Raw genomic sequence first — 51,506 nt, forward strand, 5'->3', positions numbered from 1 at the left:
AGGGCTCCGCGCCCCGCCCCGTTGCTTCACCGAGCCCCTTGGGCTCATATTCAACCGGGACTCTTTCCATTGCTGGATGAAGCGAGGGGCTCAGACCACTTCGTCCGACAAACGGGAGGGCACATCAGGATCTATAGTGAATTGGGTCATGGCACAGCGGTTAAGATCTATCTTCCTCGATCCCAGACCGACGCCGCCGATAAGCAGGTAAACCGCCTTTCACCGACTGTAACAATGTTAGGTGGCAACGAAGCTATATTGGTTGTCGAAGCCATGACGACTTGCGGGCGTATTCCTGCGGAGTTCTCCGTGACCTCGGATACCAAGTGTTTGAAGCGGCCGATGCGGCGTCAGCTCTAGCTCTTCTTGAATCCTCTCGGTCCATTGATCTGCTTTTTACCGATGTTGTTCTGCCGGATAGGCTTCACGGCAAAAACATTGCTGATCACGCAAAGAGGCTGCATCCCGCGACCAAGGTTCTATTCACAACAGGCTACACGCGCAATGCAATAGTCCACGACGGCCGCCTCGTTGCCGGCGTCAATCTCATCAGCAAGCCGTTTACCTTTCGGGCATTGGCCGAGAAAGTCCGGAAGATACTCGACGAGAAGTGACCAACTCCGCTTCCGCACAACCAGCCGCCCTGACGACGCAATTCTCTCGTTTGGATGCAGCTCTCAGGGGGATCGGGATTCCGATCAGCCAAAGCAGAATGGGCGCGGTATCTTCCTTGATTTCAATGCCGCAGATGCCGGGTACTATCACGGAGACTGCCGCCCTCGTCGCCGCGAGGCAGTGCTGCAGTCAGCCAGAAGGCAAGAGACGCTATTGCCTTGCGCGCGGTATCAATATCAGCCTTCACTGGAGTCAGGACGTCTTCGACGCGCTTATCCGCATCGGCCTGACTCATTCCAGCGCCGGGATGCGACGACTTTCGCTGCGTAGTCACATTCCGGTCCCTTGAGGTCACCACCGTGCAGCTTCATGGGATGTCGCGCGTCGTTCTCGCGTTGAGTTGCTCAAGCGCAGAGGGTGGCGCTGAGCCGGGCGTGGCCAGCCAGTCATTGATTTGCAGTGCGGCTTCAGCCTGCCTAACCCGCTTCATCAGCAGCTCTCGTGTAGTGCCGGGCGGCAACTCTTCAGCGGCTTTCCGAAATTTTGCAGCTTCATCCGCGAGCCGCTGACTAAAAGGAATGGATTGCTTGATGCGGCGCCGCATAACGGAATCTCCCCGAACTCCCCCGCCTGGCAGTCTTGACATCCAACGCGCGACGTTCGACTTAGGTTCCTCCGCGGAACGAGCATTGGAACTCACAGCCTGCCCTCAAGACCGAGGGTCGATGGTCAAAGCTTCAGTGGGTGCCTACCCATCGCCCAGCCGTTGAGGTAGAAGGGAACCATCGACGTTCTTAGGCGTTCTGGCTTGTTGGCTGGCCAACGGGGGTGTCTGCCAATCTCCTCCCGAACAGCGGCCCGGCGTTGGGCCTCCTCTCGCCCCGAGAGCTTACCCTATGTCCAATGTCGAGGAATTTCCGCTCTCCTCCCGTCGTCAACCGACGGAGTTCGAGGCGCTGGTGGCAGCCGGCCAAGCCGCGCTGGATGCCATTCCTGGGGCGGTTTACCTTTGCGATGCCGAGGGATTGCTGGTCGCCTACAACACCGAGGCGGTGCAATTGTGGGGCAGGACCCCCAACCCTGCCAGAAAGGAACGATTCTGCGGTTCGCACCAACTCTACCTTCTCGACGGAAGTCCGCTGGCCCACAGCGATTGTCCCATGGCCACGGCGGTTCGGGCTGGAACGCCCACGCGCAACGCCGAAGTCATCATGGCGCGGCCGGACGGCTCTCGCTTTACGGCCCTGGTCAACATCCGAGCGTTGCGCGACCACTCGGGCGTCATCCAGGGCGCCATCAACTGCTTTCAAGACATCACTGAACGAAAGCGGATCGAAGAAGAGGTTCGACAGAAAACGCGGGACCTGGAGGACTTCTTCGAGAACAGCGCGGTCGGTCTTCATATCGTCAGCGGCGAAGGCATCATCCTTCGTGCAAACAGAGCCGAGCTGGCTCTGCTCGGGTACAGCCCAGAGGAGTACATTGGCCGTCACATCGCGGAGTTTCATGCGGACGCTCCCGTGATCGGCGACATCCTTCAGCGCCTTTCCTGCGGCCAGCCGCTCGAACGTTATCCCGCGCGGTTGCGGGCGCGCGACGGCTCGGTGAAGCATGTACTGATTACGTCAAACAGCCGATTTGTCGACGGCAAGTTCGTCAACACACGTTGCTTCACCCTCGACGTCACGGAATTGCAGGCTGCCAACGAAGCACGGCAGGCCAGTGATGCCCGACTTGCGGCAACGTACGAGGCTGCAATCGTCGGCATATCGGAGGCAGACGAGAGCGGCCGCTTCTTGCGGGTGAACGATGCACTTTGTGGAATAACTGGGCGCTCACGCGATGAATTGCTCAGAATGACGTTCCTCGACTACACCGATCCGGATGACCGGGCAAAGGACGCCGAACTCTATGCAGCTCAGGTGCGCGGCGAGGTCGAGAACTACACGATCCGCAAGCGTGCTCTGCGGCCCGACGGCTCGGTACGCCATCTCGATATATCGAGTTCGTCGGTGCGCGACCCGAGTGGTCGCTTCCTCTATGGCGTGCGTGTTGCCCAGGACGTCACCGCCACAAAGCAGCTGGAGGATCGACTGCGTGAAGGCGAGCAGCGCATGCGCGATCTCCTTGAGGCTCTGCCCGCGGCGATCTACACCACCGATGCAGAGGGCCGGATCAATTTCTTCAATCGCGCCGCGGTCGAGATGGCGGGTAGAACCCCCCAGCCTGGCGATGAATGGTGCGTAACCTGGAAACTCTATTGGCCCGACGGTTCGCCTCTGCCGCACGATGAATGTCCAATGGCTGTCGCGCTGCGTGAAAATCGCTCGGTTCGCGGGGCGGAGGCCATTGCCGAGCGTCCGGACGGCAAACGCGTGCCTTTCATTCCTTATCCGACGCCGCTGCGCGACGCGGACGGAAACTTGGTCGGCGCCATCAACATGCTCGTCGACATCAGTGAGCGTAAGCTGGCAGAGAATGCCCAGAAGGTGCTCATCGACGAGCTGAACCACCGTGTCAAAAATACGCTTGCCACTGTACAGTCCCTCGCGAGCCAGACCGCCCGCCATGCTGCCGATCTGCAGGAATTTCTGCCGACTTTTACAGGACGGCTGTTGGCCCTCGCGCGTGCCCATGACCTTCTGACAAGACGAAATTGGCAAGATGCCCCGTTCGAGCAAATGGTCCACGATATCGTCGCGCCGGTCTCCGGCGGTCGGGTTGTCACGGGCGGGCCGAACGTCCATCTAGACGCGCGCACGGCGCTAAGCGTCACCATGGTGCTCAACGAGCTTTTGACGAACGCGGCAAAGTACGGCTCCCTATCTGTACCGGGTGGATCCGTGTCGCTCGTCTGGAGGGTCGTCGACGGCGAACGGGCTCAATTCATGTTAGCATGCGAATGGAGCGAACGCGGAGGTCCCCCGGTTGCGCCACCTAAGCGGCGCGGGTTCGGCACGCGGCTGATGGAGCGTTGCGTCGAACATGATCTCGCCGGCGAGTTCGACCTGGTGTTCGAGGCGGAGGGTACGCGCTGCCGCATGAAGTTTCCCATTAGGGTCACGTCCACCAATGTCTGAAGTATCGGCCGCCAGGGTTCTCCTCGTCGAGGACGAGGGCTTGGTCGCCCTTATGATCGAAGACATGCTGGAGGAATTGGGCCTTAAGGTTGTTGCCTCTGCGGCTCATCTCAATACGGCATGCGAGTTGGCGACGACCGGCTCATTCGATCTGGCCCTTCTGGATGTCAACTTGGCTGGAGAGCTTGTTTTCCCGGTGGCTCGCGTCTTACGCGAGCGGGGGATTCCGTTCCTATTCAGCACGGGCTACGGGGCACCCCCCCTCGACGAGGAGTTCAAGGGTGCCCCCGCGATTGGTAAGCCCTTCTCCATAGACCAATTGAATGAAAAGTTGCGGACGCTTCTATCGCGTTCCTAAGCCCGCCACGGATCAAGCACTTCATTCCACCACCAGGTCGCTCGATCCATCAGTCCGGCTTCTCGGCGTTGATGTGCAGGATAAAGGGAGTGTTTTGAAACTCGTCAGACCTCCATCCGCCATTCCTGCCGGGCACCAGCTTTCCATCAATACCCTGCAGCGTCTGCCCCGCCACTACGGTCGCTTCTTTCCACGCCGCGTGCTTGTCCGGCAATTCCTCGCCGATGCGATCAACCTCCGTGTGTTCGTGAGTAACATTGAGGCAATAGCGCGGCATCGCGAATGACCCCAACTTCAAAGGTACTTTCGCAACGTCCTTGTTTGCTAGCCGTTCCGCATTCACCCTCGATCCACAAGCCTGGCTTTACAGCGTTCGAGCTGATCTATCTGAAAAGGTTTGGTGAGAAGCGGGCGATCCTGAAATCCGTCCGGCATTCCGTCAGCCCCGTAGCCACTCGCAAAGGCGAACGGGATCTTACGCTCGGCGAGGACCGCCGCGACCTGCTAGTGCGGCCAAGCAAAACATCCACCACAGCGCAATCATATTGGCGTTGTTGGCGAGCTCCAGGGCGGTGGCCAGATCACTGGCTTCGGCCACAACGGTGTGGCCCAGCTCTGCGAGCACGTCGGCTATCATCATCTGGATGAGTGCTTCATCCTCAACAAGCAGCACCGAAGCCACAAGCCGTCTCCAATGGCTTCTATTGTCGAGTGATCTTTGCTGCGCTGGGGAATACACGCAGCGCAGCAGCCCGCAGCTCCTCCAGGGTGGTGTGCCCCGCTTCGGCAACTGCAAGAAGCTGTTCAGCAATGACCTTCCGGCTCTCATGGTCACCGCCGTTCGGAAGCTCACGGCACGTCTCTTCCAACACGACTTCCATAGTCGACTTCACGCGATCCGACAGCGTCATCCGGCTTCTCAAGAGCTCGACAACCTACTTTCGACAATATGGAGCTGAAGAGCCGGCGCCGTCAACGGAGACTCATCTGCTCTAGCGGGGAGCGCCCACCAGTCCAACAACGCCTGTCATGGAAGGCAATCGCGCTGTCTTTTCGCCGCTACTGGGATGAGCGGGAGCCTGCTATCGCGTACTGGCCGTATTCCGCTCCCGCACCCTGCGAACGACAACCAAGTCGAGATTCCGCTGGAGCCATTTCCCAACGAGTGGTGGGCCTCGCCTGAGGGAGAATTGCTAATTCAAGTTATTGGAGATGCGCTGCAATAGGCGCACGCTCTGCGGCGTGGACGAACTCGCAGATCGCGCCAGACGCGCCATTGCAGATAGCCAGGCACTCCAGCGCGAGCGCCATCTGCTCGTTGAAGAGTGCGGATTTGAGCGATCGGAGCTCAGGCGCGCTGTCCTCGAAAGTGCCATGGAGCGGGCGGAAAGCAAGGCTCGTCGCGGCAACCGCCAGCCGTGACGCCAAACGGCTGTGGAACCAAATTAATCTGTGTTAGTTTCCCTCTGTCACCGGCTGAGGCTCTGCCCGTAGGCGTCGGTGCCTGAGAGATGTTCGCGCTCCCGCCTGCTACTCGAGGGAGACGCGCTGTGTTGGGCACGCTCAAGATCATGACCGACCATATCAATCGCCGGCGCCTCGTTGCATCATTCGAAGCAGAGATGATTGCCCGAGGGCGCAATCAGTTAGCCCTTTCGGAGGCGCTGTTGCGGCAGCCGCTTCCATCGCTGTTTCTCGGAAGCCATCCCTTCGTACCCTGGCCGAAATTGGAGGAGTCCGCTTCTCTGTCCTGAGAGGAGTGGACGCGAGTGAAAATCGGCTATTGGCCCTTAGCTGTCCTTCCGCGTGGATCAGGAACTGGTCCGCTCATGAGAGCAGACCAGTCGCAATACATGGCGCGAACCAGGCGGATTTGGATAAAAACCATCTCCCTCGCTGCAGGTTTGCTAAGGCCGCAAGGTTCGCAAATTATGGTTTGAGCCGGGATAGGAAAAACACTGGTCATCAGTGGCTGGCGTGCGTACGGAACGGCAATTCCCGGCTCTTCTGGTCCGCCTCATGGCGGCGATGAAGTCGGCACTTTGGCGGCCCGCGGAGCGATCCGCTGGGCGTCGATCCCGTGCTAACGGAGCATAGGGGCGCATTCGTCTAGACTACCGGGGACTGTCTGCTGGTCGGCCCCGCTTAGCAGAGCGCGCGGCGTGGCGATCTGAGCAGTGTCGACAGAAGCACAGCCCAGTGGTACAAACGATAAACGAGCGGACTTAATAAGTAGTTGTTTTTGCTGCAATTCGATGGATTTGGCCCCAATCCTTTCCTGGACACCATTTTGGGTTCGGAGCCAAAGAGAACGACCTCAGATCAGCCATCGCCGCGCCGCAGCCGCGCGGACGTGCCGATAAAGGCCAAGATTGATACCACCTGCTTCAATGGCCAAGATTGATACCACCTGCTTCGCATGACCTGCTCACGACTATCCCCTTCCTCTCGCTGAACACGTGAAGCAGCTTTCGACGAGCTGCCTGCGCAGAAGATTGGTTGATGTATCATTGGCTCCGCCGGGGTGAGGAAAGGCGGTAGCGCGCCCCGACTCGAACTCCCGACGGACGAAAGGCGTCCCCCCTAAGCAACTGGTGCGCTCAAGAAGAGTAGAATTAGACTGCGACTTCAATTACATATAAATTCGTAGTTTTGTTCTGAGTGGCGCGCCATTCTTCGGCGGAAGGTCAGGACAAGGCAGCATCTGGTCGCCAGCCCGGCCCGAGACCGGTTGGCCACGCCGTGTGGGGAGCTGGATGAGGATATCGCAGGCGTTCAAGTTCGAGGCGGCGCATCGGCTGCCAAACGTGCCCGAGACACACCGGTGCAGCCGGCTGCATGGTCATTCCTATCGGGTCGAGGTCCAGCTGGACGGTCCGGTGGACCCGCACACCGGCTTCGTCGCGGACTTCTTCGACATCGAAAAATGCTTCGCCGACATCATGGGCGCGCTGGACCATCACTGCCTCAACGAAGTCGAAGGACTCGAGAACCCGACCGCCGAGAACATCGCGGTCTGGATCTGGGATCGATTGCAGCCGAGCCTTCCGCAGCTATCGGCGGTCCGGGTCTACGAAACGGCGGATTGCTGGGCCGAATATCAGGGGCGGTGACAGACGTGGAAAGCTGTAAGGGGGCGGGCTGACTGACGCATTTCCGCCGCCGCAGATCAGCGTCAACCTCCCGCCGTTCCGTCCCTGATGCCGCCACCTACACCGTCAGCCCGCAGGCCTGCCGGATCGCGATCTGGACCGGCGACGGTGGCAATGCCGGATCGAACTCGCCTTTCGGCAGCAGCGGCGGTTGTGCCATGAAGCGCGGCCGTGTCCCTCGGTGCGGTTGCGCGGCATGGACAAGGAACGGGTGGCACAGATAGACGCTGCCTGCCGCCCCCGTCGCCAGCTCGATCTTGCAATCTTTCGTCGATGCCCAGTTCTCGGAAGCGAGCTGCCGGAGGGTTGCACCTGCGTCGCCATGGGGCAGCAGCTCCCGCGCGATCGTGGCATGCGAGCCTTTCCGGATCCGCGTTGGCGCATCATCGGCGCCGACATCCGAGAGCAGGAAGAGCATCAGCAGCGCACGGCCGCTGCTTTTGACATTGGCGCGCCATTCCATGAAGTCCGGATCGGCGGTGCCAAAACTCATGTCCACATGCCAGCCGTCATCACCGGGGGATTCCGTCGACGGAAAGCGGATCGGAAACGTTCCAAGCCCTCTGGGCGCAAGCCAACGCCCTTCGCCCACGAGTTGATCGTAGGCTCTGTGGAGCGACGCCACATTCGCAGCTTCGATGAATGGGGGTGACGCCTTGGATCCCACCCGGACCACGGGGCGGGTCCACTGCTCGGGACGGTCCGGCGACAGGCCGATATCCGCCCACAGCGCGTCCCTGCATTGCTTTGCAAGCTCGGCGCTGAAGGCGTTCTCGATCTTGACGAAACCGTCGGCGATGAAATTCTGGACCTGACCAGGCGTCAGGCCAGCCTCTTCGGTCTGCGACATTGCACATTCTCCGTTTGGCCGCCGCATTGAGCGCAGCCGTTTGATCTGATTGGCGCAGCTGCGCCGGAACGACGTTCTGTCGTTCAGATCAGCGGGAAGAATGTGGTGATGAACATCATGGCCCGAACGTACAACGCAAGAGAGCGTGGAATCAAGACACGCTGGCCGCGTGATGAATGTCGGCAGCCTCTCGCGGACGCGAGGGCTGCCGCAGGCTCATGCGTGCGTCATGGGCACGGATGGCGGAGACCGTCGCGGCCTAGGTAGGTTCCCGAGCCGGGATCGTAGGAGCGATAGCGCTGCGCACAGTAGGAGGCGGCATTGGACTGAGCCTGGCTGTTGGCGATTGCACCGCCGATGATCGCGCCCGCAGCGAGGCCGCCGAGGACGGCAGCGCCGGTGCCGTGACGGCGGTGATGGTGCCCGTACCGGTAGCCATGTCCATGCCGGTACTGCACCTGCTGCACGCCGGATTCGGCGCCCGGATTTCCGATCGGCAAAGGCGCCGCAAGCCCGGGTGAGGCAGCCGTCGAGAGCATCGCTCCAGCGGCCGCGAGAGCAATGAAAGTTCTACGAATGGTCATGTCGGGCTTCCCTATTGGTGAGGATGCATGAGTAACGGCGGCTCGCCCGCTCCGTTCCTCCGGCGCCGGGCGAGCGTCAGACGTCCGCAGATAATGAAACCGGTCGTAAGATGCAGGTGGAACAATGTGAGCATCAGCCCTTCACCGCAGGCCCTGTTCGTCGATCAGAATGTGGTGGATCTCGATGCGCTCAGGCAGCTCGATCAGGAATTCCGGGTCGCGCGGGAGATGATGGACCTTGGTCGGCTCGCCCCTGGTGAAGGCCGTCATCGCGGCGATGTCCGCCCAATCAGAGATGGTCGTGAACCAGGTCTCCGCGTCGCGGTCCTCGCGCAATTGTTGCACCCCAAGTGCGGTCTCGAGCAGCGGCGGAATGCCCTCGGCCTGCAGATAGGCCTGGTAGGCGTCGGCCAGATCGCGGCGGGTGCGGCCGCGCCAGATGCGGGCGATGGTCGGTTTGGTCGGCATGGCGGGACTCCCTGCGAGCCGAACGCTGTCCCGCGCATTCCCGTTCCATGCGGCTTCAGTGGACGCCGGCGACGGGACTTGTGCCGCCCGAAGCCGGCGCTGTCGCACGGTTTCCACATCATTGATCTGAAACAATGAGCATCTCCGCCACAAATGCTAGGGCGAGTCGCAGTCACGTGCGAGGCTCCCCAGGCCAGTCAAGACAACTTCAGCGCGTGATGAAATCCGAGGGCTCGATGGGACGACTTCTGAATATTGTGACGCCGCTGCATACCGCGACCAAGCGCGACTACATGGCTCGCATGAATGACGACAAGATCGGCTGCTCGCTGAAGGCGCGGGAATACGAGGCCGATTATTGGGATGGCGACCGCCGTTTCGGCTACGGCGGCTACCGCTTCATCGAGGGGCGCTGGGCCCCGGTCGCGAAGGCGCTGATCGAGACCTACGGCCTGAAGGATGGGTCCAGTGTGCTCGACGTCGGCTGCGGCAAGGGCTTCTTGCTGTACGAGATGCAGAAGATCCTGCCGGGCCTGAAGGTCGTCGGCTTCGACATTTCCAAGCACGGTCTCGCCAATGCCCACGAGCAGGTGAAGCCGTACCTCTTCAATTATCGCGCCCAGGACATCTATCCCTACGGCGACGACAGCTTCGATCTCGTCATCTCGCTCGGAACGCTGCACAATCTCCGGCTCTACGAGCTCGAGGCGGCGCTCAAGGAAATCGAGCGGGTTGGCAAGAACAAATACGTCATGGTCGAGGGCTACCGCAACGTCGCCGAGCTGCACAATCTCGAATGCTGGGCGTTGACGGCGGAGTCGATCCTGCACACCTCGGAATGGATCTGGCTGTACGGCAAGCTCGGCTACACCGGCGATTACGAATTCATCTATTTCGAGTGACCGGGCGCGAGCGATGGACATCAAGACTGCCAAGGCGGCCATTCTCGTCGAGTCCGGCAAGCCGCTGATCGTCGACGAGTTCAATTTGCCCGAGACGCTCGAGCACGGCCAGGTGCTCGCGCACGTCCACACGTCGAGCATATGCGGCGCGCAGATCAACGAGATCGATGCCGTCAAGGGCGTCGACAAGTTCCTGCCGCACCTTTTGGGCCACGAGGCGCTGGCAACGATCGTCGAAACCGGACCCGGCGTCGTCTCCTGCAAGCAGGGCGACACCGTCGTCATGCATTGGCGGCCGGGCAAGGGCATCCAGTCCAACACGCCGGTCTATTCCTGGCGCGGCAAGCGGCTCAACGCGGGCTGGGTCACCACCTTCAATGAATATGCCGTGGTGTCGGAAAACCGCGTCACGCCCGTTCCCGCCTCGATCGATCGCACCAGCGCGCCGCTGCTCGGCTGCGCCGTGACGACCGCGCTCGGCGTCGTCAACAACGATGCGCAAATCGCCATCGGCGAAGCTGTGGTCGTGTTCGGCGTCGGCGGCGTCGGCTTGAACATCGTGCAATTCGCCGCGATGGTCGGCGCCCATCCGGTCATTGCGGTCGACCGCCTCGACAACAAGCTGGCGATGGCAAAGGATTTCGGCGCCACCCACACCATCAACTCCGAAGGGGCGAAGGATGTGGCCGCCGAGGTTCGGTCCATCACTGGTGCCGACGGACCCGACAAGGTCGTCGAGACCACCGGCGTCAAGAATCTGATCGAGCTCGCCTACGAGATCACGGCCAAGAAAGGCCGCTGCATCCTGGTCGGCGTTCCCCGCGAGAAGGCCGAAATCTACACCCTGCCATTGCACTTCGAGAAGGTGCTGAAGGGCTCCGAAGGCGGCCAGTGCCAGCCTGCACGCGATATCCCGCGCCTTGTTCGCCTGAGCGATGCCGGAAAGGTGAGCTACCGCGGCATCGTCACCCACGAGTTCGCGCTCGATGACATCAACGACGCGCTCGACTTGATGCGCAGCGGCACGTCGGGACGGATACTCCTGAACATCAGCTGAGTTGTCAGCTCTCCCTGCGGGAGAGGCTGGGTCGCACGCAAGATGCGATCCGCGCGAGGGCTTGCGCAAGCCGTCTCCTTCCGGTCCGCCGAACTGCCGCCGCCACCGGCATGGCCGGGCGGCGCTCCATGATAGCTTCCTGCTGCGGCCGTAACCGCCGGTTAACCATGGATATTTACGGTGTAACAAGCCTTTGAGCTATGACAGTCAGTTGATTTCGAGTCCAACCCCATGGCGTTCGGTAGCCGCGCATCTCCGCGAAGCATCGCCCCGACGGAGCAAGCGGCTTCGTGGGAAGCGCCGCGGGCTGTGACCCCGGCGCCGGGCGGCACCGGGCCGGCGCTGATCAAGGGATCGCTGACCGTCTCCGGCACACTCGTCTTTCTGCGCGAGAATGGCCGGCGCATTTTGACGCTGGCCGCGGCGCTGTTCGCCCTCGGCGTCGTCGTTCTGATGATTCTTCCGGTCCGCTACGCCGCGACGGCTCTGGTCGTGCTCGATCCCCGCGAGCTGCGCGTGACCTCGGATCAGGAGGTGCTGCCGGGCATCGGCCAGGATGCGGCGGCGCTTCAGAGCCAGATCGAGATCGCCAAATCCGACGGCTTCCTCCGCCCCCTGATCGAACGGCTCAAGATCGCTGACGATGAGGATATCGCGGGCGGTCATACCGACATGACGCGCCTGCTCGAAAGATTCCGCAACCGCCTCGAGATCACCCGGCGCGGGCTCACCTACGTCATTGCGATTTCCTTCACGTCGAATCGGCCGGACCGGGCCGCCTACTATGCCAACGCCATCGCCGAGGCGTTCGTTGCCAGCCAGGGCCGCGTTCGCACCGAGGCGACGGACGAGGCCGCCGACTGGCTGAAGGACCGGCTGAAGACGCTGAGCGAGCGCCTGCGGGCATCGGAAGATGCGGTCGCCGCCTTCCGGCTCGAGCACAACATCGTCAATGCCGGCAAGGAATCCACGACGCAGCAATTGCGCGTGACCGATCTGACCCAGCAGGTCTCGGCCGCTCGTGCGCGCACCGAGGAGGCCAAGGCGCGCTACGACCAGGTGCAACGCGACGTCAAGGCCAATGTCGAAGGGCCTGTGAAGCAGGATCTGCTCAGCATGCTGCGCGCGCAGCGCTCGGCCCTGAATGACCAGATCGCCCAGAAGAAGGCGGTGTATGGCGACCGCCATCCCGACCTCGCGATCTCCTACAGCCAGCTGGCGGACATCAACCGGCAGATCGAGATCGAGCGGAAGAAGAATATCGAGACGGCCAAGTCCGAATATGAGGCCCAGCGTGAGCAGCAGAACGCGCTGGAGAAGCAGCTCAAGGCGGTCGAGACCAAGATGCTGGTCGACGGCCAGGCGCTGGTGAAGCTGCAGGAGCTGCAGCGCGATGCCGATGCCAACAGGAACATCTACGAGCAGTTCCTGTCGCGCTTCAAGACCACCAACGAGCAGCGTCAGCTGCAGGCGTCCCAGACCAAGATCGCCTCGCCCGCCATTCCGCCGCTGCGTTCGACGCGCCCGCCGCTTGCCTTGTTGCTCGCAGCATTGGCGATCGGCTCGCTCCTGACGTCCACCGCTGCCGTTGCGGTGATGACGAGCGTGTCCGCCGACAAGCCCGCGACCGTGCAGGCTCCTGCTCCCGTGGAAGCGGAGGACGCAGGTCAGGAAGTTCATCCTCCGGCCGCAGCCGTGCGCCAGACCGAGGCGATGCCCAGCCTTCCGGTCTGGGTCCGGATTCCCGAGCTGGCGTCCGCAGCCGGGACCAACACGGTCTGGCAGCGACCTGTCGCCGCCGCGGGCGAGCCCGATCTCGCCCCGCATCTGCAGCCGCTGCTCGAACGCATCGACCGTTTGCCGGTACGCGGCTGCAAGGTCGCGCTGGTGCTGTCGGTTGGCAAGAGCGCCGGCGGCAATACCGTTGCCCGCTCTCTCAACCGCGCCGCGGTGAAGCGCGGCATGATGAGCGTGCTGATCCGGCTCCAGCCGGAATTCGCAGGCAGCCAGCCCCCGGTGACCGAATGGCACGACGGTTCGACCACGGCGGGACTTCAATCCATCGACGAGCTTCTGAGTGCCGGCCGAAAGCCGGATGCGGCGCCCGAGGACGACATCCGCTCGGAGTTCGACCTGATCGTCGTGCACGCCAGCGATCTCGCCTTGCAGCCCGACGCCATCGCCCTGGCCGCCCATGCGGACGTCATCGTCCTGGTCGCGCGCGCCGGCGAGCTCGGTTCGGCCGCGATGCGCAGGGTAACCGCGTCGCTGTCGAAATGTGCTGGCGTGCCGACCGGCATCGTCGTCAATCACGTCCCTGCGGGCTCAGCGGCGCCTCAGCCCGAGGGCGGCGCATTGGGTCTTGCGGTTTGACAATGACATCTTGCGGTCGCCTGCTGTTCGCGGCGGTGTTGCTGTCGATTTCATTGAGCCGGCCGGTCTCCGCCGACGATTGCGTGCCCTTGCCCTCGACGGTTGCGCCCGAGCGGCTTGCCGCGCTGTCTCGCGGCTTCAATGCCGACGGCTGGATCAACGGCGCGCCGCCCAGCCGCGCCTTGCTGCAGCAGCTGCGCAAGGCGGGAATGGGCCATGTCCGCTTGCCCGTGCCGGCCGAACGCGTGATGCCGCGTTTCGCGGCGAAGGCCGACCGCGACGAGACGCTGCGCGTGCTCGACAACGCGTTGAAGCAGCTCACATCGCTGGGCTATTCCACCTCCGTCGATCTTCATCCGGGAGAGCGCTTCAACCGCCTGCACAAGGATGATCCGGACGCGGCGGTGCACGAGCTGCAGGAGGCCTGGAGTGCTCTGGCGCAGGTCATCCGGTCTTTTCCGCCCGATCGCATCTTCGCCGAGCTGCTCAACGAGCCGGATATCGAGGCGGACAGGTGGCAAAGGGAGGTCGAGGCGCTTGCCGCGTTCGTCCGGCGATTGCTGCCGGCCACCACGCTCATCATCGGCCCGGTCAACTGGCAGCGTGCGGATTCGCTGCCCCGATTTCGTCCGCTGGCCGACCCGAACATCGTCTACGCCATCCATTTCTACGATCCGATGGTGTTCACCCATCAGGGCCATTGGGACGCGCACGATCCGCTGCACGACATCCGCGACCTGCCTTATCCGATCAGGGCCGACGATCCGGCCGTGCAGGCGCTTCGCCAGGACTTGCAGGACAGGAATGCGACCAAGGCGCTCGCCATGCTCGACACGGCGATTGCCGCCGCCAAGGACAAGCCGGGCGCCGATCGCTGGCTCGCGCCCGCCCTCGCCTGGCAGCAGCAATTCTCACGGCCGATCATCGTCAACGAGTTCGGCGTGTTGAAAGCCGGCGCGCCCAGGGAGAGCCGGCTTCGCTGGCTGGCGGAGGTCACAGCCTATGCCCGCGACCATTGCTGGGGCTGGGCGCATTGGGAGCTGGCGCAGGGCTTCGGCCTGGTCGACAGCCAAACGGGCAGGCCCGATCCCGACGTGATGCGGGCGCTGCTCGGCACGCCCCGCGCTCCCGCCGCACGGCGCTATCGTTAACGGATCCTTACGCTTCGCCCCGCTATCGTGCCCCGCGCGATGTCAAAGGATGATCGATGAGTGCCCGCAACTCACCGGATGGTCGGAGCGTGCAGGCCGCGACAGCGCCGCCGGCCTGGCGGGAGCTGGTTCCGACCTTCTGCATCGCCACGGCAACGATCGGCTTTGCTCCGGTTCTGCACCTGGCCAATCCGGCCCTCGCCATCACGGTCGAGGTCCTCGTCGGCATCGCGATTGTCGTCAGCGTGCCGACCTATGCGCCGGCCATCGCGATCTTCGTCCTGTTCTTCCAGAACATGTTCGTCTCGATCCTGTCGCCGCTGGTCCCGCTTCCGTCCGATCTCGACTTCATCAAGGGCTACAATTTTCTCGTCTGCTCCGTCATGTGGCTCGCCACGTTCGCCCTCTACCTGCTCGGCCAGAGGAATCAGTCGGCCGAAGTGAACCGGATCATGCGCTTCGGCGTCGTCACCCTGGCGGTGGTGTCGCTGTACTTCGCGATCGGCTTCGGCCAGACCGGACAGGCGGCCGCGGTCTATCTGCGCAACATCGTGCTTCCGCTGTTTCTGTTTCAATTGTCGCTCCTCACGGCTGCGACCTATGAGGTGCGGATCACGCCGTTCCTGGCGACGCTCGCCGTCATCCTCATGCTGTGCGGTTACGTGGAGCTCGCATTCCGCGATGTCTGGCTCGCCATCACCAATGGCTACACCTTCTGGGGCTTCGACGAGCTCAAGGCGACCCATTCGGGGGTTTGGGAAGCCCAGATGCGCGCCACCGGAAACGTGCCCGTCGACCTCAAGGACCGTTTCAGCTTCGACTTCCTGAACACGCCGCTGCTCGAAGGATTCGGCCTGTCGAAGATGCTGCGCATTCACGGCCCGAACATGCACCCGATCAGCTTCGCCTACGGGATCGGCTTTCTCGGCCTGTTCCTGTTCTCGGTGGGCCGGCCGCTCCTTGCCCTCGCTGCATTGCCCCTGCTGGTCTTCTGCAGCGTGAAGGGAGCGCTCATCGTCGTGGTCTTCGTAGTCGCGGGCTGGATATCGACCCGTCTGCTCGGCGCCGTGGTGACGCTGTTGCTCGGCCTCCTGGGCCTGATCGCATTCGCAGTCGTCGCGATCCGGATCGGCCTGCAGATCGGCGACTATCACGTCATCGGCCTGATGGGCGGCCTGAACGGATTCCTGGAGAATCCGTTCGGCCGGGGTCTCGGCGTCGGCGGCAATCTCTCGGAGAGCTATTTCTCGATCGACTGGAGTGCCGCGCAGGCGGCCGGGACGATCGATGGCGCGGTCGAGAGTGCGGTCGGCGTCCTGTTGTACCAGATGGGCATTGCCGCCTTCGTGCCGCTCGCGTTCTATTTCACGGTGGCCCTCAAGGCCTGGCGCCTCTACGCCTCGTCTGGATATCTGACGCAGGGGCTCGCCGGCTTCGGCGTCATGGTCGTTCTGCTCAACGGATTGTTTCAGGAAGAGGCCTTGTTTGCGCCGCTCGCGCTCGGGCTGATGCTCTCGCTCGCTGGCCTCGTCATCGGCAGCGATGTGAGGATGCGGACCGTTGCCGTCGAGGATGCCGCGCTTGCCCAGCTCACCGGCTACCAGCCCGTGACATAGCGTACCGGTGTGTCGCCGGGCCGCAGGAACGTCGAGTTTTTCCCGGCGTTGACCTTGCGGTCCCGCACAAGGCGACCGGTTTTGCGCGATGAAGAACTTTTCCAACGCCGAATTCTCTCCCGAGGTGATCGAGATCATGACGCGAGCCCTGGAAGCTGCCGTCGCGAGCCTGCCGGAACCCGTGCATTCGTCGCACGTCAACGCCCTCGCCGAATCCATCCTGCGCACCGCAAGTGCCGGCGAACGCAACGTCGCCGACCTGCAACGGATCGCCTTGATGGAGCTGCAACTGATGCCGCGCAACTGATGAGGCGGACCATGAAGACCACGGCTGCGGCGACCATCGTGCTGCTTGCCAGCCTGTCCGGAGCGCGGGCGGAAAGCTGGACAACCTACCGGATCGCCGAGACCGGAACATCGGTCGACATTCCCGCTTCGGTCTTCACCGACATCGTCGGCAAGCCCGACGGCTATGGCCTGCAGTTTCGCACGTCCGACGGCAGAGCCGATCTCACCGTACAGGCCATCTCCAACAGGTCCAGGCTTTCGCCGGCCGCATTCCTGGCCGGCAAGAATCCGCCGTCCGGAATTATCTACAAGCGCATTACGCCGAGCTTCTTCGTGGTCTCCAGCGTCAAGCGCGACAAGATCTGGTACAACCGCTGCAACTTTTCTCGGGGCTATGTGCACTGCGTGCTGATCAATTATCCCGCGGCCGAGAAGCGGCGCTGGGACGCCGTCGTCACGCGGATCAGCCGCAGCCTGCGTGCCGACTAGAACGAATCGCGGAAAGGTGCTGCCCGAGCAGCTCGGGCAGCAGGTCGCGAGGTCCTAGCGCGCGGTCGTCGTCGTTCTCGACATGGTCGGCTTTGAGCCCGGTACGTGCGACATCGTCTTGGTGGTCGAGCCGACTTGTTCACCGGCCTTGACCTTGGTGCGCGTGTGCGAGCGGCTGAAGGTGCCGCCGTCATGAGCCTGTGCGCGGGCGTTGGAGTTGAGCACGGGGCCATTGCCCTTGTTCATGCTGACGCCGGTCTGGGTCTTGCCGCTCGCTGCAGCGGCGCTTCCGCCGGCCGCGATCGACGAGCCGGTACGGCCGGTGCCTGACGTGGACGTGCCGCCAGTACCAACCGTCGAGGCCGAAGTGCCGCCTGCTGCCGCCGATCCGCCGCTTCCGCCGGTGATGCTGGTCTGCGCCACCACGGGTGAAGCGGCAGCGAGCAGAACTGCGACCGCCGATGTCGTAAGCAGAGTTCTCATGTTTCAATCCTCTACGAAGTTAAGGTGACGAGGTCGAGATCGTGCAGCCGTTGACGGTGATGGTGCTGGCGCTGGTGGAGCCAGGCCCGCCCGCCGTCGACGAGGAGCTCGATACGCTGCCGCCGCCGGCCTGCACATTCACCGACGATCCGCCGGCCGAGCTCGAGCTCGACAGCGAGCCGCTCGACGAGGTGGATCCGGTCGTGCCCGAACGCGACGAGCCGGCCGCGGTGATGCTGCCGTCGGCATGCTTCTCGACCGTGACCTTGCAGGTCTCGCCGGATGCCGTCTTGCCGGTCTTTTCCATGGCTTCTGCCGATGCGGCGCCGCTCATCAGAGCCAGCGCCGTGATCGCAACGATTGATCTGTTCATTGCGTCTCCTCCTCAACATGGACGAAGGGAGCGGCACGCAGCCGCTCCCGGGATCGGACTAGTTCTTGTCCTTCTTCCACTCGTCCTTGTTATGGCCCTTGCCCTTCTCCATGCCCTTGTCGCTGGCATGACCGGCAGAGGAGCCTGCGGCGCCGACTGTCGAGCCGCTCTTGCCGTCACCGGCTGACGAGCCGCCGGTACCAACCGTCGACGCGGAGTTCGACCCCGAGCCCGCCGCGGAGCCGCCGGTGCCGACGCTGGATGAGCTCTTGCCGCCGCCAGCCGAGGAGCCGCCGGTCCCGAGCGTCGAAGCCGAGCCGCTGCCCGAGCCGGTGCCCGCCGCCGAACCACCGGTACCGACCGTCGAGCTGCTGGTGCCGCCGCCGGCCGATGAGCCGCCGGTGCCGAGCGTCGAAGCAGAACCGGAGCCGCTGCCGCCGGCAGAGGAGCCGCCGGTGCCAACGGTCGAGTTGCTGGTGCCGCCGCCCGCGGACGAGCCGCCGGTGCCGACCGTCGAGCTCGATTGCGCAACGGCAAGTGCGGTGCCGGCCAACAGCGCGGCCGCAGCCGCAGATAGCTTCAGTATCCTCATATCCGTTCCTCCAGTGGGTTTCCAAAAAAACAAACGCGCCAATCAGGCTCGGGATAAAGTGGCAATCGAGCAATCGTTCCTCATGCCGGACGCGGTGACGCGTCGATATTGTCGAGACGCAGTTCCGCGAGGCGCGAGCCGCACTGCTTCATTCATCCACGGTTCACCCGCAATGAATGAGCGTGCTGCGTTGCCGCGCAGCGGCACCGGCAGCTCGCGGATGTGCGCCCCATCATCTACGAGAGGAGGCGCGAAGACGATCCTCTCAGGCAACGTCCGTGCGGAGTGGATGCGAATGCTGGTGCGATCGATCAACCGGCCGGCGGCATGACCGCCAAGCAACGGCAAGCAGCGATCCGGTGGGCACGGCAGCGCCACCGCGAAACTGCCTTCAAGCAGCACAATGTGAACGACGCGGAAATCGGCACGACCGTGACATGAAGCCGGGACGAATGCGCGGCGGGCTGCTCGAGGCCCGCCGCGCATTAGGATCATTCCACCTCCTGAACGACCATGCGGGTCTGGGGATCGACCAGCATCACGCGGCTGCCCGAGTAGACGTAGCGATACTTGGTGAGCGAGGGACCCCAATCGCTCGGAACGGCCGCGAGCTCGACGTCGCGCGGCACCGGCGAGCCGACCACGATCTTCTCGCGCGTCTCGACCGGGCGGATCTTGTGCTCGGTGACGTAGGACCGGATCCGGGTGCGATACTCCGGCTCGATCTGCACGGTGGCGCCGTGTCCCGCGCCGGTCGTCGTCGTCACGGTGGTTTGTGCCATCGCGCTCGTCGACACGAGCAAAGCGGCGGCCGAAATCAGCATGAGCTTCTTCATCGCATTCTCCCTCGCCGCGGCATGCGGCGCTGCGATGAACTCGCCATCGGCTTCGCCGTTCCGAGCGAGAGCGGAACGTTTGCCATTTTTTCCCGTTTACTCGACGGGAGCTGCGCATTGGAGGAGAGGAAAATGCCCGTACTGATTCTTTGGGCCGTGCCGGCCGTCCTCGTCATCGGCGGTGGCATCTATCTCATCGGCCACATGCAATGATGTGAAGAGCCCCGGTTTCCCGACAACGTTGGAAACCGGGGCTCCGCTCAGCGGAAAGCACGCTTCGGTGAAGCCGTTTGACTGACGGTCATTTCTTGCAAGGACAGCGGCCGATCGCGGCTACCGCCATCCGAGCGCCGGCGCCACCTGCGTCAGGATCGCCTCGATCGCGTGCGCGCAGTAATCCACGCCGAGCTGGTTCGGTATCGTCAACAGCAGCGTGTCGGCCTCGGCGATCGCTTCGTCCTGCCGCAATTGCTCGATCAGCACGTCCGGCTCCGCCGCATAACTCCGGCCGAAGATCGCGCGTGTCCGCGGGTCGATGAAGCCGATCTGGTCCTCGCCTCCGCGCTCCGAGCCGAAATAGGCGCGGTCGCGATCGTCCATCAGCGCGAAGATGCTGCGGCTGACCGAGACGCGCGGCTCGCGGCTGTGTCCGGCTTCTTTCCACGCGGCACGATAGGCGCGGATCTGCGCGGCCTGCTGCACGTGAAAGGCCTCGCCGGTCTCGTCATTCTTCAACGTCGAGCTCTGCAGGTTCATGCCGAGCCTGGCCGCCCACACCGCGGTGGCGTTCGAGCCGGCGCCCCACCAGATGCGTTCGCGCAGGCCTTGCGAATGCGGCTCGAGTCGCAGCAGTCCCGGCGGATTCGGAAACATCGGCTGCGGATTGGGCTCCGCAAAGCCTTCGCCCCGCAAGAGGTCGAGGAAGACCTCCGCATGGCGCCGGCCCATGTCGGCATCGCTCTGGCCGTCGGCCGGCCGATAGCCGAAATAGCGCCAGCCGTCGATCACCTGCTCGGGCGAGCCGCGGCTGATGCCGAGCTGCAGCCGTCCGCCGGCGATGAGGTCGGCGCTGCCTGCGTCCTCCACCATGTAGAGCGGGTTCTCGTAACGCATGTCGATCACGGCCGTACCGATCTCGATCCTGCTGGTCCTGGCGCCGACCGCGGCGAGCAGCGGAAAGGGCGAGGCGAGCTGCCGCGCGAAATGATGCACCCGGAAATAGGCGCCGTCGGCGCCGAGCTGCTCGGCCGCGACTGCAAGCTCGATGGACTGCAGCAGCGTGTCGCTGGCAGAGCGGGTCTGCGATTGCGGCGAGGGCGTCCAGTGGCCGAAGGAGAGGAAATCGATTTTCTTCATTGGCGTCATTTAATGACGGCCAGGACGGCGTCAACCGCCGGAAACGGCGGCACGGCCATGATATGGAGCCGGCGTAAAATGTTCGGCGCGCTCGACCAGCAGGTCCAGGAAGCTTCGGGCCCGCAACGACATCCAGCTCGTCTCCGGATAGACTGCATGCAGGGGCAGTGCCGCGATCGTGTAGTCAGGAAGCACATGCTCGAGCTCGCCGCTGCGAAGGCCCTCTGCCGCATTCCAGTCGGGCAGGATGGCGATGCCGAGATGATGCATCGTCGCCGCCTGCATCGCATCGGCATCGTCGACATGGATGGGCCCGTTGATCGTCGCGACGTGACGGCCATGCTCGGATTCGAAGGCCCATTGCTGGGCCGGTGACAGCCGTGAATAGACGATGCATTGGTGCGAGCCGAGGTCATCCGGCGTCCGCGGCAGCGGGCGGCCGTGCAGATAGGTCGGCGTCGCGACCAGGTAGCGCTGCACGGTGCCGAGCCGGCGGGCGACCAGCGTGCTCGCCTCCAGCTTTCCAATCCGCAGCGCCAGTTCGATGCCTTCTTCCACCAGATTGACGAACCGCTCGCTGAAGCGGATGTCCACCCGCACTTCCGGATAGTGCCGCACATATTCGGCGATGACGGGCATCATGAAGCGGCGGCCGAACGAGGATGGCACGCCGATCCGGAGCGTGCCGCTGGGGCGAGGGGCTGCCGCTTCGACGCTCGACCGTGCCATGTCGAAATTGTCGAGGATCTGCCGCGCGAGATCGTAGATGCGATGTGCCTCGGCCGTCGGCTTGAGCGTGCGCGTGGTGCGCGAGAACAGCTGCGTGCCGAACTCGCTCTCCAGCATCGCGATGCGCTTGCTGATGGCGGGTTGGCCGATGCCGAGCTCCTTCGCCGCGGCCGAGAAGCTGCCGGCCTCGAGGGTGCGAACGAAAGCGCGCAGGCAATCGATGCGGTCCATAATTCATTCCGATCTGGAATAAATCATATCCCATATATTCCGTAGTGCGCAACACGGGCGGCGAGTAGGCTTTTTCAAAACAAGCCGTCACAGGGCAAGGAAACAGGGGAGGAGACCACGTGGCACGTAACGTCGGAATCGTCGGCGCCGGAATCGCCGGCCTGCATCTCGCGCTTTACCTGCAAAAACATGGCGTGGACGCCACCATCATCACCGACCGGCCGCCCGAGGACTATCGCAACATCCGGCTGCTCAACACCGTCGCGCATCACCACGTGACGCTCGCGCGCGAGGATTATCTCGGCGTCAATCACTGGCCCGATCCGAAAGACCATTACTATTACCACGACCATGTCTTCAATTTTCCGCAGCCGTTGAGCTTTCGCGGCGATTTCTCGAAGCCGAGCCGTGCAGTCGACTATCGGATCTATCTTCCGGCCTTGATGCAGGACTTCACCAGTCGCGGCGGCAGGATCGAATATCGCCGCATCGAGGAGCGCGACATCCGTCCGCTGGTCGCCCGCTTCGACCTGCTGGTGGTCTCGACCGGCAAGGGCCCGCTGGGCCAGCTCTTCACCTACCGTCCGGAGCACACGCCCTATTCGCAGCCGCAGCGGCGGCTCTGCGTCGGGCTCTACACCGGCGTGCGGCAGCCCGACCCGATGAACGTCACGCTGTCGGTCTCTCCCGGCCACGGTGAAATGATCGTGATTCCGACCGTCACCTTCGGCGGCATTGCCAGCGCGCTGCTGATGGAGAACGTGCCGGGCGGCGACATGGAGGAGCTTGCGACGCTCAGCTACGACGACGACCCGAAGCACTTCCTGAAGGTGTTGCTGGGCAAGCTGGAGAAGCATCACCCGACGACCTATGACCGTATCGACACGGCCCGCTTCGATCTCGCGCAGCCGCAGGACCTCCTGCAAGGCGGCGTGGTCCCGACCGTGCGCAACACGGTGGTGGAATTCGACGGCGGCAAATGCGCGATCGCGCTCGGCGACGTCCATGCGGTCGTCGATCCCATGATGGGTCAGGGCGCCAATGTCGCCTCCTATGCGGCCTTCGTCCTCGGCGAGGAGATCGTCAATGCGGACGCGCTCGATGCGCGACTGTGCGAGAAGATCGATCTGAAGCGGCAGGACCGTGTGCTCGCGGCCTCGCGCTGGACCAACGTGATGCTGCAGCCGCCGAGCGAAGCGCTGGGCATGCTGATCGGCGCGATGAGCCAGAATCCGGCGCTGGCGAACGAGTTCACCGAGAATTTCAACTACCCCGACCGGCAGTGGGACCGCATCTCGACGCCGCAGCGCATCCAGGCCTGGATCGAACGCATGTCGGCGCCGCCGGAGCCGGTCAGGGCGATCGCGTGAGGATCGATGCGGGCGGAAACTGAGATGCAGCGCGCCAATCCTGCTTCGTTCCGCGAGGCCGCCTCGCGCTTTGCGACCGGCGTCGCGGTGCTGACCGCGCTGGACGAGCACGGCCGCATCTGCGGCATGACCGCCAACAGCTTCGTCACCGTCAGCCTGTCGCCGCCGACCGTGCTGGTCTCGGTCATGCCGGGGCGGATGCACCGGGCGATCTCGGCGACCGGGCGCTATTGCGTGAATGTTCTGCCCGACCATGGCCGCGACCTGTCGCGGCATTTCGCCAGCCAGCCGAACGCGGGCGCTGACCCCGACTACGAGATCGTGGATGGCCTGCCGCGCCTGTTCGGCTGCATCGCCTATTTCGCCTGCGAGGTCACACGCCACGTCGATGTCAGCGACCACACGCTGATCATCGCCGAAGTCTCGGCTTGCGATCATCGCGACACCACGCCGCTGGTGTTCTTTTCCAGCCGGTACCATCGCGGAGCGGGGGTGCCGGTGGATCGGTGAGGGCTTTCGCGGCGCCTTCAGATCTCACAGCCGTTCAAATTCAGTGCCTTGAGCAGGCCACCGAACGCCTTGAGTCGACAGGACTTGGTCTCGCTCGCAATCCTCGCACGCTGAGCGTTGGTGGTTCGCTTGACAACACTTGCCTTCGGTTTCGGCTTCGGACGCTCGTCGCTTGCGACCGGCTTCGGCTTACTTCTTTGACGCACGTTCGGCGCTGGCGGGAGTGAGCTGATAAGCACGTCCTGAGCAGCGGAATTCTCGACCGAAACGGCCTCTGTCGGCATCGCGCCGCTGACAGCGACCTCGAGACGATCGGCCTTCGGCAACGGACTATGGGAAGCCGGGATGGTCAGGCTCTGCTCGGCAGGCGGCTGAAGTATCGTGACCGCGCGACGCGGTGGAGCGGTCAGCTCCATGGCGGACAGCACGCCCACACTTAGCAGGATGACGAGGCCCAACAACGCCATTCTCAGCATCACGCGCCTCCACCAAATTAGCGCCGCCAGGAATTCTTCGCGCCAATGAGGCAACTTTGCCGGCGGCCGCCGGCCCGCCGGCAATCATTTGCCGGCAGGGTTAACGTCGGAGGGCGCTTCCTCGTGGATTCAAGACTGCTAGGGGCTCACGTTACGTCCGAGAGGAGATGTGATCAGGTCCGGCTCAGACGACCGTTGGCCCCCGATCTGCGAATGGAGTGAAGGCCATCGTCACGTCCACTGTTCGAGGGAAACCAGACATCGCCTGTCCAATGGGCCGACAGCTGCTTTTGACCCGAAGCGGAACTGGAGGCACTCCGCTTTTCGTTAGGAACGGGGGCCTTGCCATGCTAGTTGGTGTGCATCAAGAGGATTGTCCACGGCCGGCCTCTGACTGAGAGACGCTACAGCGCTCCCGCCCAAAGGGAGTAGTGTCTTGCCTCGTTTCCACTTCCACATCATGGACGGAACCGATCTCTTCGATCGGGACGGTTTGCAACTGCCAGACGTTGCTGCGGCAAAACTCGAAGCGATCAGGCTTGCCGGCGCAGTATTGAGCGAAAGCAGAGCGGGGAGTATTTGGCAGGACCAGCCTTGGCAGATGATCGTCAACGACGATCCAACCCCAAACACCGGCCTAGCCCACTTCACGTTGACGCTTACGGTTCGCGGTTCTGAGGCACCAACGGCTACTTAAAACATGGCCAAGAGGAGGACGCTTCCGCGAGCCGCTGGGGCGCCTAGCCAGTTCAGGCCCCTGAGAGAAGTGGACCGGGGCAACGCTTTCGAAGGCTTTGAAACGCTGAAGACCAAGACAGTTGAAACGTGCTGTTCACTTGACGAGCCCCCCCCCGCGCGTGAGGACGACGACTGATGGCGATGAGAGCGGAAATCAAGCGAGCAATCGAAGCTGCATCACGGGGGGAAACACAACAACTCTACTGGTCGCTGGTGGTGATGGGCAATCTCCTGAGCAACGCTCTGGACAGGATTGACGCACTAGAGAAGGTCGAGGTCATCGACGGTCAAAGCGAAGTCGATCCTTGTGAGGTGCGCGCGCTGGTGGATGCGCAGCCCTGAGGGGAGTGAAGGCGAGTGAACGTCGCCTTTTGGCCCAAAGCGCGTGTCGGGAAACTGCTGCGATTCGGCGGCCATTGGAGGGTAAGCAGACATCCGGCGAATAAACTGCAAATGGCGCTCCTGCCCCATCTCGGGAGTAGGCCCTAGTCCAGCAGCGGCCCGATATGCTTTGATGCGTCGGACTAGACCTCGGACGCATGGGTGGACCCGATGTACATGTTCATTCGAAAGTACACCAAGGTTCCTTCGGTTGCGGATGCTGCTCTCCGCGCTAAAAGCGGCGTCGGTCAGATCCTGAGGGAATCGCCTGGATTCAGATCCTTTGTGTCCTGGATGGGGCAACGGCGTCGGTGTCGCCGTGATGATATTTGAGGACCGCGAGAGCGCGAATGCGGCGAACGGCAAGGTGGTGGATTTCGTTCAGGCAAGCCTGCATGACCTTCATCTTGGCACCTCCGATATTATCGCCGGGGAAGCTTTGGTGGATATAGAAGCTGTAATTGTTCGTAGATGCTACTCATCCTCTATACGCGAGCCACGGCGTCGAGAGGCGGCCGTAGCGCCCGGCCACTATCCTGTGCTCCATCTTAGAATGAATGTGGCCGACGCCATCGACGACTTGGAGACGATATCATGAGCGCAAACTCGGAAATCAAATCTGCGGGCGCCAACATTCAGGCAAGCACTATCAGCACCATTGTACTTGGCTTTGCAGCCGATCCGATGGCGCGTTGGGTTTGGCCCGATTCATCCGAATATCTCAGGATTATGCCTCARTTCGTCAAGGCATTTGGCGGACGGGCATTCGAGCATGGCACAGCTTACATCACAGAAGGGGCTCGCGCGGCCGCCCTGTGGCTGCCGCCCGGCGTCGAGCCCGAYGAAATGGCCATGGACGCACTCATGGCGCAATCCCTGCGTCCGGAGATCGCCGATGATATYGGACACATGCTCCAGGGAATGGCCGAACATCATCCCCRCGAGCCCCATTGGTATCTGCCCCTCATTGCCTCCGATCCGAACTGGATCGGCCAAGGTCTCGGCACATTGTTGATGAAGCACGCTCTTCGACGATGCGACGAGGAGGGCATCGCCGCCTACCTCGAAAGTTCGAATCCGCGAAACATCTCCCTTTATMAACGCCACGGCTTCAAGATCATCGGCGAGATACAACATGGTWCTTCGCCGACGATGACGCCAATGTTGCGGACAGCTTCTTGAACGGAATCMAATCTGTCGAAGAGAAGGGTTCGCAGCCGCCAATGACTGTCGACTTCCGCTTGTGGCCGATTCCGTTGAAAAAGGCCGGCAGTATCTCGTTGTAATGGCTCCGTCGCGATGTGCCCGAACCGCTCTACCGGCCTCCATGCGAGCCTCGGGGTGGGTATCGGGATCAGCTTGGCCATCTTTCGAAGGTTCTGAACGGTGGCTGCGAGGATGAACTCGTCGCGCGCGCCGTTTGGGCCTCGTAGACGTAAACGGTCGAGCTTGAGAATGCGCTTGAGGTGCGCGAGCATCTCGATCTTTTTGCGGAGCCGGCGCGAAGTGCGGCCCTCCAATGATCTTGCNATGCGAGCCTCGGGGTGGGTATCGGGATCAGCTTGGCCATCTTTCGAAGGTTCTGAACGGTGGCTGCGAGGATGAACTCGTCGCGCGCGCCGTTTGGGCCTCGTAGACGTAAACGGTCGAGCTTGAGAATGCGCTTGAGGTGCGCGAACAGCATCTCGATCTTTTTGCGGAGCCGACGCGAAGTGCGGCCCTCCAATGATCTTGCGTTGGCGCGCCATGTCGTGAGCGCCCTCGTAGATCGAGCGCGGCACCCTCCGTGAAGGCTGCTTAGGGCAACACCGGGACTTCAATGCGCAGCGATCACAATCATGCTTGCTGGCGAGGTAAAGCATGGTGGCGCCATCATTCACCAGCGTTCCAGTCGTGGTAAGAACTTTACCGCCGGGACAACGGTAGAGGTCCCCGGCATGGTCATAGGTGAAGTCATCGCGCGAGAAGATCCCGTCTGTGCGGGCGGACTTGTCGAAGACTGTAACGTGCGGCTCGATGCCGTGCTCATAGACCAGCCAGGCAAGCATCTCGTCATCGCGCGAGAAGATCCCGTCTGTGCGGGCGGACTTGTCGAAGACTGTAACGTGCGGCTCGATGCCGTGCTCATAGACCAGCCAGGCAAGCATCTCGGCCGAGCCGTAGCCGCTGTCACCGAGGAGCCGGTTCGGATAGAGATCGAACCGTTTGAGCGAGCGCTCAATCATGCGTTTGGCGGCCAACACCTCCGCTTGCCGGATTGCCGTCGTCGCCTCGACATCGACGATGATCGCGTTCTCGACGTCGATCAGGTAGTTCGTCGAGTAGGCGAAGAAGGCTTGGCCACCATGCGCCCCCGTCCAGCGTGCCGCCGGGTCGGAGGGCGAGACGAACTTCGGCGTGCCCTCGGTCGCAGCTCCGAAAGCGGCATCATCGAGGACAGCCAGATACTCATGGATCGCTCGGCCGGCAGCATCCGGCGGAAGTCCCTTGTCGCCTTCGATCCCCTTCTGCCGATTGGCATCGGCCTTGATTAGGCTCGCGTCAACGACAAATCCTTCGCCGCCGACCAGTCGCTCCTCGATGCAGCGGCCCAACACGCTCTCGAACACGCGACGGAAGAGATCGCTCTGCCGGAAGCGGCCATGCCTATTCTTGGAGAAGGTCGAATGATCCGGCACCGTCCCATCCAGACCGAGCCGGCAGAACCATCGGTAGGCCAAATTGAGGTGAACCTCATCGCACAGGCGCCCGCTCCGACCGGATGCCGAAGCAGTAGCCGATCAGGAGCATCCGGATCATCAGCTCGGGATCGATCGAAGGTCGACCGATACTGCTGTAGAAAGGCGCCAGGTCCTGCCTAATCTGTTCAAGGTCGACAAATCTATCGATCGACCGGAGCAAGTGGTCGGTGGGGATGTGCCCCTCGAGTGAGAACTCATAGAACAACGCAGCCTGTTCGACTTGCCGATGCCCCATCATGATCTTCAGTCCTGCCAATTAGACAAACTGAATCACTGATCTCTCTGCGTCGCAACCGCTGCCTTTTTCAACAGAATCGACCCGTGGCGGACGTTGGTGCAGAGCGCTAAGTTGTCGCTTTCGGCAGATGACCCGACCAGCTCATGCTGGCCAACGAAGGCTGCCTTTGACTCTTCAGCGAGCTCGGGAGATCCGCTTTCTCACCGCTGCTTGGCGGGAAGCGGACATTAGGCGGCCGGCCGCGTAGTGAGTAACCCAGCAAGCTCGTCGCGCTTTCAGGCGCAATACTGCTCAAGTGCAGCAACGCCTTGGAGTTGTTCCGAAGCGACATAGTGTCCGGCTGAAAAGCAGTCACCGCCGTTTGCCTAGTCTTGGTCGCTCGTCTCGTGCCTCATCATCTGGCAGGACCAGATCGACATGACTAACGCCCAACGTGCTGGCGAGCTCGAATAGAGTGACGACAGTTGGATTGCGGCGGCCACGCTCGAGGTCACTGATATACTGTTGGGTGAATCCGGACATTTCGGCGAATTTCTCCTGCGTGAAGCGCTTCTGCTTCCGCAGTCTTGCGAAATTCCGGCCGACCAACTTGCGCATGTCCATCGGCGCAAATTGGAGCTTTACATTCTATGAGGTTTATCTCCTATAGTATGTATTTCGACCTGGCTGCTGGTCGGCTAGTCCGCAATGGGGCTAAAATGAGATTGCGGACGACCTCGGCCAACCAGGGCGATTTGAATCATTCGCTGCTTGTTGGGATGCTTATGACAAAACCGCAACTAGATCCTGACGTCGCGGATGTGGCGCCGAGCGATCCGGCGCTGACTGCCTATGATGAACAGCATGTCGTCACGTACGTTCGCCTTTTGCAGGCCGAAGGTGAGGGGGCGGACTGGCGCGAAGTGGCCCGAGTGGTCCTGCATATCGACCCCGACCGAGAGCCGGACCGTGCGCGGCGCTCGTATCAGAGCCACCTTGCGCGTGCCAAATGGGTAACTGAACAGGGCCGCTTATTGCGTGGCACTGGCTCCAAATAGAAGAAAATCGCGGGCTGACGACTTGCAGGCAGAACTCTTTTCCTTTGCTGACGGGTGGTCATTCCGGTGCACCACGTGGTGCCAAACTAGGGGCTTCCTACAACCGTCTCGTTCATACCTATTGCACCGCAATCCTTGTTAGTTGCGTGAAATGGGGCGGAAGCAATGCCTGAATTCGACTGGCGGTCGCCGGATTCCTACAAGAGCCTACAAGACGCCGAGATCACCGACATCGCCTGGGAATGTCTTCGTCGTAACGCGGACTATCGACGCGAGTACGAAGCGATGATCGCAAGCAGCCCCGATGGAGCGGTGAACGAGGAATTCAGGAGGAAATGGGGTACCTGCTTTCGCGCATGACCCGCAGAGGTCCTTCGACGAGCAGACGATCTTTTGGGCGCCCGAGGTTCTAGCGGCGGTCGTTCCAGTGAGGGTTGCCTCGACGGCCGACCTCGTGTCGGCGTCCCAGCCACTGCTTGACCTTACGGCTGGCCAGGTGCGCCGCGCTGTCGACGGCTGGCATGCCGTGCTGCGAATCGGTGCAGTGGATCACCGTGTCTGGTCCAAGGGCCCGCCGGTGCTCGGCGCGTCATATGCAGCCGAATTGCCGTTTGACGGCGATTTCGACGCGCGTGCGTTTGCAGCCCGGCGGCTGTGGCGCGCGATGAATGGACGCATGCCGGGTCCGTCATTTCATCAATTATCTAAACAGCGGCGCGAACGTCTGAGCGCCGCGATCCGCGCGCTCGATGCGCATAGCGCCGGCGGCAGTTATCGCGTTATCGCCGAAGCGCTGTTCGGCGAAAAGCGAATCCCCGATCGTGCGTGGAAGACGCATGATCTGCGCAATCGAACAATCCGCTTGGTGCGGGGCGGCCTCGCCTTGATGCGTGGTGGTTACCGCAAACTCCTGCGTCCCGGGCGCAAAGACGAGTAGCGCAGTCCCTCAGGGGTACCGAAAATCGCCCCTTCCATATTCGGCATCCCCCTCCGAGATCCTGCTTCTCCATGATGACCGCACACACGCCGGCCTAGCCAGGCGTGGTGCGCTGTCCTCTTGGAGTTCTCAAATGCCCGATCCGATGGCCGGTCTTCCTCCGCGCTTCCTGCGTACACCTGAGGCCGCGCGCTATCTTGGCCTGTCCGGTCGCACGCTCGAGAAGCACCGCACGTACGGTACTGGACCGACGTACCGGAAAATCGGCGGACGTGTTGTCTACGCCGTCGATGACCTGAAAGCGTGGGCCGACCGCGGCGCCAAGACGTCGACCTCCGACCCCGGGAAGGGGACCGTGCTGCCGGCCAAGAAGCATCCAGCCCTGCGTCCCTATGCGGGCCAGGAACGTCGCTGATTGCCGCGTGAGAGCAGTGACCATGCGGCGCAAACTCCATTCCGAGCGCGACCAGCTTGAGCTCTTTCGGGCGCTGCCCGGAGATCTCGCGCCCCGCGATGCGCAGGATCTGATGGCTTATCCATTCTTTTCGTTGGCAAAAACAAAGCGAACTGTGCCGATCGATTTTCGTGCGGGTGCGATTGCAATTCGAGTCGAAGCCGTTCCGGAACACGGCATGGCAACCATCTGGGATGCTGACGTTCTGATTTGGGCCGCGTCCCAGATCGTCGAAGCCCGTGACGCAGGCTTGAAGACGTCGCGCCTGATGGCTGCAACGCCATACGAGATTTTGACGTTCGTAGGGCGCGGCACCAGCGCCCGTGACTATGACCGCCTGAAGGCGGGCCTCGACAGACTCCAGTCAACGACCGTGCTGACATCGATCCGCCAGCCGGCAGAGCGGCGACGGCATCGCTTCTCCTGGATCAACGAGTGGAAGGAGACGGCGGATGCAAATGGCCGCCCATTCGGGATCGAGTTGATCCTGCCGGATTGGTTCTACGCTGGCGTCATCGACGATGCGCTCGTGCTGACGATCGATCGCGCTTATTTCGAGCTCACGGGCGGGCTTGAGCGGTGGCTCTACCGGCTCGTGCGCAAGCACGGTGGACGCCAGGATGGCGGCTGGAGTTTTGACCTTGTGCACCTCCATGCCAAGTCCGGCATCCTCTCGCCGCTCAAGCACTTCGCTTACGACGTACGGCAGATCGTTCAGCGCCAGGCATTGCCTGGCTATCAGCTCGTGCTCACACGGGATCCTGACGGCACCGAGCGGCTGAACTTCGCGCCAACGCCTGTTCATCCCTTAACGGCACGCCTGCGTCGGCGCGGTCTCATTCCAAATTCGGAGGACAACCTGTGAATCAGCTCGTGCTATCGGGGACCGCAACCCTCGTGCTATCGGGGACCCGATCCTCGTGCTATCGGGGACCGGAATCGAGCTTAAGAGCTTGTTTCTTCGCGCTTTCCGGCCGCTCTAACTTTACTAACCAGAAATCCTTCGGATTTCTTCTAACGCACCAGGCCGCAAAGCGCATACGAGGTGGCCGGCAAAGCCGGCCCGTCCGTCCTTCAGGCCTTCACAAGCCGTACACGCACTTCCCCGCCGCCAACACGATCGGCTCCCAGTTCGAGTGTGGGGGAGCCACGGCATGAGCGATCTCACCGAAGTGGAAGTGCTGTGGCTCGAGAAGCGCATCGAAAACCGCATTCGGTTCGGTCGTATCGTCAAGGAACGGAAGCTTGATCGCCATCGGCGCGTCCTGTCATTTGCGCCGGGCAGCATCTTTGCCTTCGTCCGATGGACCTCCAATGACTTTGGCACGATCATTTCGCGCATCGACATCTTGCGCGCAGTCGCTCCGGGACAGCGCTGCTCGACCGTGCCTTATGTGACACCCGGCGGTGAGATTTTGCTGCGTCTGTCCGGCTGGCCGAAGGTCGAGCGGGTATTACAAATGACCGATGCCGTTGAGGCGCTCGGCATCGATCCAGCTGATGTCGCGCCTGATCATTGGCATCACGTTCACAACCGTCTCTCCGTCAATGAAAACCCGCGCCCCTATACGAAAGCGCGCCACCAGGCGTGGCTTCATCGCCAAAAGGTGATGCGATGACGGGCCGCCTGAAGATGCTGGCCGCGGCAATTGGGGTTGCTGCTGCGCTCGTCGCGACGATCGTGCTGGAGCCGCTTCCGCTTTACATCTGGAACGCGTCCGCGAGCGTGCCGATCGGTCTCTACAGCCTCCGGCCGGCGGACCAGTTCCAAGTCACTGATTTGGTCGCCGTGCGGCCGCCGGAGCCGCTCGCGACCTTCCTCGACCTTAACGGCTATTTGCCCATTGGCGTCCCCATGTTGAAGCGCGTACTCGCCCTTCCGGGGCAGAGTGTTTGCAGAACCGGCCTCACTATTTCAGTCGACGATGTCGCGGTGGGCGAGGCGAAGGATCGCGACGGACGCGGCCGGCCGCTGCCGAAGTGGCAGGGCTGCCGCGTCGTCGGCGATGGCGAACTGTTTCTGATGAACTGGCAGTCGGACGACTCTCTTGATGGCCGATATTTTGGATTCTTGCCTGCGTCGGCGGTGATCGGCCGTGCGCTGCCCGTGTGGACGTGGGAGGAGTGATCGTGCGTGTTCCATGTTCTTACCCCGCCATTCCTCTGTTCGATCTACCGCGGGGCCATTCCTCCGTCCCGACCAACGGTTGCAGAGCCGACGCGCGCCGCGGCGGTCCAGGGCGACCGCATGGCCGGTGCGAAGCGGCTTTACCCTGGACGGGGGTGAGCGCGACGGCATGCCTGGCTCGGCCGGGCGTGCGTGTTTGGGTCGTCGCGTCGCTGCTGCTTGTTTTCGCTGCGTCGGACAGTGCTGCTCTTGCCCGGAGTAGATTGCCGTTAGCTCAAGCGGTTGCTCAGGAAAGCCGCCCGTTTGTAGCTTTCGTCGACGAAGCCTCGAAGCGTTTTGCAATTCCGGTGAACTGGATCGGTTCGGTCGTCAGCATCGAAAGCGCTGGAGATGTGCACGCCAGGTCGCCCAAAGGCGCAATGGGTCTGATGCAAATCATGCCCGCGACTTGGGCGGAACTTCGCGAGCGCTACAGTCTCGGGAACGATCCCTACGACGCACGCGACAACATTCTGGCCGGCACGGCCTACTTGCGCGAACTGCTCGATCGGTATGGCTCGCCTGGCGTGTTTGCCGCGTACAACGCGGGACCATCCCGCTATGAAGAGCATCTCGCAGGCGGCTCTTTGCCAGACGAGACGCGAACATACGTCGCAAAGCTTGCAAATCTGCTTGCCATCGAACTGCCGCCGAGATGGACGTCCAGCGGACCGTCATCATCAATTGCGACGCTATTTGTCACGCGACCCGATCTCATGAAAACGCGAGATCGGTCGCTGGCGCTCGTGCCGTCGACCGGTGTCACGACGGCAATCTCAGTGCACGAAGTGTCGCGCATGGTTCCTCAGTCTATTGGCGTATTCGTCCCTCGATCGGATTCGGGAGCATCGCAATGACCAAATGTGCGGGTTCGCAAGCTGATGGCGTATGGGCGATGCCTTCGGCCCGCGCTCTACTCGTCGCTTCGCTCCTCACCGAGCCACCCTACGGGTGTCTCGGCCCTTCGGGTAACGATCGCTATCGCAAGCGCGCGGACGCAGTGGGGGCTTCGCGAGTTGGCTGCCAAGTCGCTACGGCTCTTTCGGGATTCGGCGACTGGGAGATCACGACGGCAGGACGGCAGGATAAAAGCCGCAAGGTGCGGCCGGTCGGTCGGTTGGGAAATGTCAGCAATCTCAATCATGCTCCGAACATTGCGAAGGACCGGCGCAACTTGCGAGTTTCGCCATGGCGCTGTTCTTGCTCGGTTTTCGACACCTTGCGGCGGGCAAGATGAGCCGCAACGACGATTTCCGCATCCGTCCAGGCCGTATCCGTTCGACGCGCGCGCCCAAGGCAAAATCGTTTCTCGCGCAGGCCCTCAGAGCCGCGCAGAAGGCAGGCGGTCTCTCACACGGCGGAGTTACTAGGAGTGGGTCCTTCGGGCGCGGCCGTGCGGCGAGCGTTGCCGCGGCACGGCTCCTCAACAACCGCGCCCGGGGCGCCATGGTCAAGGCACGTGTCGTACGCCGGACGCGGTCGCCTGGCGCACTGCGGGCTCATATCGGTTATCTCAAACGGGACGGTGTCGCGCGCGATGGATCGCCCGGCAAACTCTTCGATGCTGCCGGGGATGATGCAGACGGCCGGGCTTTCGCGGAACGCTGCGATGGCGACCGGCATCATTTCCGGTTCATCGTCTCGCCGGATGATGCCGCCGAACTAGAGAGCCTGCGGAGCTTTACTCGCGAGCTCATGGATCAGGCCTCGCGCGATCTCGGCACGCGGCTCGACTGGGTCGCCGTCGATCACTGGAACACCGAGCATCCTCACATCCACATTCTTATGCGCGGCCGCGCGGACGACGGTTCCGACCTTGTCATCAGCCGGGACTACATCGGGTCCGGCTTTCGGGCGCGCGCAGGTGACCTCGTGACCCGTGAGCTCGGCCCGCGATCAGAGCTTGAGATGCGGCGCGGTCTCGAGGCAGAGGTCACGAGCGAACGCTGGACGCGGCTCGATCGGGTGCTTGCCCGGGAAGCGGGCAGGGCAGAAGGGGTGGTCGATCTTCGCCCCGAACGTGACGCGGGGCGCGATCCGCTGCGGGAGATCCGGATTGGTCGGATGCGGACCCTTGAGCGGCTCGGACTCGCTGAGCCGGCCGGGCCCGCGCGCTGGGTTCTGGCGCCGGATGCCGAACAGCGCTTGCGCGCACTTGGGGAACGCGGCGATATCATCAAGCGGCTGCACAGGAGCCTGGCCAGGGATGGTACATCTCGCGCGCCGTCGTCCTGGGCGATCGAGGGCGAAGGCCATGGCGGACCCGTGATCGGCCGTCTCATCGCCCGCGGGCTGGATGACGAGTTAAGGGGAACAGCGTTTGCCGTGGTGGACGGGATCGACGGGCGTGTGCATCATCTGAAGCTCCCCGACATCGATACAGCCGGCGACGGTCCGATCGGGGGCATTGTGGAGCTCCGTCGTTTTGAGGATGCGAGGGGCCGGCCGCGGATCGCGCTTGCCGTCCGCTCCGACCTCAACCTCGACCAACAGGTAGTGGCCGAAGGGGCGACCTGGCTCGATCGGCGCCTCGTTGCCCGCGAACCTGCCGATCTCTCGCGAGCCGGTTTCGGTGCCGAGGTCCGCCGCGCGCTTGATCGTCGGATTGATGCGCTGGCGGAACGGGGCCTCGTGCGCCGGGACGGAGACAAGGTCATCATCGGCCGCAATCTTATCAGTACCCTGCGTACCCGCGAGCTCGATTCAGCGGGTGAGCGTTTGGCTGAAGAAACGGGGCTGGCGCATATGCCCGCCGAGGCAGGCGAGCCCATTTCGGGGATTTATCGCCGACGGCTGTCGCTTGCCTCCGGCCGCTTTGCCATGATCGACAATGGCCTGGGCTTCCAGCTTGTACCATGGATACCGTCCCTTGAGCGCGAACTTGGCAGGCAAGTAAGCGGCATCGCCGGTCCCGGCGGCGTCGACTGGAGCTTTGGACGCAAGCGCGATCTTTCCCTCTGACCCGCCGATCTCTGCGCTGCGGCGCGCGCGACCGCGACACCAGAGATATGGTCGTTGCGTGGGTGCACAGGGCGAGCGCTTCTGGGCCTATGTCCGCGACCAAGATACTCTGGGGGCAGCTGTTCCTTGTCTCGATCGTCGTGCTCGCCTTTGTTTGGACGGCGACCGAGTGGACGGCCTGGCGTCTCGCCTACCAACCGCAGCTCGGACCTGCCTGGTTCATGGTCGGGCGCTGGCCGATCTATCAGCCGCTTGCTTTCTTCATCTGGTGGTTCCAGTTCGACGCCTACGCGCCAAAAATATTCATCGAGGGGGCCTGCATCGCCGCAAGCGGCGGGTTCGCCGCTATCGGCATCGCGATCATGCTGTCGGTCTGGCGGGCAAAGGAAGCTCAGCAGGTGACCACATACGGCTCGGCGCGCTGGGCCGACGCACGTGAGGTCAGGCGGGCGGGCCTTCTGGGGACCGACGGCGTCGTGCTCGGCCGCTTTGATGGCCGATATCTCCGGCACGACGGCCCTGAGCATGTCCTTTGCTTTGCTCCTACCCGTTCGGGTAAGGGCGTCGGCTTGGTCATTCCGACTCTTCTTACTTGGCCGAACTCCACCATCGTTCACGACATCAAGGGCGAGAATTTCCAGCTCACCTCGGGCTGGCGCGCGCGCTTTGGGCCCGTGCTTCTGTTCGACCCCACCAACCAGGCAAGCGCGGCCTATAACCCTCTCCTCGAGATCCGCAAAGGCGACTGTGAGGTACGGGACGCCCAAAATATCGCAGACATCCTCGTCGATCCCGAAGGCGCGCTCGAGCGCCGCAATCATTGGGAGAAGACCAGCCATTCTTTGCTGGTTGGCGCGATTTTGCATGTCCTTTACGCTGAAGCCGACAAGACGCTCGCCGGCGTCGCCAACTTCCTGTCTGACCCGTCACGCCCGATCGAGACGACGCTGAATGCGATGTTGGCGACGCCGCACCTCGGAGAGCGCGTTCATCCCGTGGTGGCTTCGGCATCGCGCGAGCTCCTCAACAAGAGCGAGAATGAACGCTCAGGTGTTTTGTCAACCACGATGAGTTTCCTGGGGCTCTATCGCGATCCCGTCGTCGCCAAGGTCACGGGACGGAGCGACTGGCGCATCCGCGATCTCGTTGACGGACCCCGGCCCATCTCGCTCTTTCTTGTCGTCCCGCCATCCGACATCGCCCGCACAAAACCCCTGATGCGGCTTGTGCTTAATCAGATCGGACGGCGATTGACCGAGAGCCTGGACACCGATCGGCGACGACAGAAGCTGCTTCTGATGCTCGACGAGTTTGCAGCGCTCGGACGGTTGGATTTTTTTGAGAGCCAGCTTGCCTTCATGGCAGGCTATGGCATTCGCAGCTTTCTGATCACCCAGAGCCTGAACCAGCTCGAACGCGCCTACGGGCCGAACCACGCTATCCTCGACAACTGCCACATCCGGGTCGCTTTTTCGACCAACGATGAGCGCACCGCCAAACGCGTGTCGGACGCCCTTGGAACCGCGACCGAGATGCGCGCGATGAAGAACTATGCCGGGCATCGCTTAAGCCCTTGGCTTGGGCACCTCATGGTCAGCCGCCAGGAAACATCGCGGCCGCTGCTTACACCGGGGGAAGTCATGCAGCTCTCACCTAACGAGGCGATTGTAATGGTCTCGGGGGTGCACCCCGTGCGCGCCAGCAAGGTCCGATACTATGAGGATACGCAGCTAAAGCGCCGGGTCTTGAATCCATCCCGCGCCAATCCGGTCGCCCTGGTCGCGCAGGCAGACGATTGGTCAGGCCGTCCGCAAATCCCGCCCTCTGCCGAACTCCTCGCGAAGGTGACGCGGAGGTCCCGTGATCCTAACGGTGGCATTCGCCGTGAGCCCGAACTGCCGCAACACGAGGATGTCGTCATTGGGGTACCGCTGGCTGAGAACGAGTTCGATGCCGCGCCGGATGATGGTGACGCCGATGCCGTGCAGGCGAGGGCTCTGAGCCGTTCGATGCAGGGCATCGCACGTTCCGTCACCATCGACCCCGACGATCCGATGGATCTCTAGGCTAGTGAGCATGAAAAAAGTCCAGCTCAGCATCTACCTCGATCCAGAGACGCTCGCTGGCCTGGAGGCCTTCGCAAAGCGTCACAGCAAGCCCAAGTCGCTGGTCGCCGAGGCTGCCATCGCCTCCTTCCTTTCGCCCGACGAATCCGACCGAAGGGAGGCCGCGATCGCCAAGCGGCTAGACCGGATCGTGCGCGTGCTCGAACGGCTCGAACGAAACGATACCGTCACGCTGGAGACGATCGCGCTGTTCATCCGCTTCTGGCTAACGTCAACGCCAGCGCTGCCGGAGCAATCGAGCCCAGCAGCGCGCGCCAAGGGCGCGGAGCGCTATGATCGTTTTGTCGAAGCTCTCGGGCGGAGGCTATCCAGCGGGTCGACCATGCTGAAGGAGGTGAGTATCGAATCGCACGACGGGGAGAACGCCGTGCGTGGCAACGACGACGCCGGCGCCGGCGCGAGCTAATCAGCCCGCCGATCCCTTCTTTCGCTACGCCAAGGTACGATCGCTATCGTCGACGGTTGCAGCGCCAACGATGCTGCTCTTCTGTTGCCTCCATCAGACTCAATCACCCCTTGGCAAAATCCGTCGCACCGCAATCGTTGCGGCCTTGATCGGTGCGCTCAGAGTACGGAGAAGAGCGAAAATGCAGCTCCGCGGCGAACCCGAGTTGGAGGCCAGCCAGGCCGCGGTGGCAAAATCGCCACCTCACAAACGGAATTCCGCGGCAACCCGCAAGGTAACCGTCCGGATCACCGAGAAGATTCACGAGCAACTCGAAGCTGCGACTGAACGTCCGGGCGTGGGCAAGAGCATGATCGTGGAGGCTGCGCTTGCACAATTTCTGAATCCGCGCCCTCCAGAAAATGCGGTGCATGACGGTTTTGACGACATACACGCCCGATTCGATTCTCTGGAGCGCAATTTACGGACAATCGCTGAGACGGTCGCGCTGCATGCGCGATATCACCTCGCCGTGATGCCGCCGCTGTCGCAACAGCAACAGCGAGAAGCCTGCCAGCTCGGTGATGAGCGCTTCAAGGTCCTGGCCGAGCAAGTCGATCAGCGGGTTCAGCAGGACCGTTCGCTTATCCAGGAGACGATCGATCGCCTCAATGCGACACGATTTAACGGCTTGAAATCGATACTCGATCAGGATGAGACAGTCGACCTCAAGCCGACAGACACCCCAAACGGCGCCGGTTTGCGAGGCGATGCAAATATAAAGCAGGAATCATCCGCTGCCGCCCAGGAGGGCGGCAGCAATTCCAACTTTCGTCACCTCCCGAACGCCTTCTGCTGGCCGGCATGATCAAGCTGGATACGAAGACGCAATACGAGCGGCGACAAGCACCGAACCGGACGCGGATGAATGTCAACACGTCGATGATCACCTGAGCCGGAAGTGGTGGCGCCTGATCCTGGCCGCCTTCCTCCCATTTGCCGCTGGCTATTATCTTTCCTTCCTCTTCCGAACCATCAACGCCTCCATCTCTCCAGCGCTGGCATCCGAATTTGGACTTGATGCCGCAAAGACCGGGCTGCTCGCATCGGTCTATTTCCTCGTCTTCGCAGGTGTCCAAATTCCCATTGGCGTCCTTCTCGATAGGTATGGACCGCGTCGTGTCCAGGGCGTGTTGCTGGTGATGGCGGCCGGCGGCGCGACCCTGTTCGGGACCGCAACGGGATTTTCGGAGCTTCTGGTTGCGCGCGCCATGATAGGACTTGGGGTTGCAGCCTCATTGATGGCAGGGCTCAAGGCCGTGGTCATCTGGTTTCCCAGGGAGCGTATCGCCCTCGTCAACGGCTGCATGATCATGCTGGGGTCGCTTGGAGCCGTCACCGCAACGGCACCGACCGATTGGGTATTGGATTGGATCGGTTGGCGAGGTCTTTTCGAAGTCCTGACTTTTGCAACGATCGCCGTAGCTGCCTTCACTTACTTTGGCGTACCGGAAAGCTCCAGCAATGAAGCAGCGTCGACGACCTCCCGGCTTACTTTGTGGTCTGTGTATTCCGACGCGAGATTCCTGAGACTTGCGCCACTGTCGGCAGCCTGCATCGGCTCGTCATGGGCCCTGCAATCTCTGTGGGCTGCGCCCTGGCTTACGGATGTGGAAGGGCTTGATCGGCATAGTCTCATGACGCAGCTGTTCATCATGGCTCTCGCAATCAGTTTCGGAGCGTTGCTGCTGGGCGTGATGGCGGATCGTCTACGCAGACGCGGCACAACAACCGAAATCCTGATAGCTGGCATGGCAGGGGTGTTCATTGCGGCCGAACTTGCACTTATTCTCCGGGTGCCAATGCCATCGCTACTGCCCTGGTGTGCCGTGTCAGTTATGGGAGCGGCAACAGTTCTCAGCTATGCGATGATCGCCGATTATTTTCCGCAAGGCCTTGCCGCGCGAGCAAATGGGGCGTTGAACCTTGCACATTTTGGTTCGGCGTTCGCGGTTCAGTACGGGATCGGGCTTGTTGTCGGACAATGGGCACCTCAAGACGGTCATTATCCGGTAATGGCGTATCAGTTTGCGTTTGGTCTCAGTGCAGCCTTTCAGGCAGCCGCATTGCTCTGGTTCGCTGTGCCTTGGCTCCGAACGTTGAGCAGGCACCTTTACGCGTCGCTTACGCGGCCGTTTGCAGAGCGAGACAGCCAAGCGGAATTTGTCATGGTGCCCGTCGAGGGATCTATCCTCGAGGCGCGTGAGGCGGCGGAATGGTAGACTGGCCGGCCTGAGCCTGGTTTCCAAGCCGTCTTTTGCGGCGATCGGTGCTACGTTGGGATTTCGACATTCCCCACTTTTTCTTTTTCTACGCCAGGCCGCGAACCAAACATCCCGCTTGTTGCGCGAAGAGGTTTACTGCCTTTTCTAATTGATCCCACTGAGGTCGTTCAGGCGACTTCATTTGTGGGGACGGTGGTGACAATCCATTCCATTCAATCGGAGGCAATATCTCGCGGCGCGCGCATGCTGCGCACTGCACTTGGCCCCGCGATCTCGCGCTTTCTGGAAGATCCTTCAGTCGTCGAGGTGATGCTAAACCCTGACGGCCGATTGTGGATCGACCGTTTGTCGAGCGGTCTGACGGACACCGGTGAGATCCTGTCAGCGCCAGACGGGGAGCGCGTCATTCGGCTGGTCGCTCACCACGTGGGTGGTGAAGTGCATGCGGGTGCACCCCGTGTATCGGCCGAGCTACCTGAAACTGGCGAACGTTTTGAAGGTTTGTTGCCGCCAGTTGTTGCGGCTCCAGCGTTCGCGATCCGCAAACCGGCCGTCGCTATCTTTACGCTTGATGACTACGTCTTGGCAGGGATCATGACGTCAGAACAGGCTATAGCGCTGCGGCAAGCCGTTAGTTCACGCAAGAACATCCTGGTTGCCGGCGGAACATCAACCGGCAAAACGACGCTCACGAACGCGCTGCTCGCGGAAGTCGCCAAGACTTCCGATCGCATCGTTCTCATCGAAGACACAAGAGAGCTCCAGTGCAAGGCGCCAAACCTTGTCGCTTTGCGCACCAGGGACGGCGTGGTGTCGCTTTCGGATCTCGTGCGTTCATCCCTTCGCTTGCGTCCCGATCGTATTCCAATCGGCGAGGTCCGCGGGGCCGAAGCTCTCGACCTGCTCAAGGCCTGGGGTACCGGGCATCCCGGGGGAATCGGTACCATCCACGCAGGCAGCGCGCTCGGAGCCTTACGCCGGCTCGAACAGCTCATCCAGGAGGCGGTGGTTACGGTACCGCGCGCCCTGATCGCCGAGACCGTGAACGTCATAGCCGTTCTTGCTGGCCGTGGCGCTGATCGCCGCGTTTCCGAACTTGCTCACGTCGCCGGGCTCGGGACGTCGGGCGACTACAGCCTCTCAGCATCAGGAGACCAGTGATGAACTGCCGATCGCCTCTCGGCCGAAGGGCCGTTACGACCGCATCAATTGCGGCCTTCTGCCTGTTCGCTTCGCCGGCCTGGTCCGCAGGCTCGAATATGCCGTGGGAGCAACCGCTCAATCAGATCCTGCAGTCGGTCGAAGGCCCGGTCGCCAAGATCGTCGCCGTTATCATCATCATCGTGACCGGGCTGTCCCTGGCTTTCGGTGACACGTCGGGCGGTTTTCGTCGGCTGGTCCAGATCGTGTTTGGTCTGTCGATTGCGTTCGCCGCATCGAGCTTCTTTCTGTCGTTCTTCTCGTTCGGCGGCGGCGTGGTGATCTGATGGATGAGCAGATCCCAGGGTTTGTTGCCCCCGTGCATCGCGCCTTGACCGAGCCGATCCTGATGGGTGGCGCACCGCGGGCCGTTGCCATTCTAAACGGCACCTTGGCAGCCGCACTCGGTCTCGGTCTGCGGCTTTGGCTTGCCGGTCTTCTGCTCTGGTTCATCGGTCATATGGCCGCCGTTTGGGCTGCGAAACGCGATCCGGAGTTCGTCGAGGTCACGCGCCGGCACATCCGTATCCCTGGTCACCTCTCCACGTGAGTCCTTCCATGATGAATCTTGCCGAATACCGTTCCTCGAATGTGCGCCTGGCGGACTTCCTGCCGTGGGCTGCTCTTGTCGACGAGGGCATTGTCCTGAACAAGGACGGCTCCTTTCAGCGGACGGCGAAGTTTCGAGGACCGGATCTCGACAGCGCTGTGCCGGCCGAACTCGTCGCCGTCGCCGGGCGCCTGAACAATGCCCTGCGTCGCCTCGGATCCGGCTGGGCTCTGTTTGTCGAGGGACAACGGCATGCCGCGGGAGCCTACCCTCCGAACACGTTCCCGGATGTGGCGTCCGCCCTGGTCGACGCCGAGCGCAGGGCGCAGTTCGAGGAGGCCAGCGCCCATTACGAGTCCAGCTACTACCTGACTTTGGTTTATCTGCCGCCTGCCGAAGGAGCGGCCCTGGCCGAGCGGCTGCTTTACGAGGGCAGCAACCGGACCTTCGGTGCAGACGCGCGGGAGGCGCTGGCCGGTTTTGTCGATCGGACCAACCGTGTCCTGCAACTCATTGAAAGCTTCATGCCGGAATGTGGCTGGCTCGATGATCAGGAAACGTTGACCTATCTGCACTCAACGATCTCGACCAGGCGCCATCGGGTTCGTGTCCCCGAAATACCCATGTATCTCGACGCGCTGCTTGCCGATCAACCGCTGACGGGCGGTCTTGAGCCGATGCTGGGAGCGGCCCATCTGCGGGTGCTGACAGTCGTCGGATTTCCGACCGCGACCGTGCCTGGGATTCTTGATGACCTGAACCGTCTGGCATTTTCTTATCGCTGGTCGACGCGGGCGCTCATGCTCGACCGGAACGACGCCGTGAAGCTCGCGACAAAAATCCGGCGCCAATGGTTTGCCAAACGCAAGTCGATCGCTGCGATCCTGAAGGAGGTGATGACCAACGAGGCATCGGCCCTTCTTGATACCGACGCCCACAACAAGGCGATCGATGCCGATGCGGCCCTGCAGGAACTAGGCACCGATCAAATCGGGGAAGCCTTTGTTACGGCGACTGTCACGGTCTGGGACGGAGATCCCCGAGCTGCCGACGAAAAGCTGCGCCTAGTGGAAAAGGTCATCCAGGGGCGTGATTTCACCTGCATGATCGAGACTGTGAATGCGGTCGAGGCCTGGCTCGGCAGCCTGCCGGGCCACGTTTACGCCAACGTCCGCCAGCCGCCGATCTCGACATTCAACCTCGCCCATATGATCCCCTTGTCGGCGGTTTGGGCGGGCGAGGTGAGGGACCATCACCTCAAGGCACCCCCGCTGTTCTTTGCCAAGACGGAAGGGTCCACGCCGTTTCGGTTCTCGCTCCACCTTGGCGATGTAGGGCATACCCTCGTTGTTGGCCCGACCGGGGCGGGCAAGTCGGTACTCCTGGCGTTGATGGCCCTGCAGTTCCGCCGCTATCCAGACGCACAGGTCTTTGCCTTCGATTTCGGCCGGTCGATGCGCGCGGCGGCATTGGCCATGGACGGGGACTGGCATGACCTCGGCGGTGCGGTCGCGGGAGAGACGGATGAATTTGTGTCCCTGCAGCCACTTGCGGGGATCGATGAGGTCGCGGAGCGTGGATGGGCGGCAGAATGGGTCGCCTCGATCCTGTCGCGAGAAAAGATCGACGTCACCCCAGAGACCAAGGATCATGTCTGGACTGCGCTGACCTCGTTGGCATCGGCTCCTCGTCAGGAGCGGACCCTCACAGGTCTCTCGGTCCTCCTCCAATCGAATATCCTGAAGCGAGCGCTCCAGCCCTATTGCCTTGGCGGTCCCTATGACCGCTTGCTCGATGCCGAGAATGAGCACCTCGGTAGCTCATCGGTCCAGGTTTTTGAGACCGACGGATTGATCGGAACTGCCGTCGCGCCGGCCGTCCTGGCTTATCTGTTCCACCGCATCGAGAGCCGTTTCGACGGGCGCCCAACGCTGCTCATCATCGACGAGGGTTGGCTCGCGCTTGATGATGCGGACTTTGCCGGCAAGCTCCGTGAATGGCTGAAGACGCTTCGCAAGAAGAATGCGTCGGTCGTGTTTGCGACCCAATCGCTTGTAGATATCGATGGGTCAGCAATCGCGCCTGCTATCATCGAGAGTTGCCCGACCCGGATCCTGCTGCCCAACGATCGCGCTATCGAGCCGCAGATCATGACGATCTACCGGCGATTTGGGCTCAATGACCGGCAAATCGAAATCCTGGCGCGGGCGATTCCCAAGCGAGACTATTACTGCCAGTCACGCCGGGGCAATCGCCTGTTCGAACTCGGACTTGGCGAGGTCGCGCTTGCCTTCACCGCCGCTTCCTCCAAGGCCGACCAATCTCTGATCGATCGAGTATTGGCTGAACATAGCCGCGAGAGCTTCGTGAGTGGATGGCTGAAGGCCCGCGACGTCGCTTGGGCGACCGATCTCATCCCACACCTCGCTGAACTGGAGGCTTCTAAATGAACCGCTTCCGTCGTTTCGCTGCCGCTGGCGTGGTCGCACTTGCCGTGCTCGTCGGTCCCAATCCGGCCTTCACGCAGTTGGTTGTGTTTGATCCCAACAACTATGCCCAGAACGTTCTGACCGCCGCTCGAGCTTTGCAGCAGATCAACAACCAGATCGCATCGCTGCAAAATCAGGCGCAGATGCTGGTCAATCAGACCAGGAATCTCGCGAGCTTGCCATACTCGTCGCTGCAGCAGTTGGAGCTGTCGATCCAGCGTACCCAGCAATTGCTCGCCCAAGCCCAGCGCATCTCTTTCGACATCCAGCAAATCGATCGCGCGTTTTCTGCCACGTATGCGCCGGCATCCCCCGACGCTACGGACCAGGCGCTGATTGCGAACGCGCAGGTGCGTTGGCAAAACTCCGTTGCGAGCTTTCAAGACGCCATGCGGGTCCAGGCGACGGTGGTAGGTAACCTCGACACCAATCGCGCCCAGATGGCGGCGCTGGTTGGTGCGAGCCAAGGGGCAACTGGAGCGCTGCAAGCGAGCCAGGCCGGCAATCAGCTTCTCGCGCTTCAGGCACAACAACTGGCCGATCTCACGGCAACAGTCGCCGCTCAAGGACGCGCCCAAAACCTGGAATCTGCTCAGCGAACGGCTGCTCAGGACCAAGGCAGGGAGCAACTCCGGCGTTTCCTGACGCAGAGCCGAGGTTACCAACCCACAAGCGTGCAGATGTTTCACCAATGAGCGATTTCAGGGCGTTCAAGGCGCTGTCTCTCGGCGTGACAATCTTTGTCGTCGTGCTCGCTGCTGCTTGCACCATCCACCTGCGTGACGACGACAATCAGCCTCAGCCTGCCTCTTCGGTCGTCCGAGAAGGCGATCCCCAGACAGCCGAGCTCGAGCGATGTCGTTCAGTTGGATACGAGCAAAAAGACAGACTTGCCGAATGCCGAAAGGTTTGGGCGGAACAGCGCCGCCACTTCATAAGGCAGAACATCGACACTCCGCGCAATCCCGCCCGGCCCGATCCAGACGCCACACCGCCTGCGTCCGTCAAGGATCAGAGCCGTTTGCCGCCCGGTTTGTTTCCGGCACCTCAGCCGACGGAGCGATAGATGGGTGGTACAGGCATCATCGACCAGTTTCTGGAAACGTTCACCCGCTATATCGACTCCGGCTTTGGCCTGGTGGGAAATGAGGTCGGGTATCTCGCGTCCACGCTTGCAGCCATCGACATCACGCTGGCGGGCCTGTTCTGGGTCTGGGGCTCCGATGAGGACATCATCGCTCGCCTCGTGAAGAAGACGATGTTCGTCGGCGTCTTCGCCTTCCTTATCGGTAACTGGAATACCCTTGCACGCATCGTCTTCGAGAGCTTTGCCGGCTTAGGATTAAAGGCTTCTGGCACCGGCTTGTCATCGGCAGAGTTCCTCAGGCCTGGACGGATCGCTCAGGTCGGCCTGGAGGCCGGACGGCCGATCCTGGAATCGATTTCAAGACTGATGGGCTACGTCAGCTTCTTCGAGAATTTTGTACAGATCGTGGTGCTGCTGTTTGCCTGGATTGTCGTGCTGCTGACGTTCTTCATCCTCGCCATCCAGCTCTTTATTACCTTGATCGAGTTCAAGTTGACTACCCTGGCCGGCTTCGTGCTGATTCCCTTTGGCCTGTTTGGGAAGACGGCCTTCGCAGCCGAACGGGTCTTGGGAAATGTGATCTCGTCGGGTGTCAAGGTCCTGGTGCTGGCGGTAATTGTTGGCATCGGATCGACGCTGTTCTCCCAGTTCACCTCAGGGTTTGGCGGCAACCAGCCGACTATCGAAAATGCGATGGCACTGGTGCTCGCGGCTCTCTCGTTGCTTGGCCTCGGTATCTTCGGGCCGGGAATTGCCAACGGCATTGTATCTGGCGGTCCTCAACTTGGGGCCGGTGCGGCCGTCGGAACCACGATGGCCGCAGGTGGTGTGGTTGCCGCCGGAGCAGCACTCGCAGCAGGCGGGGCTGCTCTCACCGGCAGCATGGTTGGAGGCGCGGCGAGGGGAGGCAGCGCGCTCATAGGCGGCGCGGCATCCGCCTTTCGGACGGGCGCGCAAACCGGGGAGGCGGGCGCCACTTCGGCAGCGAGTCCCCTGCGATCGCTGGCCGCCCGCTTTGGCAGATCAAATGCCGCGGGCGATGAAGCCGGCGGCGCGGATGCGTCATCTGGAGGCGCACCCGCCTGGGTTCGCCGCATGCGTGGACAGGCGGTCAGTCATGGTGTCTCCGCGACGACGCAGGCGCTGCGGTCTGGGGACCACGGCGGTGGTGGGGCCTCCGTCGATCTCAGGGATACAGAGCGCTGAGATCAGCGCCATCGGCGCACCTCTCAGAACTCTTCAAACGCAGCAAACACCGCCCACGTCCGATTTCTCGTATGTCGAGGTCAAGCATGTTCAAACGATCCGCCGTTCACTATGGCCGCACACCTCAGCCGGTTACGCCTTACCAAAAAGCCGCGCAGGTTTGGGATGATCGGATCGGCTCGGCGCGTGTCCAGGCCGGGAATTGGCGCCTGATGGCGTTTGGTTGTCTGTTCCTCTCTGCTGGCTTTGCAGCTGCTCTCGTCTGGCAGTCGGCACAGGGATCAATTACGCCGTGGGTTGTTGAAGTCGACCGCCTCGGCGAAGCAAAGATGGTCGCGCCGGCAACCTCGACATATAAGGCGACCGACCCTCAAATCGCCTTCCATCTCGCCCGCTTCATCGAGCATGTCCGCGCCCTCCCCATGGACGCGATCGTGCTACGTGAAGATTGGCTTCGAGCGTACGATTTCACGACCGATCGCGGCGCCGCCGCGCTGAACGACTACGCCCGCAACAGCGACCCGTTCACAAAAGTCGGGAAGATCCAGGTCGCCGTCGAACTATCCAGCGTTATCAGGGCTTCGCCTGAGAGCTTCCGCATCGCCTGGATCGAACGCCGCTACGAGAATGGTCAGCTTGCCGCCACCGAGCGGTGGAGTGCCATCGTCAGCGTTGTCGTAGAACCGCCGCGCGACATCGATCGGCTGCGCAAAAACCCCCTTGGCATCTACGTCAACGCTATCAACTGGTCCAAGGAGTTTTGACAGTGACGTCGACAGACCAACCTTCACTGCGAATGAAAATGGGGAAGGGGTTTCCGGTTCTCCTGATCTGCGCATATGCCCTCGCGGGATGCACAACATTCAAACCTCCGCAGATCAGTTATGACGACGAAATCCCGACGCTGCCAGATCAGCCGCAGCTCACGGACGACCGACCGCGCCCCCTTCACGTCCCACCCGTTTGGACGCCGGCGCGCGGTGGCAAGGAGAAGGAAGCTGAAGCACCCGTTGATCGGATCGAAAGCGCCAACGATGCGGCCCGCATTCAACCTCGGAAGGCCGGATATTTCAACGCCGTGCAGGTGTTTCCGTATAGTCCTGGCGCGCTTTATCAAGTCTATGCGGCGCCAGGACAGATCACCGATATCGCGTTGGAGCCGGGTGAGCAGTTGATCGGCTCAGGACCCGTGGCCGCAGGGGACACCGTACGCTGGGTCGTTGGCGATACCGAGAGCGGCAGTGGCGATACACGGCGGGTCCATATCATGGTCAAGCCGACACGAGCCGCCATCGAAACCAACCTCGTTCTCAACACAGATCGGCGGACGTACCTGATCGAACTGCGCTCGCGTGAAAAATCATACATGCCATCGGTCTCCTGGTTCTATCCTGAAGACCGGGCCGCTCGCGGTCGTGCGCTTCCGCCAAAACCCTTCATTCCGGACGCTGCCCATCGGCGCTATCGATACGCCTTTGAGGGCGATAATCCTCCATGGCGCCCCGTCAGCGCTTTTGACGACGGCCGCAAGGTCTACATCGAATTCTCGCCTGGTATCGGGCAAGGCGAGATGCCCCCACTGTTTGTCATCAACTCCGACGGGAAGACGGGACTCGTCAATTACCGGGCGTTCGGCAACGTCCTGATTGTCGACCGATTGTTCGCAGCAGCCGAACTGCGGCTGGGGGGCGAAGACCAGCAGAAGGTCCGCATCGTCAGAACCGACGGGAGAAATTGATGAGCAACACCGAACAGGGGCCCACGAACGGCGTTCGGCCGGGGCCCGAGGCAGAGATGGCGAGTTCTTTTCGGTTGCGGCCGGAGCGCCAGCAGGTCGCACGGCTCTCGCGCAAAGCGCTGATCGGGGGCACTGCTTTGGCGCTGATCCTCATGTCCGCTGCTGTTTTTCTGGCGCTGCAAACACGCGAGCGGGGTTCCGTCTCGGACGAACTCTACTCGACCGATCACCACAATGTGGCGGATAAGCTTGCAAGCCTACCCAAGGACTACGGCTCAATTCCCCCGGACGTGCCACGACTAGGGCCGCCTTTACCAGGTGATCTTGGCCGTCCGATTGTCGCGGCACAGACTCAAGCTGGCCCGCTTGCAGTGGATGCCGAGCAGCAACGAGCCATCCAGGAAAGCGAAGCTGCTCGTACCAGCAAAGTGTTTGCTACTACCGTTACCCGACCATCGCCTAGTCAAGCGCCGTCAGCCGAAGCGCCGCCAACGGGAGCCACTTCAACTGACGACGCATTTGCCCAAAACGGTCAGGATCGTAAACTCGCGTTCGTCAATGCATCGGTCGATCGACGCACCACTAGCCCTGACCGTCTGATGAAGCAGGCCTCCCCCTTTGTTGTTCAAGCCGGCACTATCATTCCCGCCGCTCTGATTACTGGGATTCGTTCCGATCTGCCCGGTCTGATCACGGCTCAGGTAACTGAGAATGTCTACGATACCCCGACAGGGCGGGCTCGTCTTATCCCGCAGGGCGCGCGGTTGATTGGGATCTACGATTGCCAGATTGCGTTCGGACAGTCACGAGTCCTCCTGGTTTGGACACGGCTCATCATGCCGAACGGGCGTTCGATCGTTTTGGAGCGCCAACCCGGCGTGGATGCCTTGGGATATTCCGGTCTTCAGGATGAGATCGATAATCATTGGAAAGAGATGCTCGGAGCAGCTGCGCTTTCAACCCTGCTCGCCGTGGGCACCGAGGCGAATTCTGGGCCGGACATTAGCAGCACCAACGGCGCCATCCTTCAAGCGCTGCGTCGTGGGGCAGGTGATTCTCTAAACCAGACCGGCCAACAGGTCGTTCGTCGCAATCTCAACATCCAGCCAACTTTGACGATCCGTCCGGGATTTCCCGTGAGAGTGCTCGTCAATCGGGACCTGGTGCTTGAGACTTACAAGGGATAAGGTCGATGGCGAAGCTTAAGCTAGGAGCATTCGAGGATGCTAAGCCGGTCAAGCTCACGTTCGAACTGCCGACGAACATACATCGCGATCTGGTAACCTACGCTGAGGTTCTGGCCCGCCAAACCGGACAGACCATAAGCGATCCTGCCAAGTTGATTGCGCCGATGCTGGCTCGGTTCATGGCGACCGATCGAGCTTTTGCAAAGGCCCGCCGAGCGCGTCAATTTCCCGAGCAAGGTGATGGGTAGCGCTCAGAGAGTAGCTTCAGGAAGGTTTCTAGGACCGAATTTTCGTTATCCTTTTGCCAATAGGCTGAATAGTTCAACACGCTCGGTCCACTGCCGTCCCGTAGTTCTCGATATACGAGACCGGAAAGAGTGGCACCTGCGTCCGATTCCAGAACAAGGCTGATGCCGACCTTCATTGTGACCAGGCTCTTTACAATGCCACGACTGATATCGTGACGTTCAATCTTCGGTCGATCATCGGGCGATACAAGCTTTGAAACCAACAGATCTTCAATTTCACTTCCCGGATCGTAGTGACTCAAGATAACCGTCTCGTCTCGTAAGTCCGTCCAATAAATGACTTTTCGCTGCGCCAGAGGATGTTCCGCAGGCAAGACGACCAACACCCGCTCATTCCAAAGCGGCATTCTGCTGGTTTTTTGAGATGATGTCCCTCCCGTCAAGATCAGAACGTCCAGCGCACCATTACGAAGCGCCGCCATCAGATGGGCGCGCCGTCGTTCCACGGTAGAGAGTTCGATTTGAGGAAATCTCTGAAGAAGGTCCAGCAGCGATGCTCTCAAATTGCCCGCGGCGAGAGATGTACAGAAGCCAACTGCAAGTCGGCCAGCTTCGCCACGGCCACTTGCCCTCATAGTAGCAGCAAGCGCATCCAGCTGCTCGACTATCGAGCGCGCTACGCTCAAGAAGTGACGGCCGGCCGGGGTCGCACGCACTCCCCCACTTGATCGCTCAAATATATGGACTCCAAAGCTGTGTTCGAGCAGCTGAATTGAACGACTAATGGTCGATTGCTTGATTGACAGTACTTCGGCGGCTTGCCGAAAGCTGCCGTAATCTGCCGCTGTGATTGCCTGTTGAAGTTGATCCAAATTCAAGCCAAGGGGCCGTCCTCCCCTCAGCAGCCCGGGACGCTCCATGACTACCGCACCATCCATATGAAAGAAAAAAGGTGCATCGGTTGTACACAAGATTGAGACGATTCTTAGTTGTAGATTGCAGTGGTGATAAGCTGCCAGCGACTTGTGAGCCCCGGTGCCTATTGAGCGATAGGCGATGACTATCGCCAGCAAACTGTCCTGCCTATCGGCTACCGCGAATCTGATCTCGTTGGCCGGCATGGCGAACCAATCTTACCTGCAGAGGGCTGCTATTCAGGGTGAGTCTGAAGAATGTTGACGTCAGAAGGGCCGAGTCGTTTTACCTGGCTTGTAGCGCCTAACAGGTGCCTTACCACGGTGCCGGCCGTGGCTGGCCGGAGCGCGAACTGTTCAAGGGTTTATGCGGTATTTGCGGGCTTGATTCCGATTAGTATATAGCGCGACAATCTGGGTGGGAAGCGCGCGACAATCAGGATGGCGAGTCGGTGTCGCGGCGAGGTGATGATTGTCGCGATGATTGTCGCGCGCAAG

Annotated in this window: 58 protein-coding genes and 2 pseudogenes; 42 read left to right on the forward strand and 18 right to left on the reverse strand. The window is 61.8% G+C overall.

Annotation, left to right across the window (positions count from 1 at the left end; all coding sequences use genetic code 11):
- Positions 1–326: 326 nt before the first annotated feature.
- The gene (locus tag ASG57_RS26590; RefSeq protein ID WP_051350491.1) at positions 327–614 is read left to right on the forward strand and encodes a response regulator; all 288 of its coding nucleotides are present in this window, start codon (positions 327–329) and stop codon (positions 612–614) included.
- A gap of 368 nt (positions 615–982) precedes the next feature.
- Here ASG57_RS26590 and ASG57_RS26600 read toward each other — a convergent pair whose 3' ends face one another.
- The gene (locus tag ASG57_RS26600; protein ID WP_024343207.1) at positions 983–1,219 is read right to left on the reverse strand and encodes a hypothetical protein; all 237 of its coding nucleotides are present in this window, start codon (positions 1,217–1,219) and stop codon (positions 983–985) included.
- Between the two features lie 292 nt (positions 1,220–1,511).
- Here ASG57_RS26600 and ASG57_RS26605 point away from each other — a divergent pair, with 292 nt between their 5' ends.
- Positions 1,512–3,695 (forward strand): PAS domain-containing sensor histidine kinase, encoded by a 2,184-nt coding sequence (locus ASG57_RS26605; protein ID WP_024343206.1) that lies wholly within the window; start codon positions 1,512–1,514, stop codon positions 3,693–3,695.
- Positions 3,688–4,053, forward strand: coding sequence for a response regulator (locus tag ASG57_RS26610; RefSeq protein ID WP_024343205.1), 366 nt, complete (start codon positions 3,688–3,690; stop codon positions 4,051–4,053). The genes ASG57_RS26605 and ASG57_RS26610 overlap by 8 nt, the downstream gene beginning before the upstream one ends.
- Before the next feature lie 49 nt (positions 4,054–4,102).
- Here the strand turns inward: ASG57_RS26610 and ASG57_RS26615 are convergent, their stop codons facing one another.
- The 3 genes from ASG57_RS26615 to ASG57_RS26625 all read right to left on the reverse strand — a co-directional run bounded on the left by ASG57_RS26615 (position 4,103) and on the right by ASG57_RS26625 (position 4,964).
- Positions 4,103–4,396 (reverse strand): DUF6894 family protein, encoded by a 294-nt coding sequence (locus ASG57_RS26615; protein WP_230646536.1) that lies wholly within the window; start codon positions 4,394–4,396, stop codon positions 4,103–4,105.
- Positions 4,397–4,528: 132 nt separating this feature from the next.
- Positions 4,529–4,735 (reverse strand): response regulator, encoded by a 207-nt coding sequence (locus ASG57_RS39450; protein WP_051160783.1) that lies wholly within the window; start codon positions 4,733–4,735, stop codon positions 4,529–4,531.
- 19 nt (positions 4,736–4,754) lie between these two features.
- Entirely contained in the window at positions 4,755–4,964 is a 210-nt protein-coding gene (locus ASG57_RS26625) for a hypothetical protein (RefSeq protein ID WP_024343203.1), read from the reverse strand.
- A gap of 642 nt (positions 4,965–5,606) precedes the next feature.
- Here ASG57_RS26625 and ASG57_RS26635 point away from each other — a divergent pair.
- Both ASG57_RS26635 and queD read left to right on the forward strand, forming a co-directional pair.
- Entirely contained in the window at positions 5,607–5,807 is a 201-nt protein-coding gene (locus ASG57_RS26635) for a hypothetical protein (protein WP_024343201.1), read from the forward strand.
- 1,002 nt (positions 5,808–6,809) lie between these two features.
- Positions 6,810–7,166 (forward strand): 6-carboxytetrahydropterin synthase QueD, encoded by a 357-nt coding sequence (queD, locus tag ASG57_RS26640; RefSeq protein ID WP_057198256.1) that lies wholly within the window; start codon positions 6,810–6,812, stop codon positions 7,164–7,166.
- A gap of 97 nt (positions 7,167–7,263) precedes the next feature.
- Here queD and ASG57_RS26645 read toward each other — a convergent pair whose 3' ends face one another.
- From ASG57_RS26645 to ASG57_RS26655, 3 genes are all read right to left on the reverse strand, one after another.
- A complete protein-coding gene (locus ASG57_RS26645; protein ID WP_057198259.1) occupies positions 7,264–8,055 on the reverse strand; it encodes a phytanoyl-CoA dioxygenase family protein in 792 nt (263 codons plus the stop codon).
- A gap of 227 nt (positions 8,056–8,282) precedes the next feature.
- On the reverse strand, positions 8,283–8,639 hold the full coding sequence (locus ASG57_RS26650) for a BA14K family protein (protein WP_024337185.1): 357 nt from the start codon (positions 8,637–8,639) through the stop codon (positions 8,283–8,285).
- Positions 8,640–8,780: 141 nt separating this feature from the next.
- On the reverse strand, positions 8,781–9,107 hold the full coding sequence (locus ASG57_RS26655) for a hypothetical protein (RefSeq protein WP_057198261.1): 327 nt from the start codon (positions 9,105–9,107) through the stop codon (positions 8,781–8,783).
- Positions 9,108–9,343: 236 nt separating this feature from the next.
- On the opposite strand from ASG57_RS26655, the gene ASG57_RS26660 reads away from it, so the two are divergent.
- The 7 genes from ASG57_RS26660 (at position 9,344) to ASG57_RS26690 (ending at position 16,983) form a co-directional block, all read left to right on the forward strand.
- The gene (locus ASG57_RS26660; protein ID WP_057198317.1) at positions 9,344–10,009 is read left to right on the forward strand and encodes a class I SAM-dependent methyltransferase; all 666 of its coding nucleotides are present in this window, start codon (positions 9,344–9,346) and stop codon (positions 10,007–10,009) included.
- 13 nt (positions 10,010–10,022) lie between these two features.
- A complete protein-coding gene (locus ASG57_RS26665) occupies positions 10,023–11,066 on the forward strand; it encodes a zinc-binding dehydrogenase (protein WP_024337188.1) in 1,044 nt (347 codons plus the stop codon).
- Positions 11,067–11,297: 231 nt separating this feature from the next.
- Positions 11,298–13,439, forward strand: coding sequence for a GumC family protein (locus ASG57_RS26670; RefSeq protein ID WP_024337189.1), 2,142 nt, complete (start codon positions 11,298–11,300; stop codon positions 13,437–13,439).
- Between the two features lie 2 nt (positions 13,440–13,441).
- The gene (locus ASG57_RS26675) at positions 13,442–14,590 is read left to right on the forward strand and encodes a glycoside hydrolase family 5 protein (protein WP_024337190.1); all 1,149 of its coding nucleotides are present in this window, start codon (positions 13,442–13,444) and stop codon (positions 14,588–14,590) included.
- A 56-nt stretch (positions 14,591–14,646) separates the two neighbouring features.
- The gene (locus ASG57_RS26680; protein WP_082529048.1) at positions 14,647–16,206 is read left to right on the forward strand and encodes a hypothetical protein; all 1,560 of its coding nucleotides are present in this window, start codon (positions 14,647–14,649) and stop codon (positions 16,204–16,206) included.
- 88 nt (positions 16,207–16,294) lie between these two features.
- Positions 16,295–16,513 (forward strand): hypothetical protein, encoded by a 219-nt coding sequence (locus ASG57_RS26685; protein ID WP_024337192.1) that lies wholly within the window; start codon positions 16,295–16,297, stop codon positions 16,511–16,513.
- Positions 16,514–16,524: 11 nt separating this feature from the next.
- Positions 16,525–16,983 carry a hypothetical protein gene (locus tag ASG57_RS26690; RefSeq protein WP_057198319.1) on the forward strand — a complete coding sequence of 153 codons (459 nt, stop codon included), beginning with the start codon at positions 16,525–16,527 and terminating at the stop codon, positions 16,981–16,983.
- Between the two features lie 54 nt (positions 16,984–17,037).
- Here the strand turns inward: ASG57_RS26690 and ASG57_RS26695 are convergent, their stop codons facing one another.
- The 6 genes from ASG57_RS26695 to ASG57_RS26725 all read right to left on the reverse strand — a co-directional run bounded on the left by ASG57_RS26695 (position 17,038) and on the right by ASG57_RS26725 (position 21,583).
- Positions 17,038–17,466, reverse strand: coding sequence for a hypothetical protein (locus tag ASG57_RS26695; RefSeq protein WP_057198265.1), 429 nt, complete (start codon positions 17,464–17,466; stop codon positions 17,038–17,040).
- Positions 17,467–17,485: 19 nt separating this feature from the next.
- Complete coding sequence (locus ASG57_RS26700) at positions 17,486–17,839, reverse strand: hypothetical protein (protein WP_057198267.1); 354 nt, start codon at positions 17,837–17,839, stop codon at positions 17,486–17,488.
- Between the two features lie 58 nt (positions 17,840–17,897).
- Complete coding sequence (locus tag ASG57_RS26705) at positions 17,898–18,431, reverse strand: hypothetical protein (protein WP_024337196.1); 534 nt, start codon at positions 18,429–18,431, stop codon at positions 17,898–17,900.
- A 491-nt stretch (positions 18,432–18,922) separates the two neighbouring features.
- On the reverse strand, positions 18,923–19,267 hold the full coding sequence (locus ASG57_RS26710) for a DUF1236 domain-containing protein (protein WP_024337197.1): 345 nt from the start codon (positions 19,265–19,267) through the stop codon (positions 18,923–18,925).
- 333 nt (positions 19,268–19,600) lie between these two features.
- On the reverse strand, positions 19,601–20,623 hold the full coding sequence (locus ASG57_RS26720; protein ID WP_057198271.1) for an LLM class flavin-dependent oxidoreductase: 1,023 nt from the start codon (positions 20,621–20,623) through the stop codon (positions 19,601–19,603).
- A 30-nt stretch (positions 20,624–20,653) separates the two neighbouring features.
- The gene (locus tag ASG57_RS26725; RefSeq protein ID WP_024337200.1) at positions 20,654–21,583 is read right to left on the reverse strand and encodes a LysR family transcriptional regulator; all 930 of its coding nucleotides are present in this window, start codon (positions 21,581–21,583) and stop codon (positions 20,654–20,656) included.
- Positions 21,584–21,702: 119 nt separating this feature from the next.
- Here ASG57_RS26725 and styA point away from each other — a divergent pair, with 119 nt between their 5' ends.
- Positions 21,703–22,953: a styrene monooxygenase subunit StyA gene (gene styA / locus ASG57_RS26730; protein WP_057198273.1), complete on the forward strand. Its 1,251-nt coding sequence runs from the start codon at positions 21,703–21,705 to the stop codon at positions 22,951–22,953.
- 24 nt (positions 22,954–22,977) lie between these two features.
- Positions 22,978–23,463, forward strand: coding sequence for a styrene monooxygenase NADH-dependent flavin reductase subunit StyB (gene styB, locus ASG57_RS26735; protein ID WP_024337202.1), 486 nt, complete (start codon positions 22,978–22,980; stop codon positions 23,461–23,463).
- A gap of 17 nt (positions 23,464–23,480) precedes the next feature.
- Here the strand turns inward: styB and ASG57_RS26740 are convergent, their stop codons facing one another.
- Complete coding sequence (locus tag ASG57_RS26740; protein ID WP_024337203.1) at positions 23,481–23,939, reverse strand: hypothetical protein; 459 nt, start codon at positions 23,937–23,939, stop codon at positions 23,481–23,483.
- 436 nt (positions 23,940–24,375) lie between these two features.
- Here ASG57_RS26740 and ASG57_RS26745 point away from each other — a divergent pair, with 436 nt between their 5' ends.
- The 4 genes from ASG57_RS26745 to ASG57_RS26755 all read left to right on the forward strand — a co-directional run bounded on the left by ASG57_RS26745 (position 24,376) and on the right by ASG57_RS26755 (position 26,240).
- Entirely contained in the window at positions 24,376–24,636 is a 261-nt protein-coding gene (locus ASG57_RS26745; protein ID WP_057198274.1) for a DUF6894 family protein, read from the forward strand.
- A gap of 176 nt (positions 24,637–24,812) precedes the next feature.
- A complete protein-coding gene (locus ASG57_RS38140; RefSeq protein ID WP_156402834.1) occupies positions 24,813–25,019 on the forward strand; it encodes a hypothetical protein in 207 nt (68 codons plus the stop codon).
- A gap of 361 nt (positions 25,020–25,380) precedes the next feature.
- Positions 25,381–25,656 carry a hypothetical protein gene (locus ASG57_RS39875; RefSeq protein ID WP_349510068.1) on the forward strand — a complete coding sequence of 92 codons (276 nt, stop codon included), beginning with the start codon at positions 25,381–25,383 and terminating at the stop codon, positions 25,654–25,656.
- A complete protein-coding gene (locus ASG57_RS26755) occupies positions 25,653–26,240 on the forward strand; it encodes a GNAT family N-acetyltransferase (protein ID WP_057198276.1) in 588 nt (195 codons plus the stop codon). Before ASG57_RS39875 ends, ASG57_RS26755 begins: the two co-directional genes overlap by 4 nt.
- 164 nt (positions 26,241–26,404) lie before the next feature.
- On the opposite strand, the pseudogene ASG57_RS39455 reads toward ASG57_RS26755, so the two are convergent.
- The 3 genes and pseudogenes from ASG57_RS39455 to ASG57_RS26765 all read right to left on the reverse strand — a co-directional run.
- Positions 26,405–26,587: pseudogene (locus ASG57_RS39455) on the reverse strand (transposase); the annotation flags it as partial.
- 1 nt (position 26,588) lies between these two features.
- Positions 26,589–28,037, reverse strand: a pseudogene (locus ASG57_RS26760) (transposase); the annotation flags it as partial.
- A gap of 351 nt (positions 28,038–28,388) precedes the next feature.
- On the reverse strand, positions 28,389–28,640 hold the full coding sequence (locus tag ASG57_RS26765; RefSeq protein ID WP_057198278.1) for a helix-turn-helix domain-containing protein: 252 nt from the start codon (positions 28,638–28,640) through the stop codon (positions 28,389–28,391).
- A gap of 161 nt (positions 28,641–28,801) precedes the next feature.
- Here ASG57_RS26765 and ASG57_RS26770 point away from each other — a divergent pair, with 161 nt between their 5' ends.
- From ASG57_RS26770 to ASG57_RS26885, 24 genes are all read left to right on the forward strand, one after another.
- Positions 28,802–29,074: a hypothetical protein gene (locus ASG57_RS26770; RefSeq protein WP_057198321.1), complete on the forward strand. Its 273-nt coding sequence runs from the start codon at positions 28,802–28,804 to the stop codon at positions 29,072–29,074.
- A gap of 165 nt (positions 29,075–29,239) precedes the next feature.
- Positions 29,240–29,434, forward strand: coding sequence for a transcriptional regulator domain-containing protein (locus ASG57_RS26775; RefSeq protein WP_057198280.1), 195 nt, complete (start codon positions 29,240–29,242; stop codon positions 29,432–29,434).
- A gap of 136 nt (positions 29,435–29,570) precedes the next feature.
- A complete protein-coding gene (locus ASG57_RS26780) occupies positions 29,571–30,011 on the forward strand; it encodes a DUF2285 domain-containing protein (RefSeq protein ID WP_349510069.1) in 441 nt (146 codons plus the stop codon).
- A gap of 133 nt (positions 30,012–30,144) precedes the next feature.
- Positions 30,145–30,426 (forward strand): helix-turn-helix transcriptional regulator, encoded by a 282-nt coding sequence (locus ASG57_RS26785; RefSeq protein ID WP_008561544.1) that lies wholly within the window; start codon positions 30,145–30,147, stop codon positions 30,424–30,426.
- A 22-nt stretch (positions 30,427–30,448) separates the two neighbouring features.
- Complete coding sequence (locus ASG57_RS26790; RefSeq protein ID WP_057198284.1) at positions 30,449–31,330, forward strand: replication initiator protein A; 882 nt, start codon at positions 30,449–30,451, stop codon at positions 31,328–31,330.
- Between the two features lie 289 nt (positions 31,331–31,619).
- Positions 31,620–32,084 (forward strand): DUF2840 domain-containing protein, encoded by a 465-nt coding sequence (locus ASG57_RS26795; protein WP_057198286.1) that lies wholly within the window; start codon positions 31,620–31,622, stop codon positions 32,082–32,084.
- A complete protein-coding gene (locus ASG57_RS26800) occupies positions 32,081–32,593 on the forward strand; it encodes a S26 family signal peptidase (RefSeq protein ID WP_057198288.1) in 513 nt (170 codons plus the stop codon). Before ASG57_RS26795 ends, ASG57_RS26800 begins: the two co-directional genes overlap by 4 nt.
- A 155-nt stretch (positions 32,594–32,748) precedes the next feature.
- Entirely contained in the window at positions 32,749–33,489 is a 741-nt protein-coding gene (locus tag ASG57_RS26805) for a lytic transglycosylase domain-containing protein (protein ID WP_230646872.1), read from the forward strand.
- A gap of 376 nt (positions 33,490–33,865) precedes the next feature.
- Complete coding sequence (locus ASG57_RS26810) at positions 33,866–35,593, forward strand: relaxase/mobilization nuclease domain-containing protein (RefSeq protein ID WP_057198324.1); 1,728 nt, start codon at positions 33,866–33,868, stop codon at positions 35,591–35,593.
- Positions 35,594–35,682: 89 nt separating this feature from the next.
- Entirely contained in the window at positions 35,683–37,659 is a 1,977-nt protein-coding gene (locus tag ASG57_RS26815) for a conjugal transfer protein TraG (protein ID WP_082529050.1), read from the forward strand.
- A 10-nt stretch (positions 37,660–37,669) separates the two neighbouring features.
- Positions 37,670–38,125, forward strand: coding sequence for a YlcI/YnfO family protein (locus tag ASG57_RS26820; RefSeq protein ID WP_057198292.1), 456 nt, complete (start codon positions 37,670–37,672; stop codon positions 38,123–38,125).
- Positions 38,126–38,306: 181 nt separating this feature from the next.
- Complete coding sequence (locus tag ASG57_RS26825) at positions 38,307–38,972, forward strand: hypothetical protein (protein WP_057198294.1); 666 nt, start codon at positions 38,307–38,309, stop codon at positions 38,970–38,972.
- A 109-nt stretch (positions 38,973–39,081) separates the two neighbouring features.
- Positions 39,082–40,386, forward strand: coding sequence for an MFS transporter (locus tag ASG57_RS26830; RefSeq protein ID WP_283806208.1), 1,305 nt, complete (start codon positions 39,082–39,084; stop codon positions 40,384–40,386).
- A gap of 246 nt (positions 40,387–40,632) precedes the next feature.
- Positions 40,633–41,550 (forward strand): P-type conjugative transfer ATPase TrbB, encoded by a 918-nt coding sequence (gene trbB, locus ASG57_RS26835; protein WP_057198298.1) that lies wholly within the window; start codon positions 40,633–40,635, stop codon positions 41,548–41,550.
- Complete coding sequence (locus tag ASG57_RS26840; protein ID WP_021075728.1) at positions 41,550–41,876, forward strand: TrbC/VirB2 family type IV secretion system protein; 327 nt, start codon at positions 41,550–41,552, stop codon at positions 41,874–41,876. Before trbB ends, ASG57_RS26840 begins: the two co-directional genes overlap by 1 nt.
- A complete protein-coding gene (locus ASG57_RS26845) occupies positions 41,876–42,139 on the forward strand; it encodes a VirB3 family type IV secretion system protein (protein WP_021075729.1) in 264 nt (87 codons plus the stop codon). Before ASG57_RS26840 ends, ASG57_RS26845 begins: the two co-directional genes overlap by 1 nt.
- A gap of 8 nt (positions 42,140–42,147) precedes the next feature.
- Positions 42,148–44,589: a conjugal transfer protein TrbE gene (gene trbE, locus ASG57_RS26850; RefSeq protein ID WP_057198300.1), complete on the forward strand. Its 2,442-nt coding sequence runs from the start codon at positions 42,148–42,150 to the stop codon at positions 44,587–44,589.
- Complete coding sequence (trbJ, locus tag ASG57_RS26855) at positions 44,586–45,323, forward strand: P-type conjugative transfer protein TrbJ (protein WP_057198302.1); 738 nt, start codon at positions 44,586–44,588, stop codon at positions 45,321–45,323. The genes trbE and trbJ overlap by 4 nt, the downstream gene beginning before the upstream one ends.
- Entirely contained in the window at positions 45,320–45,694 is a 375-nt protein-coding gene (gene trbK-alt / locus ASG57_RS26860; RefSeq protein WP_057198304.1) for a putative entry exclusion protein TrbK-alt, read from the forward strand. Before trbJ ends, trbK-alt begins: the two co-directional genes overlap by 4 nt.
- Positions 45,695–46,921, forward strand: a complete 1,227-nt coding sequence (gene trbL / locus ASG57_RS26865; RefSeq protein ID WP_057198307.1) for a P-type conjugative transfer protein TrbL — start codon at positions 45,695–45,697, stop codon at positions 46,919–46,921.
- A gap of 86 nt (positions 46,922–47,007) precedes the next feature.
- On the forward strand, positions 47,008–47,685 hold the full coding sequence (gene trbF, locus ASG57_RS26870; RefSeq protein WP_057198309.1) for a conjugal transfer protein TrbF: 678 nt from the start codon (positions 47,008–47,010) through the stop codon (positions 47,683–47,685).
- A 32-nt stretch (positions 47,686–47,717) separates the two neighbouring features.
- The gene (gene trbG / locus ASG57_RS26875) at positions 47,718–48,659 is read left to right on the forward strand and encodes a P-type conjugative transfer protein TrbG (protein ID WP_057198311.1); all 942 of its coding nucleotides are present in this window, start codon (positions 47,718–47,720) and stop codon (positions 48,657–48,659) included.
- Positions 48,659–49,846 carry a TraB/TrbI/VirB10 family type IV secretion system protein gene (locus tag ASG57_RS26880; RefSeq protein ID WP_057198313.1) on the forward strand — a complete coding sequence of 396 codons (1,188 nt, stop codon included), beginning with the start codon at positions 48,659–48,661 and terminating at the stop codon, positions 49,844–49,846. Before trbG ends, ASG57_RS26880 begins: the two co-directional genes overlap by 1 nt.
- A gap of 5 nt (positions 49,847–49,851) precedes the next feature.
- A complete protein-coding gene (locus ASG57_RS26885; protein WP_057198315.1) occupies positions 49,852–50,094 on the forward strand; it encodes a DUF2274 domain-containing protein in 243 nt (80 codons plus the stop codon).
- Here ASG57_RS26885 and ASG57_RS37135 read toward each other — a convergent pair.
- The gene (locus tag ASG57_RS37135) at positions 50,067–51,215 is read right to left on the reverse strand and encodes a LysR family transcriptional regulator (protein WP_349510070.1); all 1,149 of its coding nucleotides are present in this window, start codon (positions 51,213–51,215) and stop codon (positions 50,067–50,069) included. The genes ASG57_RS26885 and ASG57_RS37135 overlap by 28 nt on opposite strands.
- Positions 51,216–51,506: the final 291 nt, after the last annotated feature.

The organism is Bradyrhizobium sp. Leaf396 (assembly GCF_001424605.1).
Taxonomy (GTDB): domain Bacteria; phylum Pseudomonadota; class Alphaproteobacteria; order Rhizobiales; family Xanthobacteraceae; genus Bradyrhizobium; species Bradyrhizobium japonicum_C.

What these genes read in the sequence shown, in the direction of transcription:
- ASG57_RS26685 (WP_024337192.1), top strand. Translation starts at nt 16,295, where the DNA reads ATGAAGAACTTTTCCAACGCCGAATTCTCTCCCGAGGTGATCGAGATC.
- ASG57_RS26795 (WP_057198286.1), top strand. Translation starts at nt 31,620, where the DNA reads ATGAGCGATCTCACCGAAGTGGAAGTGCTGTGGCTCGAGAAGCGCATC.
- trbB (WP_057198298.1), top strand. Translation starts at nt 40,633, where the DNA reads ATGCTGCGCACTGCACTTGGCCCCGCGATCTCGCGCTTTCTGGAAGAT.
- ASG57_RS26765 (WP_057198278.1), bottom strand. Translation starts at nt 28,640, where the DNA reads ATGGACATGCGCAAGTTGGTCGGCCGGAATTTCGCAAGACTGCGGAAG.
- ASG57_RS26600 (WP_024343207.1), bottom strand. Translation starts at nt 1,219, where the DNA reads ATGCGGCGCCGCATCAAGCAATCCATTCCTTTTAGTCAGCGGCTCGCG.
- ASG57_RS26770 (WP_057198321.1), top strand. Translation starts at nt 28,802, where the DNA reads ATGACAAAACCGCAACTAGATCCTGACGTCGCGGATGTGGCGCCGAGC.
- queD (WP_057198256.1), top strand. Translation starts at nt 6,810, where the DNA reads ATGAGGATATCGCAGGCGTTCAAGTTCGAGGCGGCGCATCGGCTGCCA.
- styB (WP_024337202.1), top strand. Translation starts at nt 22,978, where the DNA reads ATGCAGCGCGCCAATCCTGCTTCGTTCCGCGAGGCCGCCTCGCGCTTT.
- ASG57_RS26810 (WP_057198324.1), top strand. Translation starts at nt 33,866, where the DNA reads ATGAGCCGCAACGACGATTTCCGCATCCGTCCAGGCCGTATCCGTTCG.
- ASG57_RS26695 (WP_057198265.1), bottom strand. Translation starts at nt 17,466, where the DNA reads ATGAGAACTCTGCTTACGACATCGGCGGTCGCAGTTCTGCTCGCTGCC.
- ASG57_RS26825 (WP_057198294.1), top strand. Translation starts at nt 38,307, where the DNA reads ATGCAGCTCCGCGGCGAACCCGAGTTGGAGGCCAGCCAGGCCGCGGTG.
- ASG57_RS26710 (WP_024337197.1), bottom strand. Translation starts at nt 19,267, where the DNA reads ATGAAGAAGCTCATGCTGATTTCGGCCGCCGCTTTGCTCGTGTCGACG.
- ASG57_RS26880 (WP_057198313.1), top strand. Translation starts at nt 48,659, where the DNA reads ATGAGCAACACCGAACAGGGGCCCACGAACGGCGTTCGGCCGGGGCCC.
- ASG57_RS39875 (WP_349510068.1), top strand. Translation starts at nt 25,381, where the DNA reads ATGATATTTGAGGACCGCGAGAGCGCGAATGCGGCGAACGGCAAGGTG.
- ASG57_RS26665 (WP_024337188.1), top strand. Translation starts at nt 10,023, where the DNA reads ATGGACATCAAGACTGCCAAGGCGGCCATTCTCGTCGAGTCCGGCAAG.
- ASG57_RS26680 (WP_082529048.1), top strand. Translation starts at nt 14,647, where the DNA reads ATGAGTGCCCGCAACTCACCGGATGGTCGGAGCGTGCAGGCCGCGACA.
- ASG57_RS26725 (WP_024337200.1), bottom strand. Translation starts at nt 21,583, where the DNA reads ATGGACCGCATCGATTGCCTGCGCGCTTTCGTTCGCACCCTCGAGGCC.
- trbG (WP_057198311.1), top strand. Translation starts at nt 47,718, where the DNA reads ATGAAAATGGGGAAGGGGTTTCCGGTTCTCCTGATCTGCGCATATGCC.
- trbJ (WP_057198302.1), top strand. Translation starts at nt 44,586, where the DNA reads ATGAACCGCTTCCGTCGTTTCGCTGCCGCTGGCGTGGTCGCACTTGCC.
- ASG57_RS26605 (WP_024343206.1), top strand. Translation starts at nt 1,512, where the DNA reads ATGTCCAATGTCGAGGAATTTCCGCTCTCCTCCCGTCGTCAACCGACG.
- ASG57_RS26845 (WP_021075729.1), top strand. Translation starts at nt 41,876, where the DNA reads ATGGATGAGCAGATCCCAGGGTTTGTTGCCCCCGTGCATCGCGCCTTG.
- ASG57_RS26690 (WP_057198319.1), top strand. Translation starts at nt 16,525, where the DNA reads ATGAAGACCACGGCTGCGGCGACCATCGTGCTGCTTGCCAGCCTGTCC.
- ASG57_RS26660 (WP_057198317.1), top strand. Translation starts at nt 9,344, where the DNA reads ATGGGACGACTTCTGAATATTGTGACGCCGCTGCATACCGCGACCAAG.
- ASG57_RS26610 (WP_024343205.1), top strand. Translation starts at nt 3,688, where the DNA reads ATGTCTGAAGTATCGGCCGCCAGGGTTCTCCTCGTCGAGGACGAGGGC.
- ASG57_RS26720 (WP_057198271.1), bottom strand. Translation starts at nt 20,623, where the DNA reads ATGAAGAAAATCGATTTCCTCTCCTTCGGCCACTGGACGCCCTCGCCG.
- ASG57_RS26740 (WP_024337203.1), bottom strand. Translation starts at nt 23,939, where the DNA reads ATGCTGAGAATGGCGTTGTTGGGCCTCGTCATCCTGCTAAGTGTGGGC.
- ASG57_RS26670 (WP_024337189.1), top strand. Translation starts at nt 11,298, where the DNA reads ATGGCGTTCGGTAGCCGCGCATCTCCGCGAAGCATCGCCCCGACGGAG.
- ASG57_RS26885 (WP_057198315.1), top strand. Translation starts at nt 49,852, where the DNA reads ATGGCGAAGCTTAAGCTAGGAGCATTCGAGGATGCTAAGCCGGTCAAG.
- ASG57_RS26700 (WP_057198267.1), bottom strand. Translation starts at nt 17,839, where the DNA reads ATGAACAGATCAATCGTTGCGATCACGGCGCTGGCTCTGATGAGCGGC.
- ASG57_RS26705 (WP_024337196.1), bottom strand. Translation starts at nt 18,431, where the DNA reads ATGAGGATACTGAAGCTATCTGCGGCTGCGGCCGCGCTGTTGGCCGGC.
- ASG57_RS26820 (WP_057198292.1), top strand. Translation starts at nt 37,670, where the DNA reads ATGAAAAAAGTCCAGCTCAGCATCTACCTCGATCCAGAGACGCTCGCT.
- ASG57_RS26650 (WP_024337185.1), bottom strand. Translation starts at nt 8,639, where the DNA reads ATGACCATTCGTAGAACTTTCATTGCTCTCGCGGCCGCTGGAGCGATG.
- ASG57_RS26815 (WP_082529050.1), top strand. Translation starts at nt 35,683, where the DNA reads ATGTCCGCGACCAAGATACTCTGGGGGCAGCTGTTCCTTGTCTCGATC.
- ASG57_RS38140 (WP_156402834.1), top strand. Translation starts at nt 24,813, where the DNA reads ATGGCGATGAGAGCGGAAATCAAGCGAGCAATCGAAGCTGCATCACGG.
- trbK-alt (WP_057198304.1), top strand. Translation starts at nt 45,320, where the DNA reads ATGAGCGATTTCAGGGCGTTCAAGGCGCTGTCTCTCGGCGTGACAATC.
- ASG57_RS26775 (WP_057198280.1), top strand. Translation starts at nt 29,240, where the DNA reads ATGCCTGAATTCGACTGGCGGTCGCCGGATTCCTACAAGAGCCTACAA.
- ASG57_RS26655 (WP_057198261.1), bottom strand. Translation starts at nt 9,107, where the DNA reads ATGCCGACCAAACCGACCATCGCCCGCATCTGGCGCGGCCGCACCCGC.
- ASG57_RS37135 (WP_349510070.1), bottom strand. Translation starts at nt 51,215, where the DNA reads ATGCCGGCCAACGAGATCAGATTCGCGGTAGCCGATAGGCAGGACAGT.
- ASG57_RS26785 (WP_008561544.1), top strand. Translation starts at nt 30,145, where the DNA reads ATGCCCGATCCGATGGCCGGTCTTCCTCCGCGCTTCCTGCGTACACCT.
- ASG57_RS26800 (WP_057198288.1), top strand. Translation starts at nt 32,081, where the DNA reads ATGACGGGCCGCCTGAAGATGCTGGCCGCGGCAATTGGGGTTGCTGCT.
- trbF (WP_057198309.1), top strand. Translation starts at nt 47,008, where the DNA reads ATGTTCAAACGATCCGCCGTTCACTATGGCCGCACACCTCAGCCGGTT.
- trbL (WP_057198307.1), top strand. Translation starts at nt 45,695, where the DNA reads ATGGGTGGTACAGGCATCATCGACCAGTTTCTGGAAACGTTCACCCGC.
- ASG57_RS26645 (WP_057198259.1), bottom strand. Translation starts at nt 8,055, where the DNA reads ATGTCGCAGACCGAAGAGGCTGGCCTGACGCCTGGTCAGGTCCAGAAT.
- ASG57_RS26675 (WP_024337190.1), top strand. Translation starts at nt 13,442, where the DNA reads ATGACATCTTGCGGTCGCCTGCTGTTCGCGGCGGTGTTGCTGTCGATT.
- trbE (WP_057198300.1), top strand. Translation starts at nt 42,148, where the DNA reads ATGATGAATCTTGCCGAATACCGTTCCTCGAATGTGCGCCTGGCGGAC.
- ASG57_RS26790 (WP_057198284.1), top strand. Translation starts at nt 30,449, where the DNA reads ATGCGGCGCAAACTCCATTCCGAGCGCGACCAGCTTGAGCTCTTTCGG.
- ASG57_RS26840 (WP_021075728.1), top strand. Translation starts at nt 41,550, where the DNA reads ATGAACTGCCGATCGCCTCTCGGCCGAAGGGCCGTTACGACCGCATCA.
- ASG57_RS26625 (WP_024343203.1), bottom strand. Translation starts at nt 4,964, where the DNA reads ATGACGCTGTCGGATCGCGTGAAGTCGACTATGGAAGTCGTGTTGGAA.